This is a genomic window from Plantactinospora sp. CA-294935 (assembly GCF_050936445.1).
Taxonomy (GTDB): Bacteria; Actinomycetota; Actinomycetes; order Mycobacteriales; family Micromonosporaceae; genus Plantactinospora.
The window spans coordinates 5140912-5198194 of record NZ_JBNJMU010000001.1; the positions used below are offsets into that span (position 1 = coordinate 5140912).

Here is a 57283-nt window from a genome sequence, read left to right on the forward strand (position 1 = left end):
CCCTCGCACTCCGCCTTCAGGTTCAGCAGAATGGTCTCGGCCGGGTTGGCATCGAGAAAAGTCTCGATCTTCGTCAGTACGTCAGTGAAGTTGGCGTGCTGGTAGTAGACGCCGTGGTGGACGGTGAAGGTCAGACCGGCGTCACCCTTGTCCACCCGGACCCGGATGTCGATCGACCGGATGCCGGCCTCCAGTTGGACGGTCAGGGTCTCCGCGCTGTACCCGTGGCGCTCCTGCGTCTGGGTGATCTCGGTCGAGATGAACTCGCAGTCGTCGCCGTTTCCGCTCGCCGAGTGGCCGCACAGCGCGAGGGTGTCGTGGGTACCGGGAATCGACAGATCGGCCAGGCTGGCATCGTCCGGTACCCGGGACATCCAGTTCCGGTTGGCTTCCGAGGCGGACTGGATGTCGTTGTAGTACTCGTTGGCGTACGCCGGAGCGGCCGGTGTCAACACGACCGCCGCGGTCGCGACGAGGGTCAGGACCAGGAACGGGACAGACAGCCTCCGAGCCGATCTACGCCTCCCCGCAGGTACCGGCGGGCCGGTTCGAGGATGTGTCTGCATGGTGCGCCTCCGTGCGTGAGCGTTCGCGCTGGCGGTTGCCGGGCGGTCGTGCTCGAAGTGTCGATGCACCGGAGGTGTAAAGACATCTGTCAGATGACGACGGTCTGTGGGGAGTACGCCGAAGCGTGACGCTCGCCATCGGGGCGAAGGACTGAACAGGTACGCCCGGCAGATCCTGCTGGCCCGGCACGATGTCACCGCCGGGAGAACTGGCTGCTCGTGGTGACGAAACTGATCAGGTTGGGGACGGTGAGGATCCGCCCCGTCGAGAGCGGCATCTCGATGAGCCCGCCGGGGGTTGACGAGGCATGGCTGCGGCCGCACCCTGCCGGTCGGCTATGGTTGACGGCATGCATTCCGGCATCGCCGCGATGAAGCCCTGGTCCTGCCGCTGACGGCGGCAGGGTCGACGCGACTGTGAGCTAGCTCTGTTCCGCCGTCCTGGCGTTCCTGCCGGGCGGCGTCTTCGTGCTGCCCGGCTCCACGACGAGCCGAAGAGCAGACTGTGAACAATCTTGACCTGAACTCATCACCGGAATCGACCACCCTGTCCGATTTCGCCTGGGGCGGCCGGCTGCCGGCCGGTGACCGGGCGCACGTCCGGGCCGACCGCGTACGGGTGGTGCGGGGCGGACGGGCCGTGCTCTCCGACGTGAGCGTGACCGTCTCGGCCCGTTCCCGCCTCGCCGTCGTCGGCGAGAACGGCCGGGGAAAGACGACGTTGCTGCACGTACTGGCCGGCATGATCGCGCCCGACCAGGGCACGGTGGACCGAATCGGCACGATCGGCGTCGCCCGGCAGTCGCTGGAGGCGCGCGGCGGGGAGACGGTGGGCAGCCTCGTCCTGGGGGCGATGCGGGAGTCCCAGCACGCCCTGCGGGCGCTCGACGACGCGGCGGGGGCGTTGGCCGAGGGGAGGGCGGGCGCCGATTCGGCGTACGCCGCTGCACTCGACGCGGCCACCCGGCTGGACGCCTGGGATGCGGAGCGTCGCGTCGACGTGGCGTTGGCCGGGCTGGACGCGTGCACCGACCGGGAGCGCCCGCTGTCGACGCTGTCGGTCGGGCAGCGCTACCGGGTACGCCTGGCCTGCCTGTTGGGGGCACGTTACGACCTGCTGCTGCTGGACGAGCCGACCAACCACCTCGACGCCGACAGCCTGGCGTTTCTCACCGCACGGCTTCGCCAGTATCCGGGCGGGGTCGTGGTCGTGACGCACGACCGTGCCCTGCTTCGGGACGTGGCCGTGGAGTTCCTGGATCTCGACCCCAGCCAGGACGGGCGACCGCTCCTGTTCGCCGGCGGCTACGCCGGCTGGCAGGAGGGGCGCCGGCGCGAGCGCGAACGCTGGGAGCGGGACTACGAGGCCCAGCAGGCCGAGCACCAGCGACTGGCCGACGCGGTGAACGAGGCGCGGCAGCGGCTCAGCACCGGCTGGCGCCCGGAGAAGGGTCATGGCAAACACCAGCGCCAGTCCCGCGCCCCTGGTGTCGTCCAGGCGCTCCGGCGCCGGCAGGAGGAGCTGGACGCGCACCAGATCACCGTGCCCGAGCCACCGCTGCGGCTGCGCTGGCCCGACCTCGCCACCCGTGCCGGCTCACCCCTGCTGCGCTGCCACGACGTCACCGTGGCCGGACGGCTGCAGCAGAGCGTCACGCTCACCCTCGACGGCGGGGACCGGCTACTGGTGACCGGCCCCAACGGGGCGGGCAAGTCGACCTTGCTCGCGGTACTGGCCAAGGCTCTCGAACCGTCGACCGGCCAGGTCCGCCACCTCGCGGGGGCCCGGGTGGCGTACCTCGGGCAGGAGGTGCCGGCCTGGCCGCCGACCGCGCTCGCCCACCAGCTGTACGACCAGCACGTCGGCCAACTCCAGTCCCGGGGACACCTCGGCGAGAAGGGTCATCTGTCGCTGACCGCGACCAACCTGCTCGACCGGGAAGCCCTCCGCACGCCTGTCGGGCGGATGTCCCAGGGCCAGCAACGCCGGCTGAACCTCGCGCTGCGGCTCGCCGAGCGACCCGACCTGTTGATCCTCGACGAACCCACCAACCACCTGTCGGCGCTCCTGGTAGACGAGCTGACCATCGCCCTGCGGGAGACTCCGGCAGCCGTCGTCGTCGCCACCCACGACCGCCAGATGCTGCACGACCTCGCCGCCTGGCCGGTGTTGCCGCTTACCGCCGGTACCACGGAACCGTCCTGGTGACTCCGGCTATCGGATGAGAGCAGGCCGGGACGCGCGCGGGGGCACGCCCCGGGGATACGGCTGGCGTGCTCCGCGTCGGCGCGTTCAATCGACCTCCAGTTGCCCTCCAGTCCGGGCTGCGAGCCTGGCCCGCACACGTACCTCGGTTATGGAGGAAGCATGATGCGGATAGGCAGGATCCGGGAGACGTCACCGGTAACCGGAGAGGCGGTGCCGACCACCGCTGCGCCCCGGCCGGGGCCGGCGGCCGAGCAGGACACCCGGGTCGATACGGCCCGCCCGGTCGACCGGGCCGGACGGGGCCCGGTGAAGTCGGGCCGGGGCCGGCGGAGGAGCGGGACGCTGGCGCTGACTCTGGTGCTGGCGCTGGCCGGGACGCTCGGGTACGCCGTGCCGGCCTACGCCGGTGTCTCGGGAGACGATGGTGCCCCGAGCCTGCCGGCCCGGCCGGCCGTGGCCGCACCCGGCGTATCCGGGCTGGCGCCGGCCGATGCCATCCGACCCGCTGGTCGGCGTCTCGCGGCGTCCGTACCGAGCGGCACCGGGATCACCCTGGGAGAGCCGAAGGCCGGCCCGGCCCCGCGCATGGTCGCCGGCGCCCAGGAGGATCCTCCGACCTGCGTGCCGTACATCAGCCGGCAGGTGACCCCCAACGGCACTGCCCTGGCCCGGGTCGACTACCTGGCGGAGATCGTTTGCAACTTCTACCTCGCGGGTGCGGGCCAGGCGTACCTGATCGAGCGGACGGGCGGTGCCAGGTACGACGGTGCCGTCGTCGCCGCTGCCGCTCCCTTCGCCTTCTCCTCTTCCTACTACGGCTACAGCATCGGCGCGGTGCTGATCGACGGCCGCATCTACGACGGCGGTCGACAGCTTGAGATCGGCTTCGACCTGGCACTACAGACGTTGGACGGGACACCGTGGGGCGGATGCTTCGCCCTGCCTGCCGGGCAACGCTATCTGTCTCCGTGCTACGGCCTGGGCACCTCCACACTGTCGGTCTCGCTGGGGTCGGGAGTGTTCAGCACGGGTCTGCCGGCATACAACCCGGCAGCCTTCATCCGGGACATCCCGGCGATCGACCTGCTCACCTTCCACGTGGGCGGGCAGTCCGATCCGGCATCGACAGCCCGGCAGAACATCGTGGACACGGCGGCCGGGTTGCCCGCCAGTACCAGCGACTTCAGCCATGTCGGCCGGACCAGCGTGAACCTTGACCTGGACATGTTGCGGGGGGTGCTCAGCCTGCACCTCCTGGACGGCTTCAACTTCCGGGTGACCGCGATCGCGGGTAGCAGGCACGGCGCCAACTCCCGGCACTACCTCGGCAAGGCGTTCGACGTCGACACGATCAACGGCACCCGGGTCACCACCGCCAACCCGTTCAACCAGGCGTTCAAGGACGCGTGCCGCGCCTATGGCGCGACCGAGGTGCTGGGCCCGGGCGACGACGCGGACCACGCCACGCACATCCACTGCGCCTGGCCCCGCTGACGGCGGCGACCAGGCCGACACCCGCCCACGGGCGGACCGGTGCGGAGGACCGTGGTGGTCCTCCGCACCGCGGCGTGGCCGGTTGAAGCGGCAACCCGGCGGCGCGACCCCACCCGGACCCGCCCCTGCGTCCTGCCGTGCGGGGCGGGTCCGGGCCGTGGGTCAGCGGTCGCGACCGATCACGGACTCGTACCGGTGGTAGCGGCCGGCAGGCCGAAGGAGTAGAAGGTGGTGCTGGCGGGGCCGAGTCGCTGGTAGCCGTTGCCCCAGTACAGCCTGCCGTCGACGATGGCCGGACCGGCGTTCGAGGCCCCCGCGCCCTGGTACTCCCACAGCAGCTCGCCGTCGTCGGCGTCGAGGGCATACATGTAGCCGTTCAGCGAGCCGTAGTAGACCACGCCGTTCGCCGTCGTCGCCGGGCCGACCGCCAGGCCGCCGTGCGGTTCCGGTACCTGCCAGACGATCTCCCCGGTCGCCACGTCCAGCGCGCCGAACGAGCTGTAGTCGATGGTCTGCCCGTCGGGCAGTTGGTACGGTTCCCGGTCGTTGTTCGTCTCCGCGAAGAAGATCCGCTCGCCGTCGTTGGCGGTGCCCCACTCGATGCCGCCGAGCACCGAGCCCGGCCCCACCGACGCGCTCCAGATGATCTCCCCGGTCAGCGCGTCGAGCATCCAGAACTCGCCGCTCTTCTGGCCGGCACCGACCGCCTTCCGGGGCTGCCCGTCCGGGCCGGGGATGGTGAACAGGTGGGTGCCGTCACTGGTGTCGTGGTCCGGGCCCGGGTTCGGGCAGTTGTTCGGGGGGAAGCCGGGTATGCAGGCGAGGTTCCACTCGTCGAACCGGGGCGGGCCGGTCGACCACTTGATCTCACCCGTGGCCATGTCCATCGCGACGATCGAGTCCTTGGCGTTCCACGGCGGCAGGCACTCCTGCGGGGTACCGCCGTTCTCCTGGCATTCCCGCGCCGTTGCCGGGATCGAGTAGTTCTGCCCGGTGCCGACGTAGACGGTGCCGCTCTCCGGGTCGATGGTCGGGGTGCTGCCCCAGACCGACGCGCCGCTGAAGATGTCGCCGCCCGCACCCTGGTCCGGCAGGGTGTGGCTCTTCCACTGGACCACTCCGGTGGCCGCGTCGACCGCCACCAGGCTGCCCCGGAAGGTGCAGCAGTCGTACGCCGGGTCGCCGGCGTTGAGGAACTCCAGCGAGGAGACGCCCTGGTAGAGCACGCCGTCGTGGATGGCCGGCGACGAGGTGAGGATGGCGTCCGGATGGGTGTCCATCGCGGTGTTCCAGCGCAGGTCGCCGGTCTCGGTGTCGATCGCCAGCAGCCGGGCACCGGCCTGGGTGCCGAGGTAGACGGTGTCGCCGGCCACCACCGGAGCGGTCCGGGCGAAGGTGTCGGCGATTCCGGCCAGCTCGGCGACCGAACGGGACCAGATCACCTCCCCGCTCGCGGCGTCGACCTTCCAGAAGGTGCCGCCCCAGTCCGGGAAGTAGACGGCGCCGTCGACCACGGCGGGAGTGGCCGAGACATCGCCGTCGGTGGTGACGGTCCAGGCGACATCCAGGTCGCCGACCGTCGAGGGGGAGAGTAGTTGCTCGTCCGGGTTCGACCGGGTGTTGCGGATGTCGTGGCCGCCCATAGACCACTCAGCGCCGTCCTGGGCGCTCGCGGGTGGTGCGTGGATGATGGGTACGAGTGCCACCACGCACGCCACGGCCAGCGCGGACGCGGTGGTGATCCGTCGAACGTCGCTCATCGCAGATCCCCTTACGAGTGAGACATATCTATAGAGACATATCTCAATTGCAAGGTCGGCTCAAGGGCGCCGGGCATGGTTACCCGGCGCGCCCCCGTCGGGTCGGCTACGAGTCGTCCCCCCGCGCCTCCGCGCGGGGGGACGCGTTCCAGGGTCTGTGGTCGCGACTGCGACACCTGAGCGCCGAACCAGCCGGGCCGGGAAGCAGGCGTCACCCTGCCCGGGCTGACACCCCCACCTGCGGCAGACCGGCCGTCGACCTTACTCCTCGCCGGGGCCGTCCCCCACGGGCGAGGTGACCTCTGGCAGCCAGCCGGTGAGTACCGCGGGATCGGCGACGGCCCGTTCCACCTGCTCCCGTTCGGGCCCGGTCAGCGAGATCTCCCGCAGCCGGGAACCCCACTCGGGCACCCGGTCTGGCTCGTCCAGCGCGATCGACAGTTCGATCAACGCGGCGAGCGCCAGGGCCCGGTCGGGACCGGACGCCGTCGCGCCGTGCCGGCGCAGCCCGGAGTTGAGCGCCCGGAACGCGGCCAGGTCGTCGGTCTTGAACTCCCGCAGGATCCGTGCGTTGTCCAGTACCTTGGCCAGTCCGGTCAGCCGCTTCGCGCCGCCGTACTCCAGCTCCTGCGGCTCGTCCCGGCGGATGAAGATGATCGAGTTGCCGGACGGGTCGACGATGCTGAACCGGGAGGCGCCGGGCCGGTAGCGGGTGATCCGCGGCAGCCCCTTGCCGAGCACCTTCCCGTACGTCTTCCGCATCGCCGCCACGAAGGCCGCGTGGTACGGCGCGACCGCCCCGACCATCACCAGGCAGCCGCCGGTGTTCTCCAGCGCCGGGTCGAGCCCGGCCGGTGCGGCGCCGTAGTGCAGCTCGAACCCGCTCCACCGCAACGCCAGATAGAGGTACGGCCTCCGCTGCTCCCAGGTCACCTCGAAGCCCAGCGCCCGCCAGAACGCGAGCGTCTCGTCCGCGGACACGCAGTTCAGCAGCGGTACGGTCCGCTCGTCCGGCACTATCCGTTCGTCCGTCGTCACCATCGATCTCTCGCCCCGTCCCGGCCGTAGGTCGGGCCATTGTGCCAGCGGGCCCGCCCCGTCCGCCTATGGGCGAGGAGAGGATGAATATGTCCGTCCACCCCGGTGTTCCTCCGCCGGGCCGACCGTGGCGATGTCGTACCCGTCGGGGTAGGTCTTGGCCCGCAGCCCGCCGTCGAGATACTGCCGGCGGCGCGGTGCCGCCCCGTGCCGGAGGTACGCGGCGCGACCGGCGAGCCCGCCGGCCAGCAGGGCCCGGGCCCACCACGGCGGCGGTGCGACCGAGACCGCCGCCCGCAGCGGTGGGTCGAGCAGTGCGTCGGCGACCCGCTCGCCGACCGGTACCAGTGGCCTCGGCAGGTCGGCGAGCAGTCCCTTGGTCGCGGTGATGAGCTGCCGGGCGGCCGGGGTGGCGGCGAACCGTTCCGCCTCGAAGGTGTCGTACCAGTCGGCGTAGCTGTCCAGGTCCGGCGGGATGCCGGTGATGCGCAGCCGCCGGCCGAGTTCGGCGTAGAAGTGGTAGATCGCGGTGCGCTCGTGGCAGCACAGCGGGCGCCAGCCGTGCCGGTCGATCCACCGGGAGCCGACGAAGACGAAGGTGCCGAGCACGTACAGGTAGTCGTCGTTGTCGATGGCGTACCGGCGGTGCAGTTGGTTGAGCCGTCGGGTGGCGGCCCGGCCCAGCGGGTGGTCGAGGCCGTGCTCGATCAGCGTGTACATCAGGATGCCGGTGTCGTCGGCACGCCGCTCGGTCCGGGACGTGGTCTCGCCGGTCGCGGCCAGCAGTTCGGCGATCGACGGCACGGCGAAGGTGCGCCAGAACGCCAGCAGCAGCCCCATCCGGACGTCGAACGGGAACTCCCACAGCGCGGTGGTCCGGTAGATCCGGTGGCAGTCCCGGGCGGGGTCGAGTTCGCGGATCTCGCGTAGCCGGTCGAAGCGGCCGGACCGGTGCAGCATCGGTCGGTCAGCTCCGCACCGGCGCACCGGGCGAGGCGGCTGCGGTCGTCGCCGGTGGCAGCCGGCGCAGTGCCGACGAGACCTGGCCGAGGAACTCCAGGTCGGCGGCGAGGTCGCCGTCGTCGTCGGGCTGTGCCGGCGGCGCGGCACGGGTTCCCCGGGCAGTCGGGGCGCTCGGATCCGCCGCCAGCCTTTCCGGGCTCGCCGCCCGCAGCCGGGCGAGCGCGTCCCGGATCCGGATCGCCTCCCGGGTCGCGGCGGCCGTCCTGCCGCCGGGAGCGTCGGGGCCGTGACCGTCCGGTGGAGGAGTCCCGTCGGTCGGTGCCAGATATGCCGCGAGCGCGAGCCGGCCGTCGCGGATCTCGATGACCCGTCGGTAGAGCGCGAAGTCGAGGTCGCGCAGCATCCGCAGGTCGGCCCGGCGGGACGCGGGCGGGTCCAGGGCGATCTCCGGCATCACCTGGTACATGGCGTGCCACAGCGGGTAGAGCCGGAGATAGGTGCGGGCCCGTCCCAGCCTGTCCGCCGCGGCGGAGAGGTTCGGCCCCCAGGACGGGATGGTGAAGCCGATCGTGATCACGAGTGCCCCGACGCAGGCGCAGAGCGTACCGAGGTCGCTCAGGGCCGGCAGCGTCGTGCCGAACCAGGCGGCGACGACGTACCCGCCCTTGCCGAGGCAGTAGCCGAGCGCGACGATCGAGCCGGCCGCGACCAGTCGCAGGCCCCGGCGCAGCCACGGGCGCCCGTCGCTCCGGGCGACCCGGCTGGCGAACTGGAGGCTGCGCCAGGCGGCGACGCCGAGCCCGAAGGCGAACGCGGAGACGTAGACCAGCAGGAACGTGCCGCCGACCGGGCGGGGGCCGTAGACGTCGTCGAAGTCGCTCGGCGCCTCGACGGTGGCGCCGCTGTTGGCGAAGAGCACCGCCATGGCGACCAGCACCAGGCCGTAGAAGACCGCCAGCACCCGGGCCCGGGGTAGCGCCTCGGCCGCCGGCATGTGCCAGAGCATCAGCATGACCAGCGCGGTGATGCTGTATCCGACGATGCAGCCGTAGACCAGCAGCGAGGCGAGGTTCGGTACTCCGAAGAAGCGGTTCACCGCCGTGTAGACGGCCGGGACGGCCATGGTGAACCCGGCCGCCGGCAGGGCGATGCAGAGGGTCAGCACCCACAGGTTCAGGTTGCGGGGGTTGCGGGCGAGTGCCGCCACCTTGTAGCCGACCGCGATCCACGCGACCGCCGCGCAGAACAGGAAGATGCCGCTCTTACCGTCCATCCGGCAACACCCTAGTGCTCCAGCGACTGGCCGAGCCGCTCGACCACCGGGTCGCTCGGGGTACGCGGGGCCGGCGGGCGCCACAGCCCGGCGCGCTGCCCGAGCAGCGAGGCGAGGGTCTCGGCCTCCTGCTCCTCCTGGCTGCTGTAGTTGGTCCGGGCGAACATCGCCCGTACCACCCCCGGGTCGAGATGCCGGAACAGTTGTCGGCTGCCCTGCACCTCGTCGACCAGGTGCAGCCGGTGCTCCAGCAGCAGGTGCGCCAGCTCGTGCAGGGCGATGTGCACCCGCTGCACCCCGGTCGCGGCGGAGGTCACCACCAGGTAGTCGGCGGCGTCGGTCGAGACGCAGAGCCCGCACGGCGCCCCGGGCGGCAGGTCGAACGCGATCAGGTGGACCGGACGTCCCCGGTCGGCGCCGAAGTCGCTGATGAACGTGTCGAGGTCGAACGGGTCCGGTACCCGGATGCCGCGTGCGATCCGCTCACAGCGCCGGCGTACCTGCCGTAGCGTCATGGGCCCACCGTTCCTCTGTGCGGCGTGCTGTCGCCAGACCGCGATCCGCATTCACGCGCCATCATCCGCGTCCGGCTTGCCCTGTTCAAGGACGCGGATCACCCCGAGCAACTCGGTGAGGGCATCGATGGCGGACTGTGCCTCCGGGATGACGGAGTTGCGCAGCGCGACGGTGCGGGCGCGTACCTGCTGCAACGCGGCGGCGAGGTCGAGTTCCCGGTCGACGTCGGCGGCCAGCCGGTCGCTGGTGAAGTACTCCACCGGTACGCCGAAGAACTTCGCCAGCGCCCGGAGGTGACTGAGGTTCGGGTCGCGCTTCTTGCCGGTGCGTAGCTGCCCGATGTAGGTGTGCGAGATCGACTCGCCCTGTGCGGTGATCGCGTCCGCCACCTCGCGCAGGCTGTACGCGCTGCCGTCGGGCTTGCGGATCCGGTCGAAGAGCCGGTCCAGGCGGTCGGCCAGGGTCCCCGAGCTGCGGAACTCGTCCGCTTCTTCAGCCATCTGGCCTCCTCCGGGACTGGTTCCAGTGGTTTACAGCATGCCACAGCTCTGTCCACAAATGTTGACGGGATCGCCTGCCGTGTGCGTATCATCGCTGCGTACGCGCGGGCAGGCATGACCGGAGGCATTATGCCGGGACGCGCGGGCACGGGGAGGTGCCGTCGTTCAACGGGGGAGACGGGAACGTGTCGCGAGACCGGAGCCCGTCGTACTGACGGCATCTGCGGACCACTCGCCGGGGCGGCGGGTCCGTGAGCCCGACGGTCGGCGTCGGGCGCCCGGCCGGGCCAGGGGTTCCGCCGGTCGCCCGACGCCAGATCCAGATCGGACAAGCCCGCCGGCGGCGGGGGTCCGGTGCGGAGGACGTCTCGTCCTCCGCACCGGACGGCGAAGGTGCGGCACTCAGCTCGCGGTGCAGGTCGGTGACATGCCGGTACCGCTGCCGCTGCCCTGGAAGCCGAACTCGGTCGACTGTCCGGGGGCGATCCGGCCGTTGAAGCCCACGTTGGTGAACGTGACCGCCCCGCTGCTTCCGCTGCGCTGGCTGTTCCACGAGCTCGTGACCGTGGCGCCGGACGGCAGGGTCACCTGTACCGACCAGCCGTTGGTGCCGGACGAGCCGGCGGTGACCCGTACGGTGGCCACGAAGCCGCCGTTCCAGGAGTTCAGCGACACGGCGGCGGTGCAGCCGCCCGGCCCCTGGGTCGGCGGGTTGGTCGGCGGGTTCGTGGGCGGGTTGGTTGGCGGGTTGGTCGGCGGGTTGGTGCCGTCGGGCGCGACGGCCCGGCCGGTGGCCGGGGAGATCATCCCGGGGCAGAGGTTGCGGTTGGCCAGGTTGGCGACGATCTGCGGTACGGCGTTGATGGTGGTCTGGTAGCCGTCGTGCATCAGGATGACGCCGCCGTCGGTGAGGTTGTTGGCGGCCTGGACGATCTGGGCCGTGCTGGCGCCGTTCCAGTCCTGGGAGTCCACGCTCCAGAGCACCTCGGTCAGCCCGAACTGGGCCTGCACCGAGCGCAGCGTGGCGTTGGTCTCGCCGTACGGCGGCCGGAAGAGCCTCGGCGCGGTCCCGGTGGCCTGCTGGATGGCCTGCTGGGTCTGGCTGATCTCCGAGGTCATCTGCGCGGTGCTGAGCTGGGTCATGTGTGGGTGCGTCCAACTGTGGTTGCCGATCCACATCCCGGCCTGCTGCTGGGCGCGGACCAGTGCCGGGTTCTGCTGGACCCGCTGGCCGACGTTGAAGAAGGTGGCCCGGGCGCCGGCCGACCGCAACGCGTTGAGCAGCGCGCTGGTGGTGCCGGTGTTGGGGCCGTCGTCGTAGGTCAGGGCCACGTAACCGTTGCAGGCCGCGGCGGCGACCGGTGGGGCCGCGGCGGTGACGGCGACGGCTCCGGCGGTGACGGCCAGGGCGGTGGCGGCGAGCGCGGCGTACAGGCCGCTCAGCCGGGAACGCGGACGGGGCATGGGAACTCCTCGGTGGGGACAGGGCGGCCTGCCGGTGATGATGGCCCTTGAAATATTTCAGGGCGTCGATCGAAATATATTCAACGGCGATGGTCGATGTCTAGCGGCGGTGCGCCGGGCACGGGCGGGCGCCCGTCCGTCGCGGGGGACCGGGCGCGGTCTGCGGCGCCGGCCGTGGCCAGACCCGTCGACAGCCGCAGCGGTTGCTCAACACCGGGGCGACCAGGCCGACCCGGCGTACCCCGACCAGGTCGCGGAGCGCGCACCGCGGAAGGCGGGGTCAGCGGACGGCCCGGGCCGCCAGTCGGGGGAGGCCGGCCGGTGCGCCGTCGCGGAGGATCGCCTCGGCCTCCGCACCGGTGACCGGGCCGGCGAAGAGATAGCCCTGGCCGTGGTGACAGCCGTAGCGACGCAACTGGTCCCGCTGGGCGGCGGTCTCGATCCCCTCCGCCACCAGCTCCAGTCCCAGGTTGAGCCCCATCGACACGATCGACCGGACCAGCTCGCGGCTCTTGCCGTCGGTCGCCAGCGGCGCTACGAAGGACCGATCGATCTTGAATGCGTCGATCGTCAGGTGGTGCAGCGCCTGCAACGAGGAGTAGCCGGTGCCGAAGTCGTCGATGTGTAGCTGTACGCCCAGCTCGTGCAGGGCCGCCAGCTTCGTCCGCGCCGCCGGGACGTCGTGCACGATGACGCCCTCGGTGATCTCGATGATCAGCGCCGCCGGGTCCAGCCCCGCCGCCCGCAGGCTCTCCTCGATGTCCTCCAGCAGCCGGGTGTGCCAGAACTGCCGGTTGGAGACGTTGACGCTGATCCGCAGCCCGTCCGGGGCGGAGCCGCTCGCCCGCCAGACCCCGAGCTGGCGGCACGCCTCGGTCAGCGCCCAGCGGCCGATCGACGGCATCAGCCCGCTCTCCTCGGCGATCGGCAGGAACTCGGCCGGCAGCACCAGCCCGCGTACGGGATGCCGCCAGCGCACCAGGGCCTCGAAGGCGCGGGTACGGCCGTCGTTCAGCCGTACGATCGGCTGGTAGCGCAGTTCGAAGCCGCCGGTCTCCAGTGCCCGGCGCAGCTCCGCCTCGGTACGCAGCCGCCCGACGACCCGCTCGTGCATGGCGACGTCGAACACCGCGTGCGAGCCCTTGCGCTGCCACTTGGCCGAGTACATCGCGGTGTCGGCGTCCCGGATCACGTCCTCGGCGTGCTGGTAGCCGGTGCTGCTGCGGGAGATGCCGATGCTGGCCGAGACGACGAACTCCTCTTCGCCGAGCCGGAACGGCACGTCCAGCGCGCCCCGGATCCGTTCCGCCACCGCGACCGGGTCCTCGCCGCCGGGCCGGTGCCGCAGCAGTACGGCGAACTCGTCCCCGCCGAACCGGGCCGCGACGTCGGCCTCCCGGGCGCTGGCCCGGATCCGCTCGGCGACCTGGACCAGCAGCCGGTCACCGGCCAGATGTCCCAGGCTGTCGTTGACCAGCTTGAAGCCGTCGAGGTCGAGCAGCAGCACCGAGTAGTGCCGCTCCGGGTGGCGCGTCTGGGCGGCGACGGCCGCCTGCAGCCGGTCCAGGAACAGGGTCCGGTTGGCCAGCCCGGTCAGCGGATCGTAGAGCGCGGCGTGCCGCAGCAGGTCCTCCTGCTCACGCAGGGACTTCAGCACCGCGTCGTGGTCGAGGGCGATGGTCAGCAGGGCCGCCCACTGGTTCATCATCTCCCGGCCACTGGCCACCTCGGCCTCGATCGGACCGACGACGGCGAGCATCCCCCAGTCGCTGACGCCGATCCGCAACGGTGCCACGTAGACCATCTGGTCGGCGTCCAGGTCCGCGAGGTCGACCAGTTCGGGCGGCGGGAACGACCGGGGCGGCACCGGCTCGACCGGCATCGGCACCGGCCCACGGTCCCGTTCGAACATGGTGACCAGGTCCAGCGCCGGTTCGGCGGTGTCGCCGCCGGCCGGGGTTCCCGACCAGAGGCCGAGGCAGCCGCCGCGGGCGTTGGTGTCCTGGATCCAGGCCAGTGCCCGGGGGTCCTTCTCGTGGCTGCGCAGCAGGTTCTTGCTGACCGTGTAGAGCGTCTTGAGGGTGGTCTGGAACTCGTTCTCCTCGATCTTGTGGGTCCGGGACCGGCTCTGCGCCAGCGCGACCACGATCTCCTCGGTGCCGGCCCGGACCCGTTCGGCACCGGCCTGGTCCTGCCGTCCGACACGCCGGGCCAGACCCAGCCCGTACCGCCGCACCCAGTCCATCATCCGGACCACGCCCTCCGGATGCCGCTGGCTCAGCGTCTGCAAACCGATCAGGGCCTGGCGGAGGTCGAGCAGGTCCGGACCCGCGGCGCCGTCGCCGGCCGCGGCGAGGGTGTCGGCGACCAGGGCGCCGGCCCGGGCGATGGTGGCCCGGCGGAGCGGATCGACCGGTGCCGGCAGTGCCGCGACGAGTCGGGCGACCAGGTGGTCGGCGGTCGACAGGTCGGCGTCCGGCTCCGCCGCCAGCGCCACCGGGGCCAGCGGGTCGGGGCAGCCGCACGACTCGCGCGGCTGGAACGACGTGGGCACCGAGAAGGTGCGGGCCTCGACCTCCTCCCCGCGCGTGGCACGCAACGCGAGCTCCGCGGCGATCCGGCCCAGGTCCTCGAAGCTCTGCCGGACGGTGGAGAGGCTCGGGGTGAAGTAGACCACCCCTTCCATGTCGTCGAAGCCGACCACCGCCTGCTCATCCGGCACCCGCACGCCGGCGGCCAGGAAGGTGCGGAGCAGTCCGATCGCGTTGAGGTCGTTTCCGGCCACCACCGCCGTCGACGGGAGCCCGGCGGCCAGCATCGCCCGGCCCGCGCGTTCGCCGCCGCTCTCCCGGTTGTCGCCGGTGTCGAAATGCAGATCGGTACGTGGTGTTATCCCGCACTCCAGCAGGGCGTCCCGATAGGCCTCGTAACGCTCGCGCAGATCCCGCAGTTCCAGGTATCCGGCGAAGGCGATCTCCCGATGGCCGTGTTCGACCAGGTGCAGTACCGCCTCGCGTACTCCGCCGCGGTTGTCGGGGAGCACGACCGGGCAGGAGACGCCGGGCATCTCGTGGCTGATCATGATCACCGGTTTGCCGGCGCGCTGGATCGAGTTCAGGTATCCCGGCGATGCCGAGTTCAGGATGACCACGAACGCGGAGACGTGGTCCCAGGCCACCAGGTGCGGAAAGTCCGGAGGTTCGGGCGGGTCGAAGTCGAATGTGCCGGCGCCGAGCGTCTGAATGGCGATCATCCGGCCGCCGGCGGCTGCGGTCGTACGCGCGATTCCGCCGAGAATGCTGCCGAAATAGTCGCAACCGACAGACATGGTGAGTACGCCGATGGTGGGGCCATCGACCACGGCCATCACCTCCTGCGCCAGCCGACGCAGTACGTCGCGAAGGCCGGGCCGAGTCCGGTGGAAAAGGTGGCTTTCCGGTGGTTGTTCCGATCAACTTCCGGAAATATTTCAGATAACCGTCGAGGAGCCTACCGGATCATGTTCGGACGCGTCGATACGCGCGAATCTATTCGCCAGAGGTCGCGGAACCGCGCCGCTCGCCCCGAGCGGCCGGTGATCAGGAGCCGACGCAGCCCGGCAACCGGGGAATGACGTCGGACGGGACCAGATCCGTGCAGACCGCATCGGTGCCGGCGCCGAGCGCCGTCCACGTCGCACCGTCCCGGTCGTACTCGAAGACGACCCAGGCCGGATCGGCCCGCTCCGGCGGGACGATCGTCGTCGCGGTCGCGTATCCCCGGTGGCAGGCCGGATCGCGGACGCCGCTGATCTCCGCGTCGACGGCGGCGAACAGTTTCCTGTTGGCCTTGAGCGCGGCGAACAGGGTCGCCGCGTCGACCGGGCAGCCGTCCGTCGCGGCCGGGGTGGGGCTCGGCGTCGGCGCGGTGGCCGTCGCCGAACTGGCCGGCGGCGTGCTCGCCGGGCCGGTCGTCTCCCCACCGGCGCAGGCCGAGGCCGGCACCACCAGCCCGACGAGTCCGACGAGCGCGACGCCGCGACGGGCGACGACGGTACGGCCGGGAGTCCCGCGCGGTGTGCGGATCACGACGGCGGTCATACGGAGGCAGGCTACCGAACGTCCGCCGCCCGTGGGGTGCGGCGGGTCGACCCGAGGCGGCTCCGGCTGGAGCTGACCCCGACCCCGCAGGTGGCGTCCCGGGTGGCCGACCTGATGGTCCACACTGCCCGCTCCCGTCCGCCGATCCGGGCGCTCGGTGACGACCGACCGGCGGGCCAGCGGGTGAGCCCTGCCCACCCGGTGGGCTACCCGGCGTCGAGGTAGCGCCACTGGCCGTCCTCGCGGCCGAAGCGGCTGCGTTCGTGCAACTCCCCCGGCCGGCCCGACCGCCGGTAGTGGGCCCGGAACTCGACGGTGCCGGTGCTGTCGATCAACCCACCCCGGTCGGTGTCGAGGATGTCGAGCCGGGTCCACCGGTCCGCCGGGTCCAGCGTCAGCCGGGCCGGGCGGGTGCTGGAGTGCCAGGTCCGGAGCAGGTATCCGGGGTCGTCGACGGCGTACGCGCTGAACCGCGAGCGCATCAGCGCCTCGGCGGTCGCCGCGACCGTACGCCCCTGGTGCAGGGCGCCGCAGCACTCCCCGTACCCCGATCCTGAGCCGCACGGACACGGCCGGCCGGACTCGTCGCCGCCCGCCCGGCGGGCCTTGCGTTTCGCCACCCGACGATTGTCGTCCCCGGCTCGCCCGTCCCCGCGGGCGGCCGGTCCGGGTGAGCTGATGTGCCCGGTCACGATCGGCCACTGCTGCCCGGGTGACACGGGCGTGTGGCCGAATCGTGTCCTCGGCTTGACGGAGCCTGGCTACCTTGGAGCTGTTCCGGCGACCGCCTCGGCAACAGCGAGGAGCCCGTGGAAGTGTTGATGAACGAGCGGGTCGGCACCGCCCAGCGCGGCACGGTGCTCGACCTGCTCTCCCGGGCGCTCGAGGAGGGCTATCTCGAGCTCGCCGAATACGAGGAACGGATGGTGTCCGTGCAGGCCGCCAGGACCGTTGCCGACCTCACCCGGCCGCTGGCCGATTTGCCGGCGCAGTTCCGGTGGTATCCGCACCCGCCCGCCGGTGCGGCGACCGCGCCGCTGGTGCGGCCGTCGGTGGGACGGCCCGGGCAGGCCGGGCAACTCGGGCAGGCCGGCACGGAGCGCGGCGAGGAGCGCGACACCTGGGTCGCCGCGCTGATCCTCGGCATCGTGTCGCTGCCGCTCTCGCTCTGTCTCGGCGCGGGGGTGCTGCCCGGGACGGTGGCCATCCTGCTCGGCCGGCCGAGGCGCGGGAGATCGCACCAGGTGAGGGCGACCATCGGCATGGTCCTCGGCGTCGTCGGCGTCGCGCTGTCGTCGGTGATGATCGTCTCCGCGTTCGTCATCGACTGAGCGGTGCCGCCCGCCGGGGCGGAGCGATCCTGGTCACGATCACTGACAGCCGTACCCGCCGGCTGTGAAGCTGGACCGGCGCTGTGCGGAGCCGGTCGAACGGCGGCCCGTCCGGGCGGCGCGTTCGGACGGGGTGTCGCTGTGCGAAGGGTGCCGGGTCTGCCGGTGAAGGCGCTGCCGGGCTGGGCCGCGATCGGGCTGACCGTGCTGGCCGGGGTGGGTTCGGCGGCGCAGAGCCTGGCCAACGCCGAGATGGGCGAGCGGACCGGCCATCCGATCATCGGGGCGCTGGTCAACAACACCGGCGGAGTGGCCCTGGTCCTGCTCGGCCTGCTCGCGCTTCCGTCGATGCGCGCCGGTCTCGGGGTGCTGCGCCGCACCAGGCTGCCGTGGTGGACGTACCTGGGCGGGCTGTGCGGGGCGTTCTTCATCGTCGCGGCGACGTACATCGTGCCGGTGCTCGGGGTGGCGGTCTACACCATCGCCCAGGTGGCCGGCAACAGCGGTGGCGGGCTCGTCGTCGACCGGACCCGGCTCGCCCCGGCCGGCCGGATGGGACTGACCCGGTCCCGGGTGGCGGGTGCGCTGCTCGGGATCGCGGCGGTGGCGCTGGCCCAGTTCGGCCGGCCGGTCGGCGACCTGGCGGTGGGGCTGGTGCTGCTCGGCGTCGTCTGCGGGGTGCTGGTCGCCGTCCAGGGCGCGCTGAACGGCCGGATCTCCACGGTCGCCGACCCGGCCGCCGCCACGGCGGTCAACTTCGCGGTGAGCAGCGCGGCGATGCTGCCGGTGGCGGCCGTGACCGGCGCCCTGGCCCAGCTCGGCGCCACCGGCTGGCCGAGCGAGTGGTACCTGTACGTCGGCGGTCCGCTCGGGGTGACGATCACCGTCGCGCTGCTGGTCGGCATCCGGTCGATGGGACTGCTCCGCACCGGCCTGGCCCTGGTCGCCGGGCAGTTGGGCGGTGCGCTGCTGCTCGACCTGCGGCCGGGTGGACCCGGCGCGAGCCTGGCGGTGCTGGTCGGGGCGGTGCTGACCCTGCTCGCGGTGCTCGTCTCCGGCCGGGCGGCCCGGGGTGCCCCGGCCGCCACCTGAGCCGGCCACGGCCCGGCTCGGTTCCCGGCCCGCCGGGCATATCCGTCCGGGCCGACCTGATCGCGGCGGCCAGCCGCTTTCTGGCCGAGCCACCCGCCGTGCTCGACCACCGCCACCGCGCCGCGTAATCGCGCGCCGCCGGCGTTCCAGGCGTTCGCCGTGCTTGACCACCGGCACCGCGCCGCGTAATCGCGCGCCGCCGGCGTTCCAGGCGTTCGCCGTGCTCCGCCTCGGGCGGGCTGGCGGCATCCGGTCGGACGCCGGATGGCAGACTGGACGGCGTGACCGAATCCGCCGTCGCCCGTGATCCCGGCACCGTACGCGTGCGTCCGCGACGCATCCGGACGGTCTGCTGGATCCTGGCGCCCGCGCTGGTGGTCATGTTCGCGCTGCTGAGCATCGGGCTGCACGGCTCGACCGGTTCCGGGGCGGCCACCTTCCAGCGCGGCGACCAGCTCGCGATGGCCGGGCTGGGCGTGCTGGGCGGCTTCGTGGTGCTGCTCTTCACCCGGCCCCGGGTGGAGGCGGACGCCCAGGGGGTCCGGGTGCGCAACGTCTTCCGCGGCTACGACCTGCCCTGGGACGTGGTCCGGGCGGTCCGCTTCGACCGGAGTTCGGCCTGGGCCAGCCTGGAGCTGCACGACGACGAGCTGGTGCCGGTGCTGGCCCTCCAGGCGGTGGACCGCGAGCTGGCGGTGGACGGCGTACGGGCCCTGCGTGCGCTGCACGCCGCGCAGCAGCAGCCCCAGCCGGCACAGCCGGCACAGCTGGAACCCGAGGTCGTCCAGGGGCAGCGGACGGCGCGGTGATCGCCCGTCGACGACCTGCCGTCCCCGGCGTGCCCGTTTTGGCATCCTGCGGGCTGACCTGCTAGTCTTTACCAGTCGACCACTGTCTGGGTTTATCCGCAGGCAGTCAAGAAGCGGAGCGCCTGCTCCCACCCGTGTCGCCCCATCCGGTGGCCGGGTCCGGTCACCGGTTCGGCTTAGCCGATCCGGGTTGCGATCGTCGATCGCCGCAGACCGGTCGAGCGGGCCCTGGCATGCGCCGGGGCCTTCTGCTTTGGGTCGAAGACGTTAGGACCGGCCACCGCTGACGCGCGGCCGGTGAGGATCACCACGAGGAGGCCCCATCAGCGTCGAGCCACGCGTGAACGAACAGATCCGGGCACGTGAGGTCCGACTGGTCGGCCCTGAGGGCGAGCAGGTGGGCATCGTCCCACTGGAGCGCGCTCTGCAGCTGGCCGCGGACGTCGACCTGGACCTGGTCGAGGTTGCGCCCATGGCGCGCCCGCCGGTGTGCAAGCTCATGGACTTCGGTAAGTACAAGTACGAGTCCGCACTCAAGGCGCGCGAAGCCAGGCGTAACCAGCAACAGACCGTCATCAAGGAGATGAAGCTCCGTCCGAAGATCGATCCGCATGACTACGAGACCAAGAAGGGTCACGTGGTGCGGTTCCTCAAGGCGGGCGACAAGGTCAAGGTGACGATCATGTTCCGCGGTCGCGAGCAGAGTCGACCGGAGCTGGGTTACCGGCTCCTGCGCCGACTCGAATCCGAGATCTCGGAACTGGGGTACGTCGAGGCCGCTCCGAAGCAGGACGGCCGTAACATGATCATGGTCCTGGCTCCGCATCGGGCCACCAAGGCCGCCGCCACGGCTGCCCGGGCTGGCTCGCCGCGAGAGCGGGAGGCCGGTGCCGCCGAGGCATCGCCGGTCGCCGAGGCGGCGCCCGGTCCGGCCGGACCCGCCGGAACCACCGGCGAGTAACAGGGGAGAGACGCACCAAGATGCCGAAGATGAAGAGCCACACCGGGATGGGCAAGCGGGTCAAGGTGACCGGCAAGGGCAAGATCGTTGCCCAGCAGGCCGGCCTCCGGCACAACCTGGAGAAGAAGCCCTCCACCCGGACCCGCCGGCTCACCGGCACCGTCGAGGTGGCCAAGGCCGACGTCAAGCGAATCAAGAAGTTGCTGGCCCGCTGACGCGCGCCTCTTGACCTGAAGGAGTAGTTGAGATGGCACGCGTCAAGCGGTCAGTGAACGCCCAGAAGAAGCGCCGTACGCTGCTGGAGACCGCCAGCGGCTACCGCGGCCAGCGGTCCCGGCTCTACCGCAAGGCCAAGGAGCAGGTGCTGCACTCGATGCAGTACGCCTACCGGGACCGGCGCGACCGCAAGGGCGACTTCCGGCAGCTCTGGATCACCCGGATCAACGCGGCAGCCCGCGCCAACGGGATGACCTACAACCGGCTCATCCAGGGTCTGAAGCTGGCCGGCGTCGAGGTGGACCGCAAGATCCTGGCCGACCTCGCCGTCAACGACCCGACGGCCTTCGCGGCCATCGTCGAGGTCGCCCGCGCTGCCGTGGCGGCCGAGGGCACCGGTGGCGCGTCGGCCCAGGCCGCCTGACCACACCGCGACACCCGATCGAGGCGTCCCGCATGTCGGTAAACCCGCAGGTGGGGCGCCTTGACCATGTCCGGGCACCGGATCAGCCGCTGTTCACTCCGCGTACTCCGAGGATCGTCGCGGCCCGGCGGCTGCACCGGCGCCGGGAACGTGACGCCACCGGCCGGTTCCTGGCCGAGGGCCCGCAGGCGGTCCGGGAGGCGCTGGCCGCGCCGGGCGTGGTGGTCGAGCTCTTCGGCACCCCGGCCGGGCTCGACCGGTACGCCGACCTCGCCGGCACCGCCGACACGGCCGGAGTACCGGTCTCCGGGGTGACCGACGACGCGCTCGCGGCGCTGACCGAGACGGTCGCCCCGCAGGGGATCGTCGCGGTCTGCGCCCGGCTCGACGTGCCGATCGGCACCGCGCTGGAGCGGCGTCCCCGGCTGGTCGCCGCGTTGGCCGAGATCCGTGACCCCGGCAACGCCGGTACCGTGCTGCGCACCGCCGACGCCGCCGGGGCCGGCGCGGTGGTCTTCGCCGGGGACGCGGTCGACCCGTACAACGGCAAGTGCGTGCGGTCGTCGGCCGGCAGCCTCTTCCACCTCGACGTGGTCCGGGCTGCCGAACCGGCCGACGTGGTGGCCGAGCTGCGGGCGGCCGGGCTGGCCGTGCTGGCCGCCTCCGGCTACGGCGAGACCGACCTGGACGACCTCGCCGACTCCGGCGGCCTGGCCCGGCCCACCGCCTGGCTGTTCGGCTCCGAGGCGCACGGTCTGCCGGCGGAGCTGGCCGACGCCGCCGACGCCCGGGTACGCGTGCCGCTGCACGGCCGGGCAGAGAGCCTCAACCTGGCTGCCGCCGCCGCGGTCTGCCTGTACGCTTCGGCCAGAGCACTGCGGCCCGGGGCCGCCCGCACCGCGCCGGAGAGCGCATAATGGGCCCCGGGGTAGCAGAACAGACCAGGGAGTTGTCGACCTGATGACCGAGTCCGCGAAGTGGCGCGTCCGCGATGCGCGACGCCACTCGTTTAGCCAGCCCGCCGGTGTCGGCGGGCGGCAGGGCTGACTCTTCTCCTCCCTGCGCACCCTCCCCACCGGCGGGCTGCGGCCCAGCCGCCCGTCCGTAGACTCTCCGGAGCCGCCCGGAAGGGCTGCCCACCGAACCTCTTCAACCTGAACAGCGCGGTGCCGGCGCCCCGAACCTGACCTGGGGCCACGATGGACCCGCACGGGGAGGTTGACCGAGGTTCACCGACCTGTCCACGGCGTCGCCGGTGCTCCGGCGCACACCGACCGGATCGCCCGGTTCTCGTACCGCTCGTGAGCGGGCCGATCCGGGTCTCCGGCGGAGTGCCGGAGGCGTCCAAGGCGGCGCAGGGGACATTCGACGCGCAGGCAGCGGGACCACCGCCCGCGATGTAGAGGGAGTAGCCGCACGCCATGACGTATCGCAACGACCCGTACGACCCGAAGCAGGTCGCCCTGCTCGACCCGGAGGCGCTGGCGGCGGCGGTGGCCGACGCGACGGCCGCGTTCGACGCCGCCACCGATCCCGACGGGCTGGCCGAACTGCGCCGGGCGCACCTCGGCGACCGGGCGCCGGTGTCGCTGGCCCGCCGGGAGATCGGCGCGCTGCCGCCGGCCGCCAAGTCCGACGCCGGCAAGCGGGTCAACGAGGCCCGCCGGTCGATCGAGTCCGCCTACGCGCAGCGGCTCGCGGTCGTCCAGGCGGCGCAGGCCGAGCGGATCCTCGCCGAGGAGCGGGTGGACGTCACGATGCCCTACGACCGGCGGCCGCGCGGCGCCCGGCACCCGATCAGCACCCTGTCGGAGCGGATCGGCGACCTCTTCGTCGGGATGGGCTACGAGATCGCCGAGGGGCCCGAGGTCGAGTTGGAGTGGACCAACTTCGACGCCCTGAACATCCCGCCGGACCATCCGGCCCGGGGCACCATGGACACCTTCTACCTGGACGTACCGGGGCTGGTGCTGCGTACGCACACCTCGCCGGTGCAGGCCCGGACGATGCTGGCCCGCAAGCCGCCGATCTACGTCGTCTGCCCCGGCCGGGTCTATCGGACCGACGAGCTGGACGCCACGCACAGCCCGGTCTTCCACCAGGTCGAAGGGCTGGTGGTGGACGAGGGGATCACCATGGCGCACCTGCGGGGCACCCTGGACCACCTGGCCAAGGCGATGTTCGGGGCCGAGGCACGGACCCGCTGGCGCCCGCACTACTTCCCGTTCACCGAGCCGAGCGGCGAGTTCGACGTCTGGTTCGCCCAGCACCGGGACGGCCCGCGCTGGGTGGAGTGGGGCGGCTGCGGCATGGTCAACCCCCGGGTGCTGCGGGCCTGCGGCATCGACCCGGACGTCTACTCCGGATTCGCCTTCGGGATGGGCATCGAGCGCACGCTGATGTTCCGGCACGGCATCGGCGACATGCGGGACATGGCCGAGGGCGACGTGCGGTTCACCCGCGCGTTCGGGGTCGAGGTGTGAACGGGATGGCGAACGTCGGAACGGATGCGGTGGTCTGAGTCATGCGAATTCCTGTTTCCTGGCTGCGCGAACATGTCGACCTGCCCGCCGAGCTGAGCCCCGAGGAGCTGGACCAGGCACTGGTCAACCTCGGTATCGAGGTCGAGTCCATCGTGGACCTGCGCGGCACCGTCACCGGGTCGCTGGTGGTCGGCGAGGTGCTCGAGATCGAGGAGCTGACCGGGTTCAAGAAGCCGATCCGGTTCGTCCGGGTCGACGTCGGCGCCGCGAACGGCACCGGCGAGCCGCAGGAGATCGTCTGCGGGGCGACCAACTTCGCCGTCGGCGACCGGGTGGTGGTGATCCTGCCCGGCGGCGTACTGCCCGGCGGGTTCGCGATCGGCGCCCGGAAGACGTACGGGCGCAACTCCAACGGGATGATCTGCTCGGTCCGCGAGCTGGGGATCGGCGACGACCACGCGGGCATCCTGGTGCTGCCCGAGGACGTGCCGGCCAAGCCCGGTGACGACGCGCGGCCGGTGGTCGGGCTCGACGACGTGGTCGTCGAGGTCGAGATCACCCCGGACCGGGGGTACGCGATGTCCGTCCGCGGCCTGGCCCGGGAGCTGTCGCACGCCTTCGAGGTGCCGTTCCGGGACCCGGGGCGCTCACCCGCGCCCGGGGCGACGCCGGAGCCGGCGTACCCGATCCGGGTCGTCGACACCGTCGGCTGCGACCGGTTCGCCGCGAGGGTGGTCCGGGGGATCGACCCGGCCGCCGAGTCGCCGACCTGGATGCGGCGGCGGCTGACCCACGCCGGCATCCGGACCATCTCGCTGCCGGTCGACATCACCAACTACCTCATGCTGGAGCTGGGTCAGCCGATGCACGCCTTCGACCTGGACGCGCTCCGGGGCGAGCTGGTGGTCCGCCGGGCGGTGCCGGGGGAGCGGCTGACCACGCTGGACGGGGTGGACCGGGCACTCGACCCGGAGGACCTGGTGATCTGCGACGCCGGCCTGCCCGGATCGGTGGCCGGTGACGGCGGAGTGCCGATCTCGCTCGCCGCCGTGATGGGCGGCGAGACCAGCGAGGTCGCCGACACCACCGTCGACGTGCTCTTCGAGGCGGCGCACTGGGACCCGGTGGTGGTCGGCCGGACGGCCCGCCGGCACCGGCTGTTCAGCGAGGCCGCCAAGCGCTGGGAGCGGGGCGTCGACCCGGCGCTGCCGCTGGTCGCCCTGGAGCGGGCGGTCGCGCTGCTCACCACGTACGGGGGAGGCACGGCCGGCGCCGAGGTGCTGGACGTCGACCACGTCAGCCCGCCGAACCGGATCGTCATCGACGCGGACCTGCCGGCCCGGCGGGCCGGGGTGCCGTACGAGCCGGCCCGGACGATGGCGCTGCTGGAGCGGGTCGGCTGCGCGGTGGCGGTCGGCGACGGGCGTGCCGGCAACGGCAACGGAAACGGAAACGGGGGGCGGCACGCGAGTGGGCCGGAGACCCTGGTGGTCACCCCGCCGACCTGGCGGCCCGACCTCACCGACCCGGCGGACCTGGTCGAGGAGGTGATCCGGCTGGACGGCTACGACAAGGTGCCGTCGGTGCTGCCGGTCGCCCCGCCCGGCCGGGGGCTGACCCCGGAGCAGCGGCGGCGCCGCTCGGTGAGCCGTACCCTCGCGGAGAGCGGCTTCGTCGAGGTGCTCTCCCCGCCGTTCGTCGCCGCGGAGCTGTCCGACCGGCTCGGCCTGCCCGCCGACGACCCGCGCCGCACCGCGGTACGCCTGGCCAACCCGCTGGCGGACACCGAGCCGCTGATGCGGACCATGCTGCTCGGCACCGTGCTCGGCACACTGCGCCGCAACCTCGGGCGGGGCCACCGCGACGTGGCGCTCTACGAGATCGGCATGGTCTTCCTGCCCCGGCCGGGAACCGCCCCGCCTCCCGCGATGGGTGTGGACCACCGGCCGAGTGACGAGGAGTTCCGGGCCGCCGACGCCGTCCTGCCGGACCAGCCGTGGCGGGTCGCCGCGGTGCTGACCGGCGAGGTGGAGCCGGCCGGCTGGTGGGGTGCGGGCCGTCCGGCCGGCTGGGCGGACGCCGTGGAGGCGGGCCGGAACGTGCTGGCCGCCGCCGGCATCCCCGGGCACCGGGTGGTGGTCCGGCAGGCCGGGTACGCGCCCTGGCACCCGGGCCGGTGCGCCGAGTTCCGGGTCGACGACGTACTGGTCGGGCACGCCGGTGAGCTGCATCCGGCGGTACTGGCCGAGCTGGACCTGCCGCCCCGGACCAGTGCTCTGGAGATCGACCTGGACGCCCTGCCGCCCGCCCCGGTGGTGTCGGCACCCCGGATCTCCGGCTATCCGCCCGCGCTGATCGACGTGGCGCTGGTGCTGGACGCCGGCGTGCCGGCCGACGAGGTGGGCCGGGCGCTGGCCGAGGGCGCCGGTGAGCTGCTGGAGTCGATCCGGCTCTTCGACGTCTACTCCTCTGAGCAGTTGGGGCAGGGGCGCCGGTCACTGGCGTACAAGCTGGTGTTCCGGGCGCCGGACCGGACGCTGACCGGCGAGGAGGCGGTGGCCGCCCGGGACGCGGCGGTGGCCGAGGCGGCCCGCCGGTTCGGGGCGGTGCTCCGGGGCGCCTGACCGGGACGCCGATCCCGACGGATGGTCGATCGCGGCCGTCGCGCTCCGGCGCGACGGCCGCGACGTTCTTCGGCGGGAGGATGTCGGCCGTCCCCGGTGCAGCGAGCCCGTCCGGTTTCGCGGATCTTGTACTCTACGGTCTCGCGGAGACGTCTCGGGGGTACGCGTCCGCAGACCCCGGGCGTCACTGTCCGGATTGGAAGATCGAACGTGACGCCGAACCCAACCAGATGGAACGCCCTGCTCAAGCCGCTCCGGATCTGGGGCCCGGTGCTCGCCCTGCTGCTGGTGCTGGCCGGAGCCGGGGCGTACGTGGTGGCCGGACTGCGCCCGTCGCCCACCTCACCGTCCCGGCCGGTGCTGGTCTCCAGTGGAGAGTGGGCCCCGTTCGTCGGCCCGGATCTGCCCGACGGCGGCCCGGTCACCGAGCTGGTGGTGGAGGTCCTCAGCCGCTCCGGCTACCGCCCCGAGATCAGGTACACCTCCTGGTCGCTGGCCGAGGAGCAGGTCCGCTCCGGTGCCACCATCGGGACGTTCCCGCTGGTGGGCAGCGAGTCCCGGCGGGCGGACCTGCTGCTGTCGGAACCGCTCGTCGACTTCGAGTACGTGCTTTTCTACAACCGCCGGGCCGGCCAGCCGAAGGTCTCGTCCGCCGCCGAGCTGGGTGCGCTGCGGGTCGGCGGCATCACCGGGTACGGCTACTGGGACGAGTTGGAGTCGGCGGTCACCGACTTCGTGGAGTTCCCGTCCACACTGGAGGGATTCCGGGCGCTGGCCGACGGCCGCATCGACCTGCTCGCCGAGGGGCTGCTCTCCGGCCAGGCGGCGCTGGCGGACCCCTCCTTCGCCGGTGACGTCGGCGACTTCGGCCACCTCCAGGGCGACGACCCGCTGATCCACTCCGTCGAGGGGCTGTACTTCATGATGACGGACAGCGCCGAGGCGGCCGTGGTGATGCGGGAGTTCAACCAGGTGCTCGCGGAGCTGCGCCGGAGCGAGGATTACGCGGAGATCGTCGCCGAACTCGACCCGCCCGCGCAGCGGGAGGTCATCCTCGACCCGGTCGGCGGTGCCGGACTGGTGGAGTTGCTGGACGAGCGCGGCAGACCGGTGCTGCTCGCCCCGCGGGGCACCCGGGCACAGGTGCTCGACTGGCCGGAGGAGTTCGTCGGCCGGGCCGGCCCGACCCCGGGGCGGATCCTGGTCGAGGTGAAGCTGACCAACGGGCCGGCGCAGGGGCGGGTACTGCACGTCGACGCCCGCGCACTCCGGCTGGGGACGGTGGGCCAGTGACCCAGCTACGGATCCTCGCCCCGGTGGTGGTCGACTTCTACGCCGTACCCGGAGCGGCGCTGCGGGAGCCGGAGGCGCACGCGCGGTTCTGGGCCGAGCGGCAGCCGGCCCTGGACGCGCTGCTGCCCCGGCTGGCGCCGCCCGTTCCGGCGGAGGTCGCCGGGTCGGCGTCGGCCGGGTCGCCGCCGGTGGTGGTGCTCAAGCACACCCGGCCGCGCAGTTCGCTGAACCTCTACCGCAGCATCAGCGAACACGCGGCGGAGCGGACGCTGCACGTGCTGACCGGCCGGCTCCGCCCGGAGCACCTGCCGGCGCGAACCGGTGACCTGCTGTGGGCCGGGCTCGTGGAGATCAGCTTCCGGCTGTACGACCACGGGCTGATGCTGCTGGAGATGCTGGCGGAGGTGGACCCCTGGCTGGCCGGGCAGACCGACCGGCTACCGGCCCGGCTCGACGAGCTGCAGGCCCGGGCGGTGGAATTGGGTGAGCAGACCGCCTGGGAGATCGTCCGGCGGTACCTGGACCCGGTGCTCGCGCTGCTGCGCGAGGCGGACCGGGACGAGGCGGTGCTGCGGGCGGCCACCCCGGCCGACGACTCGGTGACGGCGGAGTTCGGCGAGGCGCTCTGGGTGACCCGCAGTCTGGTGGTCGACCCGGTCGCGCCGGGTGCCGAGGAGATGACCCGGCACTGGGTCAAGGACGTCGTCATCGGCGACGACCAGCGGGCCCCGGCGGACCGGTTGCTCGACGGCGACCTCGACCACCTGGTCCGCTGGTTGAACTACCTCTTCCTGGACCGGACCGGTGCGGGTGGCCGGATGCTGCCCGGCGACCCGTACCGCGACCAGTGGGAGGCGCTGCGCTACGCCCAGGTCTTCTACGGAGTGCTGGAGCGGATCGACGCCCGGCTCTCGAAGATCCTCGCCGACTCTGCGGCGGCCGGCTCCCGGTGGGAGTTGGAGCAGCTCAAGGGAAAACTGACCGGGCTGAGCCAGCGGGCCGAGCTGATCATCATGGAGCGCCAGGACCTGTCGAAGTACCTCAAGCGGGCGGTACGGGTCGAGATGGACGCGATCCTCGACTTCTGGGACTACGAGAAGCTCCTGGAGCAGCCCGTACACTTCAAGATCGAACTCTGCGGACGGCGGCTGGCCGAACTCGCCGCCCGGCGTACGGCCCGGTCGGCGATGTTCACCGACCTGATCCTGCTCGGCATCGCCATGACGTCGATCCTCGGCACGGCGCTCGCGGTGACCGAGTTCGGCCGCTCCATCGCCAGCGATCCGGAGATGGCCGTCTACGACCTCGGCAGGTCCTCCCTGGTGGCCTGGGTCGCCTCGCAACCGGCGGATGCCATTCTGGTCACCTCCGGGGTGGTCTCCGCGCTGCTGGTCGTCGTGTACCTGTTCTTCCGGCGGGATCGCAGCGCATGAACTCCGTCGGTCCGACCGGAGCGGGTCCGGCCGCCCCGGCACCCCCGACCGGAGCGGGTCCGGCCGGCCCGGCATCCGTGGGGTCCGGTCCGGCAGCGGGGGAGTCCCGCCCGGCACCGGGGAAGCCTGGTCCGGCGTCCGTGGCGTTCGTGGTGTCCGGCCCGGCGTCCGTGGTGTCCGGCCCGGCGTCCGTGAAGTCCGGCCCCGATCTGGGTGGCCGGCACCGCGCCAGCCACGGCGAGGCTGGATGAGGCAGGCGCTGCGCAGCCGGGCGATCCGCACCTTCGCGGTCACCCAGTTCCTGCTGGAGGTCCAGTTCTGGTTTCCGATCTGGCTGATCTACCTGCTCGACCTCGGCTTCCCGCTGGCGACCGCGGTACTCGCCGACGGAGTGTTCCGGATCGTCTCGGTGGCCTGCGAGCTGCCGGTGGGTGTGCTCGCGGACCGGATCGGGCGGCGCCGGGCGTACCTGACGCTGGCCGGGGGTGCGGTGCTGACGTTCGCGGCGATCTCGCAGGTCCGTACCGTGCAGATGCTCTTCGCCGCGTGGGTGCTCTGGGCCGTACTCTGGGCGCTCACCTCCGGGGCGGCCAGCGCCTACCTCTACGAACTCTGCCTTCAGGACGACCTGGAGATCAATCCGGCCCGGGCCTTCGGGCTGATCCGGGCGGTGGGCAGCGGCTCGGTGCTGCTCTCCCTGCTCGCCGCCGGCTACCTGTACAAGATGGAACCGACGTTGCCGTTCACCGTCACCGCCGGGTTGGCCGGGTTGGCGTTCCTGCTCGCCCTGACCCTGCCGGAGATCGCCGGATCCCGCGTCACGACCACGCTCTCCTCGGTGTACGCCGACATCCGGGCCGCGGTGGCCGACGTGCGGCTGCGCCGGGCCGTGTGGCTGGGGGTCCTGCTGCTGCTGTTCGGCTGGAGCGCCCGGATACTGTTCCAGCCGCTGGCCCTGGAACTCGGGCTGTCCGCGCAGGTCACCGGCTGGATGTACGCGGCCTTCGCCGCTGCGTCGGTGCTCGGCGGCCTGTTGGCCGGATATGTCTCGGTGCCGCGCCGACGGCTCGCCCTGACCGTGTCGTTCCTGCTCGTGCTCGCGACCCTGGTCGCGGTGAGTCAGGCGGAGTGGCTCGGCCCGTTCCTGTTCCTGCCGGTGATGGGCCTCGGCTACGCGCTCGGGATGACGGTGCTGGAGGTGCTCACCAACGAGGTCGCCTCGCGCCGGGTCCGCGCCCTGGTCTTCGGGGTGGTCGCCAGCCTGGCCGGGGTCGGCATCGCGGTCGCCCGCCCCGCCCTCGGGATCCTGTCCGAGCGCCGCTCCACACCCTTCGCGGCCGGGGTGTGGGCCGGCGTCGGCGTCGGACTGGTGCTCCTGGCGGTGTGGCAGATCCTGAAGTTGCGGTCGGAGCCTCATGGTGGGATGCGCGGGCCAGACTCGCCCGGCCGGCGCCTGTGACATCGACGGCGCCTGTGACATCGAAGAATGGACATCTCGCCGGCGATGCTGAAGGATCTGCCTCGCACACGACTTTCGGAGGTTACGGGGTGGGGAGTCATCGACGGCGGGCGCTCGGGTGCGGCGTGCTGCTGGTGCTGCTGTTTGCCGGGGGATGTCGCGGGGCGGGGGTCAACACCTCGCCGCAGGCGTGCGACGACACCCGGACCGTGCTCGGCCAGTTCCATGGCCTGCGAGGCTCGGCGGAAGAGGTCCGGGCCACCCAGATCGAAGCCATGCAACCCGAATTGGCGAAGTTGGCGGAGTCCGCGGACGGCGACGTGAAGGGCGCGATCCAGCGCTTGGCCGACACCATTGAGGCGGCCGACATCGACTCTAGTCAGCCGGCCGCCACGCTGCGGCCCAAGCTGGCGGAGTTCGACACGGCGTTCGAGCAGGTCCGGCAGGAGTTCGACGAGATCTGCGACTGACGCATGTCGGGCCCGCGACCCACGATCGTCGGGGCGGTACCGAGGCTGCGGGACGATGCGGTGACCGCCGCCAGCCGAGTGACGGCGGGCGGCGCCGTGCCGGACGACCTCGTGGCCGGACGGGCTAGGCTCGGTTGACCGTCGAGCCCGGGACCGGGCCCGCAGATCGGGAGACCAGGTGGAGAGCCGCGCCACGGTGCTCATCGACCTCGGCGACGACCGCGGCCTCCCCGATGTCGAAACGCCGCCTTCGCCCGGGTCGCGCCGGGTTTCGGCGCGCTGGCTGGCGGGGCTGCTCTCCGGTTTCCTCGTGGTCTTCGGGGTCACCGCTGCCGCGCCGCCGGACGGTGCGCTGCGGCCGGTGGGCGGTCTCGACGTGCCGGCCGAGAGCACGTACTTCGTCGCCGACGACGTACTGCTCGTCTCCGCCGCGCTGGCCGGCCGGCCGGGCACCCTCACCGCGTACGACCTGCCGGGCGGGGACCGGCGCTGGACGGTACCGGTCACGATGGCCGGCCGGCACTTCGCGGAGCGGGTCGGCGAGATCCTGCTGGTCGCCGAACTCGACTCGGTCGGCCGGCGTACGGTGACCGCCGCCAGGTCGGTCCGCACGGGCGCGGTGCGGTGGAGCCGGCCGGGCCGGGTCATCCGGGTCGGCGGCAGCGACCTCGGGCTCGGGGTCTCCGAGGTGCGCAGCGTCTCCGGTGCCGGTCGACGGCTGGAGGGAGCGGTCGAGGCGGTGGACCTGGCCACCGGGGAGGTCCGGTGGCGGCTGCGGCTGGCGTCGACCGCGGTCGTGCAGCCGGTGCCCGGCGATCCGGCTCAGGCGCTGATCGTGCACGACAACGTCACGGCGGAACTGCGCGACCTCGCCACCGGTGCCCTGGTCGGCACCGGTGAACTGCCGCCGGCTGACTACGCACAGAGCAACCCCCGGGTGGTCAGCGGCCGGTTGGTGCTGCGGCACCCCGCCGGGCGGGAACCGGCCGTCAGCGGGTACGACCTGCCCGGGCTGACCCGACGGTGGACCCGGCCGGGTGACGGGATCGGCGAGCTGATCCGGGACTGCGCGGGGCTGGCCTGCCTGGACGGTGAATCGCGGGTGGTCGCGCTGGATCCGGCCAGCGGGGCGGAGCGGTGGCGCCGGGCCCGGCCCCGGGGGTGGAACTCGATCGTCTGGTCCCCGGACATCCTGATCCGGCCGGACGCCTACGACGGCCGGTCGCTGCTGGCCGTGGCCGACGGTGCGGCGCTGCGGATCCTCGGTGCCCTGCCACCGGGGGTGGTGGACTGCCGGGCCGGCCCGTCCGCCCTGGTCTGCCGGACGGCACCGGACCGGCTGGGCCTGTGGCAGTTGACCGGACCGGCCTGACCCCTGCCGCTCGGCGCAGATCCGGGCGAGACCACCGGGCTGCCGGTGGGGGACAACCAGCGTCCCGCCGGCTGCAGCCCACCGGGCTGGTCGGGGCTGCGGTGGCGGTCGATGGCCCGGCCGGGTAGATCGCGGAACGTCGGTCACCGTACCGCCGGGCAGCTCGACGCGGATGTGCAACTCCGGGTTCACCAGATCGAAAGATCATTCAGTCCACCGCATAGACTTGCAGTCGCCTGGCGATGTCTGCTAGCGTGCTCACTGCATAGAAATGCGGAGGTGGGCATGGGAATTCGAGTCGCGGTCGCCGGCGCGAGTGGCTACGCGGGTGGCGAACTGCTCCGGCTGATTGCCGGGCACCCCGAACTCGACCTGGTCGCCGCCACCGCACACAGTCAGGCCGGTCAGCCGGTCGCCGCCGTACACCCGCAGCTCACCGGCCTCGACCTGGTGCTCGGCCGGACCGAACCGGCGGTGCTCGCCGACGCGGACCTGGTCTTCCTGGCCCTGCCGCACGGCGAGTCGGCGGCGCTGGCCGCCGCCCTGCCCGGTGGGGTCCGCCTGGTGGACCTCGGCGCGGACCACCGGCTCACCGACGCCGCCGCCTGGAGCCGCTACTACGGCGGCACCCACGCCGGCGCCTGGACCTACGGCCTGCCGGAGCTGCCCGGCCAGCGGGCGGCGATCGCCGGTGCGACCCGGGTCGCCGCCACCGGCTGCTACGCGGTGGCCACCATCCTCGCCCTCGCCCCGCTGCTCGCCGCCGGGGTGGCCGCCCCGCACGACGTCGTGGTGGTCGCCGCCTCCGGCACCTCCGGAGCCGGCCGGTCGGCCAAGCCGCACCTGCTCGGCAGCGAGGTGATGGGCGACCTCTCGCCCTACAAGGTCGGCGCCCACCAGCACGTCCCGGAGATCAAGCAGGCCAGCGGGGCGACCGGGCTCTCCTTCACGCCGGTGCTGGCCCCGATGCCGCGCGGCATTCTGGCCACCGTCACCGCGCTGCCCGCCGACGGCGTACCGGCCGATCCGCGCGCGGTGCTGGCCGAGGCGTACGCGGACGCGCCGTTCGTGCATCTCCTGCCCGAAGGGCAGTGGCCGCACACCGCCGCCACGCTCGGCGGCAACTCCTGCCACCTACAGGCGACCGTCGACGTCGACTCCGGCCGACTGATCGTGGTCAGCGCCATCGACAACCTCGGCAAGGGTGCCGCCGGCCAGGCGGTGCAGTGCGCCAACCTGATGCTCGGGCTGCCGGAGACCACCGGCCTGTCCGCGCATGGGGTGGCACCGTGACCGGGGCGACGACGACAGCCGGGCCCCCGCCGGTCGCAGCAGGTGTCGCGGCAGTCGGATGGCCGTCGGTCGCGGCAGGTGTCGCGGCAGGTGTCGTGGCAGTCGGATGGGCGTCGGTGGCGGCAGGTGGCGTCGCGGCGGCGGGCTGCGTACCCGTCGGTTCGGCAGCGTCGCGGCCCCGCGTGCCCGCCGGGCACCGCGGGCCGGCGGAGATCGCGGCGGCAGGCAACCAGGGAGGGCCGGCATGAGCGAGCGGAGCGAGCGAGTCAGCCAGTTCAGTGCGGATGAGTCTCATGACGGCGCGGAGCGCAGCGGAGGGCCGGCATGAGCGAGCGGAGCGAGCGAGTCAGCCAGTTCAGTGCGGATGAGTCTCATGACGGCGCGGAGCGCAGCGGAGGGCCGGCATGAGCGTCACCGCGCCCCGGGGATTCCGGGCGGCCGGTGTCGCCGCCGGACTCAAGTCCAGCGGCGCCCGGGACGTCGCGCTGGTGGTCAACGACGGACCGGACGCCGCGGCGGCCGGGGTCTTCACCGCCAACCGGGTCAAGGCGGCACCGGTGCTCTGGAGCCAGCAGGTGCTCCGGGCCGGGCTGGTCCGGGCCGTGGTGCTCAACTCCGGCGGCGCCAACGCGTGCACCGGAGCGCCTGGCTTCCAGGACACCCACGCCACCGCCGAACACGCCGCCGCCGCGCTCTCCGGATCAACCGACGGCGGGCCGGCGGTCGGCGCCGGCGAGGTGGCGATCTGTTCGACCGGGCTGATCGGCGAGCGACTGCCGATGGAGCGGCTGCTGCCCGGAGTGGCCGCGGCGGTGGCCGGGCTGGCCGCCGACGGCGGACCGGCGGCGGCCGAGGCGATCATGACCACCGACACCCGGCCCAAGACGACCGTGGTCGCCGGCACCGGCTGGACGGTCGGCGGGATGGCCAAGGGCGCCGGCATGCTCGCGCCCGCGCTGGCCACCATGCTCTGCGTGGTCACCACCGACGCGGTCGCCGGACCGGCCGTGCTGGACGAGGCGCTCCGGGAGGCCTGCCGGGTCAGCTTCGACCGGGTCGACTCGGACGGCTGCCTCTCCACCAACGACACCGTACTGCTGCTGGCCAGCGGGGCCTCCGGGATCGCGCCGAGCCAGGCCGAGCTGACCGCCGCGGTCACCGAGGCCTGCCGGGACCTGGCCCGGCAACTGGTGGCCGACGCCGAGGGCGCCAGCAAGGAGGTCGCGATCGAGGTGGTCGGGGCGGCCGACGAGGACGACGCGGTCGAGGTCGGCCGGGCGGTCGCCCGGAACAACCTGGTCAAGACCGCGCTGTTCGGCAACGACCCGAACTGGGGCCGGATCCTCGCCGCCGTCGGCACCACGGCCGCGGCCTTCGAGCCGGACGGCATCGACGTGGCGGTCAACGGGATCTGGGTGTGCCGGTCCGGGGCCGCCGCCGAGGACCGGGCCAAGGTCGACCTCTCCGGCCGGCAGGTGACCATCCGGATCGACCTGCACGCCGGCCCGGCCGAGGCAACCATTTTGACCAACGACCTGTCGCACGCGTACGTGCACGAGAACTCGGCGTATTCGACGTGAGCGCGAGGAACGCGGCGAAGCGGAGTCCCGCAGTCGCGAACGAAACGCAGGCACGGCCATGATGCTGACCCGTGACCTGACCGAGGCGCAGCGCAAGGCGGCCACCCTCATCGAGGCGCTGCCCTGGCTGGCCCGTTTCTCCGGCTCCACCGTGGTGGTGAAGTACGGCGGCAACGCCATGATCGACCCGGAGCTGCAGCGGGCATTCGCCGCCGACATGGTCTTCCTGCGCTACGCCGGGCTCAAGCCGGTGGTGGTGCACGGCGGCGGTCCGCAGATCTCCGCCATGCTGCGCCGGCTCGGCATCGCCAGCGAGTTCAAGGGCGGGCTGCGGGTGACCACGCCGGAGGCGATGGACGTGGTCCGGATGGTGCTGGTCGGCCAGGTCGGCCGGGAACTGGTCGGTCTGATCAACGAGTACGGCCCGTACGCGGTCGGCCTCTCCGGCGAGGACGCCCGGCTCTTCACGGCGGTACGCCGGCCGGCGTACGTGGACGGCGAACCGGTCGACATCGGCCAGGTCGGCGACGTGGACCGGGTGAACGTCTCGGCGGTCGCCGACCTGATCTCGGCCGGCCGGATCCCGGTGATCTCCACCGTCGCGCCGGACGTCGACGGCGTACTGCACAACCTCAACGCCGACACCGCCGCCGCCGCGCTGGCCGTCGCGCTGCGGGCCCGCAAGCTGGTGGTGCTCACCGACGTACCCGGGCTCTACGCCGACTGGCCGGACACCGACAGCCTGGTCTCCGAGATCACCACCGGTCAGCTCGCCGACCTGCTGCCGAAGCTGGAGTCGGGAATGGTGCCGAAGATGGAGGCCTGCCTGCGGGCGGTCAGCGGCGGGGTGCCGGCGGCGCACGTGGTGGACGGGCGGGTGGCGCACTCGACCCTGCTGGAAGTTTTCACATCGGAAGGATTCGGCACGATGGTGGTTCCCGAGCCCGGGGCGGTCTCGCCATGACAACGACCCTGGTCGACCGCTGGACGCAGTCCATGATGGACAACTACGGGACCCCGCAGCTCGCGCTGGTCCGCGGCAGCGGCGCGGTCGTGGTCGACGAGGCCGGCCGGGAGTACGTCGACCTGGTCGGCGGCATCGCGGTCAACGCGCTCGGGCACGCCCACCCGGCGGTGGTCGAGGCGGTCTCCCGGCAGGTCGCCACCCTCGGGCACGTCTCCAACCTCTTCGTCGCCGAGCCGCCGGTGTCGCTGGCCGAACTGCTGCTGGCGCTGGCCGGCCGCCCCGGTCGGGTCTTCTTCGCCAACTCGGGCGCGGAGGCGAACGAGGCCGCCTTCAAGCTGTCCCGGCTGACCGGGCGTACCCAGGTGGTCGCCACCGAGGGCGGCTTCCACGGCCGGACCATGGGCGCGCTGGCGCTCACCGGCCAGCCGGCCAAGGTCGACCCGTTCCGCCCGCTGCCCGGCGAGGTGACCCACGTCCCGTACGGCGACGTCGAGGCGCTGGCCGCCGCGGTCACCGACCGGACCGCGATGGTGATCCTGGAACCGATCCAGGGCGAGAACGGCGTCGTCGTGCCGCCGCCCGGCTACGTCGCCGCGGCCCGGCGGATCACCGCCGCGCACGGCGCGCTGCTGGCGCTGGACGAGGTGCAGACCGGGATCGGGCGTACCGGGCACTGGTTCGCGCACCAGGCCGACGGGATCGAGCCGGACCTGGTCACCCTGGCCAAGGGGCTCGGCGGCGGGCTGCCGATCGGTGCCTGCCTGGCCTTCGGCAAGGCCGCCGAGCTGCTCCGGCCGGGCCTGCACGGCACCACCTTCGGCGGCAACCCGGTGAGCTGTGCCGCCGCCCTCGCCGTGATCTCCACCATCGCCAACGAGGGGCTGCTCGACCACGTGAAGCGGGTCGGCGAGCGGATCCGGCGCGGGGTGGAGGCGCTGGACCACCCGCTGGTGGCGCAGGTGCGCGGCGCCGGGCTGCTGCTCGGCATCGTGCTGCGGGCGCCGGCCGCCGCCGCGACCGCCGGGGTGCTGCGGGACGCCGGCTTCCTCACCAACCCGGTGCAGCCGGCGACGATCCGGCTGGCGCCGCCGCTGATCCTGAGTCTCGACCAGGCCGACGCGTTCCTCGCCGCCCTCCCGGTCGCCCTGGACGCGGCAGCACCGGGGGCGCTGGACGCGGCGGCACCGGGGGCGCTGGACGCGGCAGCACCGGCAGGACCGGAGACGTCGGCTCCGGCCGTCGTCGAGCAGAATCGGGGTGGACTCTGATGCCCCGGCACTTCCTGCGCGACGACGACCTCAGCCCGGCCGAGCAGTCGGCGGTACTGGACCTCGCCGCCCGGATGAAGTCTGATCGGTACGCCCTGCGCCCGCTCGCCGGCCCGCGGGCGGTGGCGGTGCTCTTCGACAAGCCGAGCCTGCGTACCCGGCTCTCCTTCGACGTCGGCATCGCCGAGTTGGGCGGCCACCCGATCGTGGTGGACACCCAGGTCACGCACTTCGGCCGGGGCGAGTCGCTGGTGGACGCGGCCCGGGTGCTGTCCCGGTACGTCGCCGCGATCGTGCTGCGCACCTTCGGCGACGACCGGATCGCCGAGCTGGCCGAGGGCGCGACGGTGCCGGTGGTGAACGGGCTGACCGACGGCTTCCACCCCTGCCAGCTCCTGGCCGACCTGCTCACCGTCCGCGAGCACTGTGGCGGCACCGCCGGCCGGACCCTGACGTACCTCGGCGACGCGGCCAACAACATGGCGCACTCCTACCTCGTGGGCGGGGCGACCGCCGGGATGCACGTCCGGGTCGCCGGCCCGGCCGGCCATGAACCCGACCCGGCCGTACTGGACCGGGCGGCCGAGATCGCGGCCGGCACCGGCGGCTCGGTACGCGTGCTGCGCGACCCGGTCGAGGCGGTGGCCGGCGCCGACGTGGTCGCCACCGACACCTGGACCTCGATGGGGCAGGAGGGCGACGGCCGGGACCGGTTCACCGCGTTCCAGCCGTACCAGGTCAACAAGACCCTGCTGGCCGGTGCCGCCCCGGAGGTCGTGGTGCTGCACTGCCTGCCGGCGCACCGGGGCGAGGAGATCACCGACGAGGTGCTCGACGGCCCCCGGAGCGCGGTCTTCGACCAGGCGGAGAACCGGCTGCACGCCCAGAAGGCGCTGCTCGCCTGGCTGCTGGAGCGGCACGCCGAGGAGCGCGCGGCCGCCGGGGAAGCCGCGGCGCAGCCGGCCGGCGAGCCGTCAGCGGCCTCGATCATCGCGTCCGTGGTCGGCGAGTCGGCATGACCGGACCACTGACCCGGGCCGCCCGGCACGCCCGGATCGTCGACCTGATCCGCGAGCGGGCGATCCGCTCGCAGACCGAGCTGGCCGACCTGCTCGCCGACGGTGGGGTGCAGGTCACCCAGGCCACTCTCTCCCGCGACCTGGAAGAGCTGGGCGCGGTCAAGGTGCGCGGCGGCGACGGACCGGCCGTCTACCTCATCCCCGAGGACGGCAAGCGGCCGCTGCGGGACGCCGAGCAGGCGCCGGCCCGGCTGATCCGGCTGCTGCGCGAACTGCTCAACGGGGTCGACTCCAGCGGCAACATCGCCGTGCTGCGCACCCCACCCGGTGCCGCCCAGTACCTGGCCAGCGCGCTGGACCGGGCGGGGCTGCCGGAGGTCGTCGGCACCATCGCCGGCGACGACACCATCCTCGTCGTGGCCCGCGAGGTCACCGGTGGCGCGGCGCTGGGGGAGAAGCTCTCCGCCTGGGCGGCCCGGGAAGAACATGCTGAGGGGAGCACGACACCATGAGTGAGCGTAGCGAGCGAATCATCAAATTCAGTGTGGATGTGCCTCATGGCGGCCCGGAGCGCAGCGGAGGGCTGGCATGAGTGAGCGTAGCGAGCGAATCATCAAATTCAGTGTGGATGTGCCTCATGGCGGCCCGGAGCGCAGCGGAGGGCCGGCATGAGTGACCGCGTCGTCCTGGCGTACTCCGGGGGCCTGGACACCTCGGTCGCCATTCCCTATCTTGCCGAGCAGACCGGCGCCGAGGTGATCGCGGTGGCGATCGACGTCGGACAGGGCGGCGAGGACCTGGCCGCGATCCGCCAGCGGGCGCTGGACTGCGGCGCCGCCGAGTCGGTGGTGGTCGACGCCCGCGAGGAGTTCGCGGCCGACTACTGCATCCCGGCGATGCGGGCCAACGCGCTCTACATGGACCGGTATCCGCTGGTCTCGGCGCTGTCCCGGCCGCTGATCGTCAAGCACCTGGCCGAGGCGGCGAAGTACTACGGCGGCACGATCGTGTCGCACGGCTGCACCGGCAAGGGCAACGACCAGGTCCGGTTCGAGGCCGGGCTCGGCGCCCTCGCCCCGGACCTCAAGGTGATCGCGCCGGCCAGGGACTTCGCCTGGACCCGGGACAAGGCGATCGCGTACGCCGAGGAGAAGGGGCTGCCGATCGACGTCACGCACAAGTCGCCGTACTCGATCGACCAGAACCTGTGGGGCCGGGCGGTGGAGACCGGGTTCCTGGAGGACATCTGGAACGCCCCGATCGAGGACGTCTACTCCTACACCGCCAACCCGGCCGAGCCGCGCGACCCGGACATCGTCGTGATCACCTTCGACGCCGGGGTACCGGTGGCGATCGACGGCGAGACGGTCACCCCGTACCAGGCGATCCTGGAGCTGAACCGGCGGGCCGGGGCCCAGGGTGTGGGCCGGCTCGACATGGTCGAGGACCGGCTGGTCGGCATCAAGAGCCGCGAGGTGTACGAGGCGCCGGGCGCGATCGCGCTGATCACCGCCCACCAGGAACTGGAGAACGTCACCGTGGAGCGGGACGTGGCCCGGTTCAAGAAGGGCGTCGACCAGCGCTGGGGCGAGCTGGTCTACGACGGCCTCTGGTTCTCGCCGCTGCGGCACGCGCTGGACGCGTTCATCGACGACACCCAGCAGCACGTCTCCGGCGAGGTACGGCTGGCCCTGCACGGCGGCCGGGCGGTGGTGACCGGCCGGCGTTCCGAGGCCAGCCTCTACGACTTCGGCCTGGCCACCTACGACACCGGCGACACCTTCGACCAGTCCCTGGCCAAGGGCTTCGTGCAGCTCTGGGGCCTGCCGAGCAGGATGGCGGCAGCCCGCGACGCCCGGTTGGGCGGCTTCGAGAAGTGAGGGGTTCAATGGTCGGCGTGGACGACAAGAGCTTGACCGAGAACAGTGCCGGGACCAACCGTACGAGCCTCTGGGGTGGCCGGTTCGCCGGTGGTCCCGCCGAGGCGTTGGCCCGGTTGTCGGTCAGCGTCCAGTTCGACTGGCGGCTCGCCCCGTACGACCTGGCCGGCTCCCGGGCACACGCCCGGGTGCTGGCCGCTGCCGGCCTGCTCGACCCGGACGAGCTGGGCCGGATGCTGGCCGCGCTGGACGACCTGGAGGCGGCGGTGCTCACCGGCACCTTCCGGCCCACGGTCGAGGACGAGGACGTGCACACCGCGCTCGAACGCGGCCTGCTGGAACGCCTCGGCACGCTCGGCGGCAAGCTACGGGCCGGCCGGTCCCGCAACGACCAGGTCGCCACCGACCTGCGGCTCTATCTGCGCGATCACGCCCGGGGGCTGGCCGCCCGGATCGTCGGGCTGGCCGACGCGCTGGTCGAGCAGGCGGCCCGCAACCTGGAGACACCGGCGCCGGGGATGACCCACGTGCAGCACGCCCAGCCGGTCTCCTTCGGACACTGGCTGCTGGCACACGTCCAGCCGCTGCTGCGGGACCTGGAGCGGCTGCGCGACTGGGACCACCGGGCCGCGGTGAGCCCGCTCGGCGCGGGCGCGCTGGCCGGTTCCGGGCTGCCGCTCGACCCGGTGGCGGTCTCCAAGGAGCTGGGCTTCCGGACCTCGTTCGCCAACTCGATGGACGCGGTCGCCGACCGGGACTTCGTGGCCGAGTTCCTCTTCGTCACCGCGCTGCTCGGGGTGCACCTGTCCCGGATCGGCGAGGAGGTGGTGATGTGGACCTCGCAGGAGTTCGGCTGGGTGGAGCTGGACGACTCGTTCGCCACCGGTTCGTCGATCATGCCGCAGAAGAAGAACGCCGACGTCGCCGAGCTGGCCCGGGGCAAGTCCGGCCGGCTGATCGGCGGGCTGGTCACCGTGCTGACCATGCTCAAGGGCCTGCCGATGGCGTACGACCGGGACATGCAGGAGGACAAGGAGCCGGTGTTCGACGCGATCGACACGCTCGATCTGGTGCTGCCGGCGCTGGCCGGGATGGTCTCCACCATGACCGTCCGGGTGGACCGGCTCGCCGCCGCCGCCCCGGTCGGCTTCTCGCTGGCCACCGAGGTCGCCGACTGGCTGGTCCGCAAGGGCGTGCCGTTCCGGGAGGCGCACGAGGTGACCGGCCGGCTGGTGGCGCTCTGCGTGGCCCGGGACTGCGAGCTGGACGAGGTCTCCGACGACGACCTGCGGCTGGTCAGCGAGCACCTCGACCCCGGTGTCCGGGACGTGCTGTCGGTCCGCTCCGCGCTGGCCGCCCGGACCACGCCCGGCTCGACCGGACCGGGTCCGGTCGCCGACCAGCTCGCCGCCGCCGCCGACCAGCTCGACGGCTGGCGGGAGTGGTCCACCGAGCAGGTCCTGCCGCGTACCTGACGGATCGCGGGACCTCCCCGGACCCGTCGGCGGATCGACGCGGCGCCCGGGGAGGTCCGGTTCCCGCTGGCGTCGACCGGGCGGACGCCGTCCCGGCGACAGGGGCGGGATCCGCCGTCCGGCGCATGGCGCAGCGCCTCGGACGTCGATAATCTTCGTTCCGGGCGCCCCGTCGGGCGTACCGGCGATGGATGGGGTGGTGAGCTGCGTTGAGGCCGCTGCCGGCGACGTACCGGATGCCGAGAGACATGATCGGCTATTTCGTCGTCCTGACCGTCGTCGTGATGCTGCCGGTCGGTTACGCCGCGCTGGGCACCGGGCTGCCCGGCTGGCTGTCGGCGGTGATCCTGCTGGGGACCCTCGGCCTGCTGCTCGGGGTGGCCCTGCGGGTGTCCCGGATGGGGACGGTGGTCAGCGCCGACGGGATACTCCGGCGTGGCTTCCTCGGCGACCGGCGGTACGCCTGGTCGGAGATCCACGACTTCCACCTGCACGACAATCGGGGAGTGACCCGGGTCGGCCCCTTCGACGTCACCTCCCGGTACGTGGTGGCCGTCTACGACCAGCAGCAGCAGCGGCGGCGCAGGACGCTGTTCTTCCTCGACGAGCGGGCCTTCTCCGGAGCGGACAGGTTCCTGGCGGAACTCCAGGAGATCATCCAGTTCTGGCAGCAGCACCGCGGGCAGCCGAGGACCACCGGCCGCCGGTGAGCCGGTGACCGCGGCGGTAACCGGTTTGTGGGCCGGTCGGATCCGTGGCACGATCCTCCGGTCAGCGCCGAGAGGAGGTGAGCCCGATGCAGTGCGACCGTTTCGTTCGGGCATCCTCTCCGGCCTTCCGCCTCCGCTGACTCCGGCGCATTCCGTGCCATAGCGGTCCGGGGACGATGCCCTCCGTTCCGGAGGACTTCTGATGATTTCCCCGTTCCAGATCGAGGTATCCGACCCGGTCCTCGACGACCTGCGCGTCCGGCTGCGCCGTAGCCGGTTCACCGACCGCAGCGGTGACCGGCCCTGGCAGGCCGGCACCGATCCCGACTATCTCCGAGAGCTGGTCGGCTACTGGGCCGACGGCTTCGACTGGCGGGCCCGGGAGGCCGGGCTGAACGCGTACCCGCAGTTCCTGGCCGAGGTCGACGGCCGGCGACTGCACGTCGTGCGGATGGCCGGACGACGGCCGGCCGGGGTACCGGCACCGCCGCCGCTGCTGCTGGCCCACGGCTGGCCGAGCAGCTTCGTGGAGCTGCTGCCGCTGGCCGACCGGCTGACCGATCCCGGCCGGTACGGAGCCGATCCCGCGACCGCCTTCGACGTGGTGGTGCCGTCGATGCCCGGTTTCCTCTACTCCGAACTGCCGGCGGAGCCGCTCACCCGGGCCGCCATGGCCCGGACGCTGCACCGGCTGATGACCGAGCTGCTCGGCCAGCACCGGTACGGCGTCTTCGGCGGTGACATCGGCGGAGCGGTGGCCGGCTGGCTGGGTGCGGCGTATCCCGACCACGTCCGGGGGGTCCACCTGATCCATCCGCCCTTCCCGGCCAGCTTCGACGCCCGGCCCCTGGACCCGGCCGAGCGCGCCTTCATCGAGGCCGAGCAGCGCTACGACGAGACCGACGGCGGCTACAGCGCGATCATGGGTACCCGGCCGGACACCATCGCGGCGGCGCTGGTCGACTCGCCGGCCGGGCTGGCGGCCTGGCTGGTCGACAAGTATCGGGACTGGAGCGACTGCCACGGCGACCTGGCCAGCCGGTTCGACCCGGACACCCTGCTCACCGTGCTCACCCTCTACTGGGTCACCGGGGCGGTCGGCTCGTCGTTCCGGCAGTACCTCGACTATCCGCACAACCCGCCCCGGCCGGACATCACCGTGCCGGTGGCGGTCACCCTGAGCACGGAACCGGGCCTGGCCGGGTTCCCTCGCCAGCTCGCCGAGCGGGCCTGCCGAGACCTGCGCCAATGGACCGAACCGGGGGTCGGCGGCCACTTCATGCCGCACGAGGAGCCGGACCTGCTCGCGGACGAGATCCGCGGATTCTTCGGCTCGCTCGGCGCCGCCTGACGAAGCTGTCCGACCAGTTGTGAACCTGAGGTTTACGGTGCTACCGTCGCGTTGTAAACCTCAGGTTGTCAGGAGTGGACCATGGCACGGGTACGCCGGACGGAAGCAGCCTTCGATCAGCTCTCCGAGCGGGAGTACGACGAACTCGTCGGTCTCGTCGTCGAGTTCAGCCGGCGGCTCACCGGGATGCTGGCCGGACACCCGTCGTTCGCTGCCCCCGAGGGTGGGTCGAAGCCCGGCGACGTCGCCGACGAGCGGCTGCGCCGGGCGGCGTACCTGCGCCGGGTCCGGGCCGGCCAGGCCGCGCAGGCGCTGCTCGCCGAGGTGGCCGCCGGATGTGCCGCCGAGGACGCGGCGGACGCCGTCTGGCTGGGGGCCAGCCTGGCCGACCTGGGGGAGTCGACCGGCAGCACCCGGCAGGCGGCCCGGAAGCGCTGGCCCGAGCTGGGCCGGATCCACCGGACCCGGCGCTGGGTCTGCGGGCACGCCGACGACCTGGTCACGGTCTTCCGGATGGTGCTGGACCAGGCGCCCGGCTACACCGCCCCGGAAAGGTCCGCCGCGCCCCTCGACCGGGCGGTACGCGGGCTGGACGCCGCGCTCGCCGAGACGCTGCGATCCCGCGACTCCGGCTCGGTACTCGATCCGGCGACCGGGCGTCCGGTCCGGTGGCGCCGGCTGGCGGACGCGGTGGACCGACACCTCCGTGTCGTGGTCGGGTTGGCCGGCGCGAGCACGCCGGAGGCGGAGACCGCCCTCGCCGCCGCCCGGGGCGTACTGGCGCACCATGACGCGGTCGCGGCGGCTACGGACGGTTGACCGAGGGTCCGTCCCGGCCGTCCGGTCCGTGGGCGCCGCCGGCCGACCGCTGACCAGGATCCTGCCTGCTACGTTGCCGTGGCGCGGTCCGGCGTGCCGAGCCGTTCGCCCCGGCGGCACGCCGGCCGGAGGCGGGTGTTCCCGAGTTGGCCGCACGCCCGTTGTCGCCGTACGGGCAGGGCAGGGCGGAGACCCGGACCAGGGCGTCGAGATGGCCGAGCGGGCTGCCGTCCTGGGCGAGCCGCTGGCCGCTGATCCAGACCCACTGGTTGTCGTAGTACGTCGACAGGTCGAGGCGGACGAACTCGACCATGAGGCGGAGCGGGTGGCTGCCGTACCGCCAGTCCTCCTTGGCCAGTTCGAGCACGGTGCCGGGCGGCACGTTCGGTGACGCGGACGGGGTGGCGCTCATCGGAACCGCCGGGCGGGGGTGTTGCGGCGTACGCCCACGCCCGTACTGGCGCAGGCCGGGCAGCTCAGACTGCCGCCGCACGCCGCACACCAGCGGCGGGACGTTCGGTAGGTACACAGGCCGGCGATGAAACCCAACGCCATCCCGGCGAGCCCTGCCGCGGTGACATACATGATGGGTCCTCCATTTCGGCGACTGAAAGTTACCTTTGCGTCGCCTATCGCAACCTGCAAGGCCGGGGGCCGAGATCGCGAGCGAGTGAGCAATTGAGCGTCATGAATCATCGGTGCGGCGGCCGACCCGGAGGTGACGCTCGTACCGGCGTCGTGGCAGAATAGTGAGCATGACTCACGGTGTGGCGGGCACATGATTGGCGACAAACATTACGCGGCGCTGGACCAGATACTCGAACTCGTCGTGTTGATCAATGACGACATGACCCGGAGCCTGGCCCAGGACGGGCTGACCGTCTCGCGTACGCACCTGCTCTGGGAGCTGCGCCGGCACGGTCCGATGACCCAGCGGGACCTCGCCGCCGCGCTCAAGGTGAGTGCCCGCACCGTCACCGGGCTGGTCGACGGGCTGGAGGCGACCGGATTCGTCAGCCGTCAGCCGCACCCGACCGACCGGCGGGCGACCCTGGTCACCTTCACCGAGCGGGGCCGGCAGACGGTCGAGGCCATGGAGCGCGGCCAGCAGGAGTTCGCCCACCTGCTGTTCGCGGAGATGCCGGCGGAGCGGTTCGAGTGCCTCACCGCCGGGCTGGGCGAGATCCTCACCCGGCTGCGCGGGATCGGCCTGGCGCAGCAGCAACCCGGAGGCGACCGATGACCCGGACCACGTTCCCGAAGGCACTGACGACAGCCTGGTCGCTGCTGCGCAGGGCCACCGTCTACGAGCTGGGCATGTGGCGCAGCCTGTTCCGCTGGATCCTGCGCCGGCCGACCGGCCCGGACGGCACGGTGGCCTTCGGGTACGCGGGCGTGGTGACGCCGCTGCTGATCGTCTTCATCGTGGTCTCCACGATCGAGATCCCCGTGCTCGACCTGATCCTGCCCTGGAAAATCGCCCGGATCGTCGCCGCCGCGCTCGGCGTCTACGGGGTGTTCTGGATGATCGGGTTGCTGGCCAGCCTGCGGGTGCATCCCCACCTGGTCGGCGAGGCGGGGATCCGGGTCCGCAACGGCATCTCGATCGACCTCACCCTGCCCTGGGACGCGATCGAGACGGTACGCAGGCGGCACCGCTCGCTCCCGTCCGGCCGTACCGTGCAGCTGGAGCGGACCGAGACCCGGATCGTGCTCAACATCGGGGTCTCCAGCCAGACCGCCGTCGACATCCTGCTGCGCGAGCCGATCGTGCTGCCGGTGCCGAAGGGTACCGAGGAGCCCGTGCACGAGTTGCGGGTCTACGCCGACGACGCCGAACGGTTCGTCACCTGCGCCCGCCAGTTCCTCCGCACCGCCCTGCCCGAGCGCGCCGGATAGCCGGCCGGCGCGCCCCATGGCCTGGCGCGCCATATGGCCTGGCGCCGCGCCGCCCGGCCGAGTCGCCGTGGCCGTCCGGGGCCGGAAGCGACCCCGGAGCCTTCCGGACCGCGGGATTCCGGACGGGCCCCGCTGGTCAGGCCGGGGTCAGAAAGTGCCCGTCGGCCCGGATGAGCTCCCCGGTGACGTGCCCGTTCGCCGCCGAGCAGAGGAAGACGACGAGGTTGGCGACCTCGCCGGCCTCGGTGGTCCGTCCGGTGGCGGCAGCCGCGGCGGCCTGCCGGAGCAGCGGCTCGGGAAGCTTCCGCTCGCCGACCACCAGCCCGGCCATCACCAGGTTGGTCAGGATGCCGGCCGACGCCAGCTCCCGGGACATGGTCCGGGTCAGCCCGTGCAGTCCGGCCTTCGGCGTCACGTACGCCGAGCTGCCGACCCGGCCGTCCTCGACCAGCCCGGACGAGATGTGCACGATCCGGCCCCACCCGTTCGCCCGCATCGTCCCCACCACCGCCTGGGAGAGCAGGAAGTGCCCGAGCAGGTTGGCCGCCAGCGAGGCGCGCATCCGTGCCGCCGGTGCGGTCTCGAAGAGTTCGTCCGGTGCGGGGTGGTCGGGAAACGCGACCGCGTTGTTGACCAGTACGTCCACGCCGCCCAGCGCGGCGTGGGCCTGCTCGGCGCCCCGGCGTACGGCGCTCTCGTCGCCGAGATCCAGCCGCACCGGCACGGCCTTGCCGCCGGCCTGCTCCACCAGCGTGGCGGTGTGCCGGGCGCCGGCCTCGTTCCGGTGGTACCCGACCGCCACGCGGGCGCCCTCGCCGCCGAAGGCCACCGCCGTGGCCCGGCCGATGTTGCTCGACGCTCCACTGACCAGTACGCGCTTGCCGGCAAGTCCCAGTTCCATCCCGTACGCCTTCCGTCAGCCGGCTGACCATTTAGTTAGCCGGCTAAGTATTTACCTAGCCGGCTAACGAAGTCAACGGGTGGCGCGCGCCGATAGGGTCTGCGCATGGCGCCGCACGAGCGGGAGTTCCGGAACGTCTTCGCCCTGGTCAGTCGAGGCATCAAAAGCGTGTCCACCGAGGGGATGCGCCGGCTCGGGCTGCACCCGGGGCAGAACTTCCTGCTGGAGGAGTTGTGGCGAGAAGACCGGCAGACCCCCGGTGAACTCGCCCGGCGGATCGGCGTCGAGGTGCCGACCGTCACCCGGACGACACAGCGGATGGAGGCGGCCGGGTTGCTCACCCGGATTCCGGACGAGCACGACCGCCGGGTCGTCCGGATCGGGCTGACCGACCGGGGCCGGGCGCTCCGCGACGAGTTGCCCGACCTGCTGGACCGGGCCGCCGGGCGGGCCCTGGCCGGCCTGACGGACCCCGAGCGGGCCCAGCTGGTCGGCCTGCTGCGGCGGATCGCGGAGAACCTGCACAACCCCGCTGCCGGAGACCGCTCCGCCGGGCACTGACCCGGCCGCACCGCCGCCAGGCCGGGTGGGTACGGGGCCGGGTCGTGCACCGAGTCGCCGGTACGCTGCGCGGCTCCCCGGCGCGGGACGACCGCTCCACGGGGCACCGGGCACCGGGGACGGGGCGCCGGTCGCAGTCCGGCGGACCACCCTGCCGCCCACCCCGCCCGGGATCGGGCCGGCCGGTCGTGGTGTCCTTGCCGGATGACGACGGCCGACGACTTCGCCGCCCTGCTGGCCGGTCCGGTGGTGCCGGCGGCACGCGGGCTGCTCGGCGCCACCCTCTCGGCGGGCGGCGTCACGGTCCGGCTCACCGAGGTGGAGGCGTACGCCGGCAGCGGCGGCGACCCGGCGTCGCACGCGCACCGGGGGCCCACCCCGCGCAACGCGGTGATGTTCGGGCCGGCCGGGCACGCCTACGCGTACTTCACCTACGGCATGCACTGGTGCGTGAACGTGGTCACCGGGCCGGACGGGGAGGCGTCGGCGGTACTGCTCCGGGCCGGTGAGGTGGTCGACGGGCTGGAGATCGCCCGGGGCCGGCGCACCGCCGTACGCCGGGACGTGGACCTGGCCCGCGGACCCGCCCGGCTCTGCGCGGCTCTCGGCCTGGACCGGTCCGTCTACGGCCGCTACCTGCTCGGCGACGGCCCGGTACGGCTCCGCCCGCCAGCCGTGCCGGTGCCGCCCGAGTCGATCGAGGCCGGCCCGCGGGTCGGCGTCACCGGCGCGCACGACGTCCCGTGGCGGTTCTGGATCGGCGGCGACCCGACGGTCAGCGACTACCGCCGGCACGTGCCACGGCGGACGGACCGGAAGTCGTCCCCGGGGCGGCGACCGTAGCCGTCCCGTCACACGGTGCCCTACATTCGTTACTGTCAATCACTGGTCGGGTTCGTCGTGCCTGGAACCGGGCACCGGCCCGGCCCGGGCACCGAGCGTGGGGGAGAAGGCCGTGCCGCAGCCGACAGCTCTGTACCAGAACGTCCTGATGGACAGCGCCCGCTGGCACGACTTCCCGTTCCGGGACGGGGACATCGTCATCTCCACCCCGCCGAAATGCGGTACGACGTGGATGCAGATGATCTGCGCGCTGCTGGTCTTCCAGTCGACGGACTTCCCGCAGCCGCTGGACGCGATGTCGCTCTGGCCCGACCTGCTGACCCGCCGGCACGAGGAGAACCTGGCCGTACTGGCGGCGCAGTCGCACCGCCGGTTCCTCAAGACCCACATCCCGCTGGACGGACTGCCCTATCTGGACCAGGTCGAGTACGTCTGTGTCGGGCGGGATCCCCGGGACGCGGCGATCTCCTGGGACAACCACATCGAGAACACCGACTTCGCGGTGCTGATGGGGCGGCGGGTGGCGGCGGTCGGCACGGAGGGGTTGGCCGGCCCGGGCCCGGACGGCGAGCCGGAGCGTCCCGCCGGACTGCCCGAGCGGCTCGACTCGGCCCAGGACCGGTTCTGGGCCTGGATCGACAACTACGACGTACTCGTTGGCCTAGCCGCGATGGTGCACCACCTGGACACCTTCTGGCGGGCCCGGCACCTGCCGAACGTCACGCTGCTGCACTACGACGAGATGAAGGCGGATCTCGACGGCACGATGCGGCGGCTCGCCGCCCGGTTCGGCATCGAGGTACCCGCACAGCGCTGGCCCGATCTGGTCCAGGCGGCCCGGTTCGACCAGATGCGCGGCCGGTCCCGGGAGCTGACCCCGGACCTGGCCATCTGGTACGACCCGACCCGGTTCTTCCATCGCGGCGAGACCGGTCAGTGGCGGGAGCTGCTGGACGCCGACGGCGAGCGGCGCTACCGCGACAAGGTCCAGGGCCTCGGCGTCGACCCGGACCTGATGCGCTGGATCCACCAGGGCGGGCCGCTCGACTGATCGTCTCGGCACGTGACCGTCTCGGCACGTGACCGTCTCCGCACCTGACCGTCTCCGCACGGCCGGGCCCGCACCGGACCGTCTCGGCACGGCCGGGCCCGCACCGGACCGTCTCGGCACGGCCGGGCCCGCGCATGGCGGACGGCCACGACGCGGGCCCGGCGGTACCGGCGGACGGCTGGCTCCGGCGCGGCGTCTGCCGGAGCCAGCCGTCGGTGTGGGAAGAGCGCCGGCCTACGGGAAGTTGTTCAGGTACTGCACCTGGTTGGCGGTGTTGGCGGTGCCGCCGGAGTTGTTGATGATCCGGTTGATCGTGCCGACCCCGCCGAGCGAGACCGTCACCATGTTGTGGAACCGAACCCCCGAGGTGACCGGCACCTCGAAGGAGCGTTCGTTGACCACCGCCGGGTTGACGTTGAAGTAGCAGTAGCTGCCCAGGCCCCACGCCTCGTGACTGGTCACCGTGTCGGCCACCTTGTACGCCGGGTAGCCCCGGGTCGACCCGTTCATGAAGGCCGCCTGGTTCGGCGGGTCGTACGGCTTCTCGTTCTGGAAGAAGTACGTCCGCCCGCCGTTGCCGTTCCAGACCACCTCGGTCTTCTGGTAGTGCTCGACGAAGAGGCCGTACATGGTGACGTTGTTGCCGTTCACCACCAACCCGGTGTCGGCGGTGTTGATGTTCCAGCCGTAGGTGCCAGGGTCACCGTGGTCCGCCCGCCACAGCCACATGTGGTCGCCGATCACGTTGTGCGAGTTGATCCGCAGGCTGGTGGTGGCCTTGCCGGGTACCGCGCCGCCGATCCGGAAGAAGACGTCGTGCAGCGAGGTCGGGTTGCCGGCGTGGCTGGCCGAGGAGCCGGCCGGGCCGACCTCCATCAGCACCGACGAGTTGGTGGCACCGGCCTCGAACATCAGGCCGGCGACCTTGACGCCGTCCACGTCGGCCACGGTCATCGCGGTGATGCCGTTCTGCGGCTCGATGGTGGCCAGGCCGAGACCGAGCACCACGGTGTCCGGCCGGGTCACCCGGATCGTCTCGGTGGTCCGGTAGAGGCCCGGGGTGAAGAGCAGGTTCTTGCCCTGGGCGAGTGCGGCGTTGATGGTCGCCGCGCTGGTGCCGGGCCGGACGACGAAGAACTGGCTCAGCGAGATGGACGAGCCGGCCGGGGTCTTGTTGTACCAGCTCGTGCCCTGGCTGTTGCTGCGCAGCGCCGGCACGAAGACCCGGTACTCGCCGGTGCCGTCGATGTAGAGGAACGGCTTCTCCCGGACCACCGGGGTCTGCGCGACCACCGTGTGCGACGGGTTCGGGAAGTGCGGTGCCGGTGCCCCGGTCACCCCGGTGAAGACCATGTTCCAGACCGAGCCGTTCCAGCTACCGAACTCGCTGTTGCGGGAGTACCACTGCTGCTGCGAGCCGGAGACGACCATGCCGTCGATCTTGGTGTCGGCCATCAGGCCGCCGCTGGACCAGCCGTCACCGCCGTTCCACAACTGGATCTGGTTGCCGGCACCGCGCAGATGCATCCGCCGGTACGGCGCCGCCTGGGAGACCGCCCAGCGTTCCACGATGGTGCCGGCCGGCAGGGTCACCGAGAGGTTCTCGGCGGCCCGCCAGAAGTTCTGGGTGGCGTTGCCGCCCATCCAGAACGCCTCCACCCGGACGTGCCCGTTCAGGTTGACGTCGTCCGGCGACATCCCGAGCCCGGCGACCTGGGTGAAGAAGCCGAGGTTGACGTCGGCGGTGTAGCTGCCGGGCTTGAACAGCACCGCGTACCGCCGGGGGGCGAACTGCGCGGTCTCCTGCTCGGTGAAGAGCGAGTTCAGCCGGCCCTGGATGGTGGAGGTCGGTGTCGACGGGTCGAAGACGAAGGTGTTCGGGCCGAAGTTCGGGTTGCGTGGGTCGGTCGGCTCGACCGGATCGCCGGGACCGGGGCCACCGCCGCCGAACTCGCCGATGACCTCGAATTCCCAGAGCGAGTACCCGTATCCGGTGGCCCGGGCGGTGCCGTACATCCGGACGTACCGGCCGGTGCCGGAGACGTTCAGCGTCTGGGTACCGCCGGTGCCGGTGGTGGTCGTGTAGACGTTGTTCCAGCTACTGGCGTTGTCGGAGACCTGGATCTGGAACGCCCGGCCGTAGGCCGCCTCCCAGCGCAGCAGGACCTGGCTGATGGTGGCGCTCGCGCCCAGGTCGACCTGAATCCACTGTGGATCGCTGAACGCGCTGGACCAGCGGGTACCGGTGTTGCCGTCCACCGCGGCCGACGCGGTGAGGGCGCCGCCCTCGGTGGACGAGGCCGTGGCCGGCCTGCCCTGCGAGATCAGTGCCGGTGCGGCGCTCGCCGCCGGGGTCGGCCCGGCGAACGGGGTCAGGGCGAGTAGCAGCGTCGCCGCGAGTACGCCGGCGAGCCGGCGCGATCGGGCGCGGCCACCGGGGTGCCCACGGGGAGGAAAACGATGAAAAATCATGACCCTGCCTGTCCGTGCGGAGGTGTCTGGCGCCGAACGCTCCTGCGGGTCGCCGAGCGGACGGGCCAGTGGCGGTGTGTGGTGCCGACCGCGGGTGTGCTGCGGTGGGCCTGCTGCGCGGGGGTGCGGTGGGGTAGCCCGAAAGGTCGGCGCCGACCTGCGAAAACGACCGACGGCGGGCGGCGTCGACCGGTCGGCTGTGGACGGTAGAGAGCGCTCTCGCAGGATCACGAGTGTTGCGCCCGCGTTCCGTCGCCGTCAAGACATCAATTTATTACGACGTAATTTATCCCGAATGCCGGAACATGCGGAAGCCGCCGGATCGACGGGGACGGGCGGCCCTGTCCGGGCGGGTGGCGTCAGTTGCGGATGCCCCCGGCGGCCAGCAGCCGGGCGACCGGCAGGGTGGCCGCACCGAGCGCCACCGCGTCGACCCCGAGCTGCCCCAGCTCGATCGTGGCCTGCTCGTACGGCTGGTGCAGCGCCTGCCCGGCCGCCGCCTCGCGGATCGCCGGCAGCAGGTGGGCGCCGAGCGCCACCCCGGCCCAGCCGCCCAGCACCACCCGTTCCGGGTTGAACAGGTTGATCAGGTTGGCCACCCCGGCCCCGAGGTAGCCGGCCGTCTCGGCCAGCACCCGGCGGGCGGTCGCGGATCGGTCCGCCGCCTCGATCAGCGCATTGAGCTGGGACTCCTCGTCGGCGCCGGGTACGGGGTGCCCACGTCGGGCCTCCCGGTAGCGGTCGATGATCCCCTCGGCGCCGACGTACGCCTCCAGGCAGCCCCGGGCACCGCACCGGCAGGCGCGGCCGTCGTACACCAGGGTGGTGTGCCCCCACTCGCCGGCGCTGCTGGAGACGCCCCGGTACATCACCCCGTTGGTCACCACGGCCGCCCCCACCCCGGACCCGACCAGCGCGAAGACGGAGTGCCGGCTGCCCCGGCCGGCCCCGAACCACATCTCGGCCTGGCCCAGAGTCTTCGCCCCGTTGTCGATGTGCACGGGCAGGTCCACCTCGGCCCGGATCAGCCGCTCCAGCGGTACGCCGTGCCAGCCGAGGGTCTGGGCGTGCACGATCGCCTCGCCGCCCTGCACCACCACGCCGGAGACGCCGATGCCGACGCCGAGGATCTCCGAACGGGACGCCCCGGCCTGCGCGGTGACGGCCTCCAGCCCGGCCAGGATGTGCCGGACCACGGTGGCCGGCTCCGGTCCGGCCGCGTCGAGCGGGTAGTCGGCGCTGGCCAGCATCGTCATGGCCAGGTCGAACAGTTCGACCCGGATCCGGGTCTCCCCGACGTCGACCCCGGCGACCAGGGCGTACCGGGGGGCCACCCGGAGCATCATGCTGGGGCGGCCGCCGTCGGACTCCACGGCGCCGGCCTCGACCACCAGACCGGCCCCGATCAGGTCGCCGACCACGTTGCTGACGGCGGGCTGACTCAACCCGGTGAAGCGGGCGAGGTCCTGCCGGGTCAGCGGGCCCTCGAGGAACAACTTCGACAGCAGGGCGGACCGGTTGCGCTGTCGCACGATCCGGTTCGTCGTCCGTTCCAGGTCCACCCACCACCTCGATAAACCCGGGTTCGCCGGGAGTCACTGTACGGCTCGTCCTTGACGGGCGAGCCACCAGACACTTTAATAACCGCGTAAATTAAGCCTTGATGGAACCCCCTTCGGTGGCTCGCTCCATCCCCCGCCGACGGTGATCGTGCCCGTACCGCTCCACCACCCCGGCCGCCCACGGCCCCGCTCCGGCGCCACCGCCGACGGGCCGGCGAGGTCGCCGGCCGACGCAGAAGGGCAAGTCGTGTCCAGACGACACCTCGCTATGGTTGTCGCGGCCCTGTTGACGACCGCCTCCCTCGCCGCCTGCGGCGACTCCGGGGGCTCGTCGGAGGGCGCCGCCAAGACGCTCACCTACTGGGCCAGCAACCAGGGCGCCAGCATCGAGTTCGACAAGCAGACCCTCCAGCCCGAGCTGGACAAGTTCGAGCAGCAGACCGGCATCAAGGTCAACGTCGAGGTCGTGCCCTGGTCGGACCTGCTCAACCGACTGCTCGCCGCCGCCACCTCGGGCAAGGGCCCGGACGTGGTGAACATCGGCAACACCTGGTCGGCCTCGTTGCAGGCGACCAACGCGCTGGTTGCGTTCGACGACGCGACCCTGGCCAAGGTGGGCGGCAAGGACCGGTTCGTACCGGCCGCGCTGGCCGCCGCCGGTGCCCCCGGCAAGCCGCCGGCCGCCGTGCCGCTGTACAGCCTGGCGTACGCGCTCTACTACAACAAGAAGATGTTCACCGACGCCGGCATCACCGCCCCGCCCACCACCTGGGAGGAACTGGTCGAGACCGGCAAGAAGCTGACCAAGTCCGGCCAGTGGGGCCTGGCCGTGGAGGGCGCGAACCCGTCGGAGAACTCCCACCACGCCTTCACCTTCGGGCAGCAGTGGGGCGGCGAGTGGTTCGACTCCGCCGGCAAGCCGACCTTCGACACCCCGCAGAACGTCGCGGCCGTCAAGCGGTACGTCGACCTGATGGCGGTTGACAAGATCGTCAACCCCAGCAACGCCGAGTACGCCCAGAACCAGTCCGTGGCCGACTTCGCCAACCGCAAGGCGGCGATGCTGCTCTGGCAGGCCGCCGGGTCGAACTTCAAGGCCCAGGGGATGAGCCCGGACGAGTGGGGGATCGCCCCGGTGCCGTTCCCGGCCACTCCGCCGCCCGGTGGTAAGAAGGTCAACAGCATGGTGGCCGGCATCAACATCGCGGTCTTCAAGCACACCGAGAACCTCGACGGCGCGCTGGAGTTCGTGAAGTTCATGACCAGCGACGCGGAGCAGGTGATCCTCAACAAGACCTACGGCTCGCTGCCGTCGGTCAAGACGGCGAACACCGACCCGGCGTTCCAGGCGCCGGAGCAGAAGGTCCTGGGCGAGGTGCTCGGCTCCACCGCCGCACCGCTGCCGCAGGTGCCCGAGGAGAGCCAGTTCGAGACCCTGGTCGGTACCGCCATGAAGGAGCTCTTCGCCGACGCCGCGGGCGGCAAGCCCGTCACCGAGGCGCTCGTGAAGGAGAAGCTCGGCGTAGCGCAACAGAAGATGGGCAGCTGAGCCGCGACGCCGACGGTTGACCGTGGAGGGGGACCGCCGCCCCCTCCACGGTCCACCCTGAGAGGATCCGATGGCCACCACCACCGCGCCCGGCCCCGTACGGCCCGCCGGGCGACCAGCCGAGGACGGCCCGCCGAGCCGGCGCGGGCGCCGTGCCGTACGGCGGTCGTACCTGCCGTACCTGCTGCTCGTCCCGGCCGCCCTGCTCGAACTCGGCATCCACGTGGTCCCGATGCTCGTCGGGGTCTGGATGAGCCTGCTCGAACTCACCCAGTTCCACATCCGGGACTGGTCCACCGCGCCCTTCGCCGGCTTGGAGAACTACCGGGTCACCTTCGACTTCGGCTCGGCCACCGGCAAGGACCTGCTGCACTCGTTCTGGGTGACCGCGCTCTACACGACGCTGTCGGTCGGGTTCTCCTGGATGCTCGGCCTGGCCGCCGCGGTCTTCCTGCAACGGCCGTTCAAGGGGCGGGCACTGCTGCGCACCCTCTTCCTCACCCCGTACGCGCTGCCGGTCTACACCGCCGTGATCACCTGGACCTTCATGTTCCAGCGGGACACCGGCCTGGTGAACCACGCCCTCGACCAGCTCGGGCTGATCGACGGAGCCAACCCGCCGTTCTGGCTGATCGGGGAGAACAGCTTCGTCGCCCTGCTGATCGTCTCGGTCTGGAAGTCCTGGCCGTTCGCCTTCCTCTGCCTGATGGCCGGGCTGCAGAACGTGCCGCCGGAGCTGTACGAGGCGTCGGCGATCGACGGGGCGAACTTCTGGCGGCGGCTGCGCGACGTCACCCTGCCGATGCTCCGGCCGGTCAACCAGGTACTGCTGCTGGTCCTCTTCCTCTGGACCTTCAACGACTTCAACACCCCGTACGTGCTCTTCGGCGGCTCCGCGCCGAGGCAGGCCGACCTGATCTCGATCCACATCTACCAGAGTTCCTTCGTCACCTGGAACTTCGGCCTCGGCTCGGCGATGTCGGTGGCGCTGCTGCTCTTCCTGCTCGTCGTCACCGCCGTCTACCTGCTCGTCACCAACCGCAGGAGAGAGCATGCGTGAGTCAACCGGCGAACGCTGGGCCCGCCGCATCGTGCTCAGCCTGCTGACCCTCTTCGTCGTCGCCCCGCTGTACGTGATGCTCAGCTCCGGGCTCAAGCCGCTGCGCGACGTGCAGGGCGCCTTCACCTGGCTGCCCAGCCGGGTCACGTTCCAGCCGTTCGTGGACATGTGGCAGACGGTGCCGCTCGGCAGGTACCTGGTGAACAGCCTGCTGGTGGCCAGCTCGGCCGCGGTGGTCTCGGTGGCGATCGCCATCTTCGCCGCCTTCGCGATCAGCCGCTACCGGTTCCGCGGCCGGCAGCTCTTCTCGGTCACCGTGCTCTCGACGCAGATGTTCCCCGGCATCCTCTTCCTGCTGCCGCTCTTCCTCATCTACGTCAACCTGGGCAACCTGACCGGGGTCGAGCTGTACGCCAGCCGGCTCGGGCTGACCATCACCTATCTCACCTTCTCGCTGCCGTTCTCCATCTGGATGCTGGTCGGCTACTTCGACTCGATCCCGCGCGGGCTCGACGAGGCGGCCCAGGTCGACGGGGCCGGACCGCTGCGCACGCTGTTCCAGGTGATCCTGCCGACGGCGGTGCCGGGCATCGTCGCGGTCACCGTGTACGCCTTCATGACCGCCTGGGGGGAGGTGCTCTTCGCCTCGGTGATGACCGACGAACACAGCCGTACCCTCGCGGTCGGCCTCCAGGGGTACGCGACCCAGTACAACGTCTACTGGAACCAGGCGATGGCCGCCTCGGTGGTGGTGAGCATCCCGGTGGTGGTCGGCTTCCTCGCCCTGCAGCGCTACTTCGTCGCCGGACTGACCGCCGGAGCGGTCAAGTGAACCCTTTCCAACCTGAACCGCGCGGCCCCCGCGCCTCGACGTTTCCCTCGCGGCCGCGACGGACCGCTGGGGGAGGGTGAAAAGGTTCAGTAGCCGCCCATCTTGTCCTGCCCGTCGAGCCACCGTCCGACCCGGACCATGACCAGCGCGGTCAGCAGGCTCTGAACCATCCTAAGGAGAGTCGACCGATGCCGGATCTGTCCAAGTTGCCACCGAACTTCACCTGGGGCGTCGCCACCGCGGCGTACCAGATCGAGGGGGCTGCCGGGGTGGACGGCCGCAGCCCGTCCATCTGGGACACCTGGAGCCGGGTACCCGGGAACGTCGACAACGGCGACACCGGCGACGAGGCGTGCGACCAC

Annotated in this window: 51 protein-coding genes (2 of these 51 running past the window's edge); 36 read left to right on the plus strand and 15 right to left on the minus strand. The window is 72.2% G+C overall.

Annotated elements, in window-relative coordinates:
• Positions 1 to 455, minus strand: the 5' end (the start) of a protein-coding gene (locus ACQEVC_RS23040; RefSeq protein WP_432880939.1) for a phosphatidylinositol-specific phospholipase C domain-containing protein. 3019 nt of this gene lie to the left of the window's left edge; 455 of the gene's 3474 nt are visible here — the first part of the coding sequence; it begins with the start codon at positions 453 to 455; its stop codon lies off the left edge, out of view.
• A gap of 616 nt (positions 456 to 1071) precedes the next feature.
• Between ACQEVC_RS23040 and ACQEVC_RS23045 the strand changes: the two genes are divergently transcribed.
• On the plus strand, positions 1072 to 2775 hold the full coding sequence (locus tag ACQEVC_RS23045; RefSeq protein WP_432880941.1) for an ABC-F family ATP-binding cassette domain-containing protein: 1704 nt from the start codon (positions 1072 to 1074) through the stop codon (positions 2773 to 2775).
• A gap of 159 nt (positions 2776 to 2934) precedes the next feature.
• A complete protein-coding gene (locus ACQEVC_RS23050) occupies positions 2935 to 4269 on the plus strand; it encodes a hypothetical protein (protein WP_432880943.1) in 1335 nt (444 codons plus the stop codon).
• 179 nt (positions 4270 to 4448) lie between these two features.
• On the opposite strand, the gene ACQEVC_RS23055 is transcribed toward ACQEVC_RS23050, so the two are convergent.
• The 10 genes from ACQEVC_RS23055 to ACQEVC_RS23100 form a co-directional block, all read right to left on the minus strand.
• On the minus strand, positions 4449 to 6029 hold the full coding sequence (locus ACQEVC_RS23055) for a PQQ-binding-like beta-propeller repeat protein (protein WP_432880945.1): 1581 nt from the start codon (positions 6027 to 6029) through the stop codon (positions 4449 to 4451).
• A 261-nt stretch (positions 6030 to 6290) separates the two neighbouring features.
• Positions 6291 to 7070 (minus strand): glyoxalase, encoded by a 780-nt coding sequence (locus ACQEVC_RS23060; RefSeq protein ID WP_432880948.1) that lies wholly within the window; start codon positions 7068 to 7070, stop codon positions 6291 to 6293.
• A gap of 63 nt (positions 7071 to 7133) precedes the next feature.
• Positions 7134 to 8027 (minus strand): oxygenase MpaB family protein, encoded by an 894-nt coding sequence (locus tag ACQEVC_RS23065; protein ID WP_432880951.1) that lies wholly within the window; start codon positions 8025 to 8027, stop codon positions 7134 to 7136.
• Between the two features lie 7 nt (positions 8028 to 8034).
• Positions 8035 to 9303: an MAB_1171c family putative transporter gene (locus ACQEVC_RS23070; protein WP_432880953.1), complete on the minus strand. Its 1269-nt coding sequence runs from the start codon at positions 9301 to 9303 to the stop codon at positions 8035 to 8037.
• A gap of 11 nt (positions 9304 to 9314) precedes the next feature.
• The gene (locus ACQEVC_RS23075; protein WP_318397456.1) at positions 9315 to 9818 is read right to left on the minus strand and encodes a hypothetical protein; all 504 of its coding nucleotides are present in this window, start codon (positions 9816 to 9818) and stop codon (positions 9315 to 9317) included.
• Positions 9819 to 9869: 51 nt separating this feature from the next.
• Positions 9870 to 10319, minus strand: a complete 450-nt coding sequence (locus ACQEVC_RS23080; protein WP_432880957.1) for a helix-turn-helix domain-containing protein — start codon at positions 10317 to 10319, stop codon at positions 9870 to 9872.
• Between the two features lie 402 nt (positions 10320 to 10721).
• Entirely contained in the window at positions 10722 to 11783 is a 1062-nt protein-coding gene (locus ACQEVC_RS23085; RefSeq protein WP_432880960.1) for a polysaccharide deacetylase family protein, read from the minus strand.
• 280 nt (positions 11784 to 12063) lie between these two features.
• Complete coding sequence (locus ACQEVC_RS23090; RefSeq protein ID WP_432880962.1) at positions 12064 to 15144, minus strand: EAL domain-containing protein; 3081 nt, start codon at positions 15142 to 15144, stop codon at positions 12064 to 12066.
• 217 nt (positions 15145 to 15361) lie between these two features.
• The gene (locus ACQEVC_RS23095) at positions 15362 to 15862 is read right to left on the minus strand and encodes a hypothetical protein (protein ID WP_432880964.1); all 501 of its coding nucleotides are present in this window, start codon (positions 15860 to 15862) and stop codon (positions 15362 to 15364) included.
• A gap of 206 nt (positions 15863 to 16068) precedes the next feature.
• On the minus strand, positions 16069 to 16482 hold the full coding sequence (locus tag ACQEVC_RS23100) for a YchJ family protein (RefSeq protein ID WP_432880967.1): 414 nt from the start codon (positions 16480 to 16482) through the stop codon (positions 16069 to 16071).
• Positions 16483 to 16683: 201 nt separating this feature from the next.
• Between ACQEVC_RS23100 and ACQEVC_RS23105 the strand changes: the two genes are divergently transcribed.
• From ACQEVC_RS23105 to ACQEVC_RS23225, 25 genes are all read left to right on the plus strand, one after another.
• Positions 16684 to 17193, plus strand: a complete 510-nt coding sequence (locus ACQEVC_RS23105) for a DUF1707 SHOCT-like domain-containing protein (RefSeq protein ID WP_432880970.1) — start codon at positions 16684 to 16686, stop codon at positions 17191 to 17193.
• Between the two features lie 141 nt (positions 17194 to 17334).
• Positions 17335 to 18285: a DMT family transporter gene (locus ACQEVC_RS23110; RefSeq protein ID WP_432880973.1), complete on the plus strand. Its 951-nt coding sequence runs from the start codon at positions 17335 to 17337 to the stop codon at positions 18283 to 18285.
• 281 nt (positions 18286 to 18566) lie between these two features.
• Entirely contained in the window at positions 18567 to 19094 is a 528-nt protein-coding gene (locus tag ACQEVC_RS23115) for a PH domain-containing protein (RefSeq protein ID WP_432880976.1), read from the plus strand.
• 340 nt (positions 19095 to 19434) lie between these two features.
• On the plus strand, positions 19435 to 20055 hold the full coding sequence (infC, locus tag ACQEVC_RS23120; protein ID WP_318397464.1) for a translation initiation factor IF-3: 621 nt from the start codon (positions 19435 to 19437) through the stop codon (positions 20053 to 20055).
• 20 nt (positions 20056 to 20075) lie between these two features.
• Positions 20076 to 20270: a 50S ribosomal protein L35 gene (gene rpmI / locus ACQEVC_RS23125; protein WP_318397465.1), complete on the plus strand. Its 195-nt coding sequence runs from the start codon at positions 20076 to 20078 to the stop codon at positions 20268 to 20270.
• A gap of 32 nt (positions 20271 to 20302) precedes the next feature.
• Positions 20303 to 20695 carry a 50S ribosomal protein L20 gene (gene rplT, locus ACQEVC_RS23130; protein WP_101366673.1) on the plus strand — a complete coding sequence of 131 codons (393 nt, stop codon included), beginning with the start codon at positions 20303 to 20305 and terminating at the stop codon, positions 20693 to 20695.
• Between the two features lie 32 nt (positions 20696 to 20727).
• Entirely contained in the window at positions 20728 to 21612 is an 885-nt protein-coding gene (locus ACQEVC_RS23135; protein WP_432880980.1) for a TrmH family RNA methyltransferase, read from the plus strand.
• A gap of 504 nt (positions 21613 to 22116) precedes the next feature.
• Entirely contained in the window at positions 22117 to 23178 is a 1062-nt protein-coding gene (gene pheS / locus ACQEVC_RS23140; protein WP_432880983.1) for a phenylalanine--tRNA ligase subunit alpha, read from the plus strand.
• A gap of 41 nt (positions 23179 to 23219) precedes the next feature.
• Positions 23220 to 25802: a phenylalanine--tRNA ligase subunit beta gene (pheT, locus tag ACQEVC_RS23145; RefSeq protein WP_432880986.1), complete on the plus strand. Its 2583-nt coding sequence runs from the start codon at positions 23220 to 23222 to the stop codon at positions 25800 to 25802.
• A gap of 210 nt (positions 25803 to 26012) precedes the next feature.
• The gene (locus ACQEVC_RS23150; RefSeq protein ID WP_432880989.1) at positions 26013 to 27095 is read left to right on the plus strand and encodes a substrate-binding periplasmic protein; all 1083 of its coding nucleotides are present in this window, start codon (positions 26013 to 26015) and stop codon (positions 27093 to 27095) included.
• Complete coding sequence (locus ACQEVC_RS23155; protein ID WP_432880992.1) at positions 27092 to 28528, plus strand: hypothetical protein; 1437 nt, start codon at positions 27092 to 27094, stop codon at positions 28526 to 28528. The genes ACQEVC_RS23150 and ACQEVC_RS23155 overlap by 4 nt, the downstream gene beginning before the upstream one ends.
• 247 nt (positions 28529 to 28775) lie before the next feature.
• The gene (locus ACQEVC_RS23160; RefSeq protein WP_432880994.1) at positions 28776 to 29987 is read left to right on the plus strand and encodes an MFS transporter; all 1212 of its coding nucleotides are present in this window, start codon (positions 28776 to 28778) and stop codon (positions 29985 to 29987) included.
• 125 nt (positions 29988 to 30112) lie between these two features.
• The gene (locus tag ACQEVC_RS23165) at positions 30113 to 30457 is read left to right on the plus strand and encodes a hypothetical protein (protein WP_432880997.1); all 345 of its coding nucleotides are present in this window, start codon (positions 30113 to 30115) and stop codon (positions 30455 to 30457) included.
• Between the two features lie 178 nt (positions 30458 to 30635).
• Positions 30636 to 31829 carry a PQQ-binding-like beta-propeller repeat protein gene (locus tag ACQEVC_RS23170; RefSeq protein ID WP_432880999.1) on the plus strand — a complete coding sequence of 398 codons (1194 nt, stop codon included), beginning with the start codon at positions 30636 to 30638 and terminating at the stop codon, positions 31827 to 31829.
• A 285-nt stretch (positions 31830 to 32114) separates the two neighbouring features.
• Positions 32115 to 33122 (plus strand): N-acetyl-gamma-glutamyl-phosphate reductase, encoded by a 1008-nt coding sequence (gene argC, locus ACQEVC_RS23175; protein WP_432881001.1) that lies wholly within the window; start codon positions 32115 to 32117, stop codon positions 33120 to 33122.
• A gap of 404 nt (positions 33123 to 33526) precedes the next feature.
• Positions 33527 to 34702 (plus strand): bifunctional glutamate N-acetyltransferase/amino-acid acetyltransferase ArgJ, encoded by a 1176-nt coding sequence (gene argJ, locus ACQEVC_RS23180; RefSeq protein WP_432881004.1) that lies wholly within the window; start codon positions 33527 to 33529, stop codon positions 34700 to 34702.
• A 58-nt stretch (positions 34703 to 34760) separates the two neighbouring features.
• Positions 34761 to 35666 (plus strand): acetylglutamate kinase, encoded by a 906-nt coding sequence (gene argB / locus ACQEVC_RS23185; RefSeq protein WP_432881006.1) that lies wholly within the window; start codon positions 34761 to 34763, stop codon positions 35664 to 35666.
• The gene (locus tag ACQEVC_RS23190) at positions 35663 to 36937 is read left to right on the plus strand and encodes an acetylornithine transaminase (RefSeq protein ID WP_432881008.1); all 1275 of its coding nucleotides are present in this window, start codon (positions 35663 to 35665) and stop codon (positions 36935 to 36937) included. Before argB ends, ACQEVC_RS23190 begins: the two co-directional genes overlap by 4 nt.
• A complete protein-coding gene (gene argF, locus ACQEVC_RS23195) occupies positions 36937 to 37956 on the plus strand; it encodes an ornithine carbamoyltransferase (protein ID WP_432881011.1) in 1020 nt (339 codons plus the stop codon). Before ACQEVC_RS23190 ends, argF begins: the two co-directional genes overlap by 1 nt.
• Positions 37953 to 38468, plus strand: coding sequence for an arginine repressor (locus ACQEVC_RS23200; protein WP_432881014.1), 516 nt, complete (start codon positions 37953 to 37955; stop codon positions 38466 to 38468). The genes argF and ACQEVC_RS23200 overlap by 4 nt, the downstream gene beginning before the upstream one ends.
• Before the next feature lie 156 nt (positions 38469 to 38624).
• Positions 38625 to 39836 carry an argininosuccinate synthase gene (locus tag ACQEVC_RS23205; protein WP_432881016.1) on the plus strand — a complete coding sequence of 404 codons (1212 nt, stop codon included), beginning with the start codon at positions 38625 to 38627 and terminating at the stop codon, positions 39834 to 39836.
• An 8-nt stretch (positions 39837 to 39844) separates the two neighbouring features.
• Positions 39845 to 41311 carry an argininosuccinate lyase gene (gene argH, locus ACQEVC_RS23210; protein ID WP_432881018.1) on the plus strand — a complete coding sequence of 489 codons (1467 nt, stop codon included), beginning with the start codon at positions 39845 to 39847 and terminating at the stop codon, positions 41309 to 41311.
• 209 nt (positions 41312 to 41520) lie between these two features.
• The gene (locus tag ACQEVC_RS23215; RefSeq protein ID WP_432881020.1) at positions 41521 to 42021 is read left to right on the plus strand and encodes a PH domain-containing protein; all 501 of its coding nucleotides are present in this window, start codon (positions 41521 to 41523) and stop codon (positions 42019 to 42021) included.
• Positions 42022 to 42223: 202 nt separating this feature from the next.
• Positions 42224 to 43372, plus strand: coding sequence for an epoxide hydrolase family protein (locus tag ACQEVC_RS23220; RefSeq protein ID WP_432881022.1), 1149 nt, complete (start codon positions 42224 to 42226; stop codon positions 43370 to 43372).
• Positions 43373 to 43453: 81 nt separating this feature from the next.
• A complete protein-coding gene (locus ACQEVC_RS23225) occupies positions 43454 to 44191 on the plus strand; it encodes a hypothetical protein (protein ID WP_432881024.1) in 738 nt (245 codons plus the stop codon).
• On the opposite strand, the gene ACQEVC_RS23230 is transcribed toward ACQEVC_RS23225, so the two are convergent.
• Positions 44178 to 44684 carry a hypothetical protein gene (locus ACQEVC_RS23230; protein WP_432881026.1) on the minus strand — a complete coding sequence of 169 codons (507 nt, stop codon included), beginning with the start codon at positions 44682 to 44684 and terminating at the stop codon, positions 44178 to 44180. The two genes, ACQEVC_RS23225 and ACQEVC_RS23230, sit on opposite strands and share 14 nt — an antisense overlap.
• Before the next feature lie 285 nt (positions 44685 to 44969).
• Between ACQEVC_RS23230 and ACQEVC_RS23235 the strand changes: the two genes are divergently transcribed.
• On the plus strand, positions 44970 to 45434 hold the full coding sequence (locus ACQEVC_RS23235; RefSeq protein WP_432881029.1) for a MarR family winged helix-turn-helix transcriptional regulator: 465 nt from the start codon (positions 44970 to 44972) through the stop codon (positions 45432 to 45434).
• Positions 45431 to 46090 (plus strand): PH domain-containing protein, encoded by a 660-nt coding sequence (locus tag ACQEVC_RS23240; protein WP_432881030.1) that lies wholly within the window; start codon positions 45431 to 45433, stop codon positions 46088 to 46090. The genes ACQEVC_RS23235 and ACQEVC_RS23240 overlap by 4 nt, the downstream gene beginning before the upstream one ends.
• Positions 46091 to 46226: 136 nt before the next feature.
• Here the strand turns inward: ACQEVC_RS23240 and ACQEVC_RS23245 are convergent, their stop codons facing one another.
• A complete protein-coding gene (locus ACQEVC_RS23245) occupies positions 46227 to 46991 on the minus strand; it encodes an SDR family NAD(P)-dependent oxidoreductase (RefSeq protein ID WP_432881033.1) in 765 nt (254 codons plus the stop codon).
• A 105-nt stretch (positions 46992 to 47096) separates the two neighbouring features.
• On the opposite strand from ACQEVC_RS23245, the gene ACQEVC_RS23250 reads away from it, so the two are divergent.
• The 3 genes from ACQEVC_RS23250 to ACQEVC_RS23260 all read left to right on the plus strand — a co-directional run bounded on the left by ACQEVC_RS23250 (position 47097) and on the right by ACQEVC_RS23260 (position 49446).
• Entirely contained in the window at positions 47097 to 47552 is a 456-nt protein-coding gene (locus ACQEVC_RS23250) for a MarR family winged helix-turn-helix transcriptional regulator (protein WP_432881035.1), read from the plus strand.
• A 204-nt stretch (positions 47553 to 47756) separates the two neighbouring features.
• Positions 47757 to 48395 (plus strand): DNA-3-methyladenine glycosylase, encoded by a 639-nt coding sequence (locus ACQEVC_RS23255; protein WP_432881037.1) that lies wholly within the window; start codon positions 47757 to 47759, stop codon positions 48393 to 48395.
• Between the two features lie 112 nt (positions 48396 to 48507).
• Positions 48508 to 49446: a sulfotransferase domain-containing protein gene (locus ACQEVC_RS23260; RefSeq protein WP_432881039.1), complete on the plus strand. Its 939-nt coding sequence runs from the start codon at positions 48508 to 48510 to the stop codon at positions 49444 to 49446.
• Positions 49447 to 49680: 234 nt separating this feature from the next.
• Here the strand turns inward: ACQEVC_RS23260 and ACQEVC_RS23265 are convergent, their stop codons facing one another.
• Both ACQEVC_RS23265 and ACQEVC_RS23270 read right to left on the minus strand, forming a co-directional pair.
• Positions 49681 to 51918 (minus strand): discoidin domain-containing protein, encoded by a 2238-nt coding sequence (locus ACQEVC_RS23265; RefSeq protein ID WP_432881041.1) that lies wholly within the window; start codon positions 51916 to 51918, stop codon positions 49681 to 49683.
• A gap of 359 nt (positions 51919 to 52277) precedes the next feature.
• On the minus strand, positions 52278 to 53480 hold the full coding sequence (locus ACQEVC_RS23270) for an ROK family transcriptional regulator (RefSeq protein WP_432881043.1): 1203 nt from the start codon (positions 53478 to 53480) through the stop codon (positions 52278 to 52280).
• A gap of 286 nt (positions 53481 to 53766) precedes the next feature.
• Here ACQEVC_RS23270 and ACQEVC_RS23275 point away from each other — a divergent pair, with 286 nt between their 5' ends.
• The 4 genes from ACQEVC_RS23275 to ACQEVC_RS23290 all read left to right on the plus strand — a co-directional run.
• Positions 53767 to 55029 (plus strand): ABC transporter substrate-binding protein, encoded by a 1263-nt coding sequence (locus tag ACQEVC_RS23275; protein ID WP_432881045.1) that lies wholly within the window; start codon positions 53767 to 53769, stop codon positions 55027 to 55029.
• Positions 55030 to 55099: 70 nt separating this feature from the next.
• On the plus strand, positions 55100 to 56089 hold the full coding sequence (locus ACQEVC_RS23280) for a carbohydrate ABC transporter permease (RefSeq protein WP_432881047.1): 990 nt from the start codon (positions 55100 to 55102) through the stop codon (positions 56087 to 56089).
• Positions 56082 to 56921 carry a carbohydrate ABC transporter permease gene (locus ACQEVC_RS23285; protein ID WP_432881049.1) on the plus strand — a complete coding sequence of 280 codons (840 nt, stop codon included), beginning with the start codon at positions 56082 to 56084 and terminating at the stop codon, positions 56919 to 56921. The genes ACQEVC_RS23280 and ACQEVC_RS23285 overlap by 8 nt, the downstream gene beginning before the upstream one ends.
• A 188-nt stretch (positions 56922 to 57109) precedes the next feature.
• Positions 57110 to 57283, plus strand: partial view of a GH1 family beta-glucosidase gene (locus ACQEVC_RS23290; RefSeq protein ID WP_432881051.1) — the start only. The gene runs 1209 nt beyond the window's last position; the window shows 174 of its 1383 coding nt (coding positions 1–174); the start codon lies at positions 57110 to 57112; the stop codon falls past the right edge of the window.

What these genes read in the sequence shown, in the direction of transcription:
- ACQEVC_RS23240 (WP_432881030.1), top strand. Translation starts at nt 45,431, where the DNA reads ATGACCCGGACCACGTTCCCGAAGGCACTGACGACAGCCTGGTCGCTG.
- argJ (WP_432881004.1), top strand. Translation starts at nt 33,527, where the DNA reads ATGAGCGTCACCGCGCCCCGGGGATTCCGGGCGGCCGGTGTCGCCGCC.
- ACQEVC_RS23225 (WP_432881024.1), top strand. Translation starts at nt 43,454, where the DNA reads ATGGCACGGGTACGCCGGACGGAAGCAGCCTTCGATCAGCTCTCCGAG.
- ACQEVC_RS23080 (WP_432880957.1), bottom strand. Translation starts at nt 10,319, where the DNA reads ATGGCTGAAGAAGCGGACGAGTTCCGCAGCTCGGGGACCCTGGCCGAC.
- ACQEVC_RS23055 (WP_432880945.1), bottom strand. Translation starts at nt 6,029, where the DNA reads ATGAGCGACGTTCGACGGATCACCACCGCGTCCGCGCTGGCCGTGGCG.
- ACQEVC_RS23250 (WP_432881035.1), top strand. Translation starts at nt 47,097, where the DNA reads ATGGCGCCGCACGAGCGGGAGTTCCGGAACGTCTTCGCCCTGGTCAGT.
- ACQEVC_RS23085 (WP_432880960.1), bottom strand. Translation starts at nt 11,783, where the DNA reads ATGCCCCGTCCGCGTTCCCGGCTGAGCGGCCTGTACGCCGCGCTCGCC.
- ACQEVC_RS23060 (WP_432880948.1), bottom strand. Translation starts at nt 7,070, where the DNA reads ATGGTGACGACGGACGAACGGATAGTGCCGGACGAGCGGACCGTACCG.
- ACQEVC_RS23075 (WP_318397456.1), bottom strand. Translation starts at nt 9,818, where the DNA reads ATGACGCTACGGCAGGTACGCCGGCGCTGTGAGCGGATCGCACGCGGC.
- rpmI (WP_318397465.1), top strand. Translation starts at nt 20,076, where the DNA reads ATGCCGAAGATGAAGAGCCACACCGGGATGGGCAAGCGGGTCAAGGTG.
- argC (WP_432881001.1), top strand. Translation starts at nt 32,115, where the DNA reads ATGGGAATTCGAGTCGCGGTCGCCGGCGCGAGTGGCTACGCGGGTGGC.
- ACQEVC_RS23255 (WP_432881037.1), top strand. Translation starts at nt 47,757, where the DNA reads ATGACGACGGCCGACGACTTCGCCGCCCTGCTGGCCGGTCCGGTGGTG.
- ACQEVC_RS23280 (WP_432881047.1), top strand. Translation starts at nt 55,100, where the DNA reads ATGGCCACCACCACCGCGCCCGGCCCCGTACGGCCCGCCGGGCGACCA.
- ACQEVC_RS23065 (WP_432880951.1), bottom strand. Translation starts at nt 8,027, where the DNA reads ATGCTGCACCGGTCCGGCCGCTTCGACCGGCTACGCGAGATCCGCGAA.
- pheT (WP_432880986.1), top strand. Translation starts at nt 23,220, where the DNA reads ATGCGAATTCCTGTTTCCTGGCTGCGCGAACATGTCGACCTGCCCGCC.
- argH (WP_432881018.1), top strand. Translation starts at nt 39,845, where the DNA reads ATGGTCGGCGTGGACGACAAGAGCTTGACCGAGAACAGTGCCGGGACC.
- ACQEVC_RS23200 (WP_432881014.1), top strand. Translation starts at nt 37,953, where the DNA reads ATGACCGGACCACTGACCCGGGCCGCCCGGCACGCCCGGATCGTCGAC.
- ACQEVC_RS23245 (WP_432881033.1), bottom strand. Translation starts at nt 46,991, where the DNA reads ATGGAACTGGGACTTGCCGGCAAGCGCGTACTGGTCAGTGGAGCGTCG.
- ACQEVC_RS23050 (WP_432880943.1), top strand. Translation starts at nt 2,935, where the DNA reads ATGATGCGGATAGGCAGGATCCGGGAGACGTCACCGGTAACCGGAGAG.
- ACQEVC_RS23285 (WP_432881049.1), top strand. Translation starts at nt 56,082, where the DNA reads ATGCGTGAGTCAACCGGCGAACGCTGGGCCCGCCGCATCGTGCTCAGC.
- ACQEVC_RS23160 (WP_432880994.1), top strand. Translation starts at nt 28,776, where the DNA reads ATGAGGCAGGCGCTGCGCAGCCGGGCGATCCGCACCTTCGCGGTCACC.
- ACQEVC_RS23235 (WP_432881029.1), top strand. Translation starts at nt 44,970, where the DNA reads ATGATTGGCGACAAACATTACGCGGCGCTGGACCAGATACTCGAACTC.
- ACQEVC_RS23070 (WP_432880953.1), bottom strand. Translation starts at nt 9,303, where the DNA reads ATGGACGGTAAGAGCGGCATCTTCCTGTTCTGCGCGGCGGTCGCGTGG.
- ACQEVC_RS23205 (WP_432881016.1), top strand. Translation starts at nt 38,625, where the DNA reads ATGAGTGACCGCGTCGTCCTGGCGTACTCCGGGGGCCTGGACACCTCG.
- ACQEVC_RS23105 (WP_432880970.1), top strand. Translation starts at nt 16,684, where the DNA reads ATGAACGAGCGGGTCGGCACCGCCCAGCGCGGCACGGTGCTCGACCTG.
- ACQEVC_RS23135 (WP_432880980.1), top strand. Translation starts at nt 20,728, where the DNA reads ATGTCGGTAAACCCGCAGGTGGGGCGCCTTGACCATGTCCGGGCACCG.
- rplT (WP_101366673.1), top strand. Translation starts at nt 20,303, where the DNA reads ATGGCACGCGTCAAGCGGTCAGTGAACGCCCAGAAGAAGCGCCGTACG.
- ACQEVC_RS23095 (WP_432880964.1), bottom strand. Translation starts at nt 15,862, where the DNA reads ATGACCGCCGTCGTGATCCGCACACCGCGCGGGACTCCCGGCCGTACC.
- pheS (WP_432880983.1), top strand. Translation starts at nt 22,117, where the DNA reads ATGACGTATCGCAACGACCCGTACGACCCGAAGCAGGTCGCCCTGCTC.
- ACQEVC_RS23265 (WP_432881041.1), bottom strand. Translation starts at nt 51,918, where the DNA reads ATGATTTTTCATCGTTTTCCTCCCCGTGGGCACCCCGGTGGCCGCGCC.
- argF (WP_432881011.1), top strand. Translation starts at nt 36,937, where the DNA reads ATGCCCCGGCACTTCCTGCGCGACGACGACCTCAGCCCGGCCGAGCAG.
- ACQEVC_RS23190 (WP_432881008.1), top strand. Translation starts at nt 35,663, where the DNA reads ATGACAACGACCCTGGTCGACCGCTGGACGCAGTCCATGATGGACAAC.
- argB (WP_432881006.1), top strand. Translation starts at nt 34,761, where the DNA reads ATGATGCTGACCCGTGACCTGACCGAGGCGCAGCGCAAGGCGGCCACC.
- ACQEVC_RS23220 (WP_432881022.1), top strand. Translation starts at nt 42,224, where the DNA reads ATGATTTCCCCGTTCCAGATCGAGGTATCCGACCCGGTCCTCGACGAC.